This is a genomic window from Achromobacter sp. Marseille-Q0513, from assembly GCF_018195695.1.
Taxonomy (GTDB): Bacteria; Pseudomonadota; Gammaproteobacteria; order Burkholderiales; family Burkholderiaceae_B; genus Achromobacter.
The window spans coordinates 1-57,671 of the sequence record NZ_JAGTJY010000016.1 but is presented as its reverse complement, the minus strand read 5'-3'; the positions used below and the strand labels follow the sequence as shown (position 1 = coordinate 57,671).

General features: G+C 68.7%; 48 protein-coding genes (1 of these 48 running past the window's edge). 28 read left to right on the top strand and 20 right to left on the bottom strand.

Translation table 11 applies throughout. The features are described 5' to 3' along the window. The 6 genes from KDH83_RS06060 to KDH83_RS06035 form a co-directional block, all read right to left on the bottom strand. Positions 1-807 carry the 5' portion of an NAD-dependent protein deacetylase gene (locus tag KDH83_RS06060; RefSeq protein WP_212313526.1) on the bottom strand. Its footprint begins 12 nt before the window's first position, so 807 of the gene's 819 nt are visible here — the first part of the coding sequence; its start codon is at positions 805-807; its stop codon lies off the left edge, out of view. Positions 808-861: 54 nt separating this feature from the next. Continuing rightward, positions 862-1,809, bottom strand: coding sequence for a serine O-acetyltransferase EpsC (epsC, locus tag KDH83_RS06055; RefSeq protein ID WP_212313524.1), 948 nt, complete (start codon positions 1,807-1,809; stop codon positions 862-864). 228 nt (positions 1,810-2,037) lie between these two features. Beyond that, a complete protein-coding gene (pgi, locus tag KDH83_RS06050; RefSeq protein WP_212313523.1) occupies positions 2,038-3,702 on the bottom strand; it encodes a glucose-6-phosphate isomerase in 1,665 nt (554 codons plus the stop codon). 13 nt (positions 3,703-3,715) lie between these two features. Beyond that, the gene (locus KDH83_RS06045; protein ID WP_212313521.1) at positions 3,716-5,119 is read right to left on the bottom strand and encodes a phosphomannomutase/phosphoglucomutase; all 1,404 of its coding nucleotides are present in this window, start codon (positions 5,117-5,119) and stop codon (positions 3,716-3,718) included. 21 nt (positions 5,120-5,140) lie between these two features. Further along, a complete protein-coding gene (locus tag KDH83_RS06040; RefSeq protein WP_212313520.1) occupies positions 5,141-7,402 on the bottom strand; it encodes a GNVR domain-containing protein in 2,262 nt (753 codons plus the stop codon). Positions 7,403-7,467: 65 nt separating this feature from the next. After that, positions 7,468-8,604 carry a polysaccharide biosynthesis/export family protein gene (locus tag KDH83_RS06035; protein WP_212313519.1) on the bottom strand — a complete coding sequence of 379 codons (1,137 nt, stop codon included), beginning with the start codon at positions 8,602-8,604 and terminating at the stop codon, positions 7,468-7,470. Between the two features lie 248 nt (positions 8,605-8,852). Between KDH83_RS06035 and KDH83_RS06030 the strand changes: the two genes are divergently transcribed. The 13 genes from KDH83_RS06030 (at position 8,853) to KDH83_RS05970 (ending at position 22,431) form a co-directional block, all read left to right on the top strand. Beyond that, positions 8,853-10,262, top strand: a complete 1,410-nt coding sequence (locus KDH83_RS06030; protein ID WP_212313518.1) for an undecaprenyl-phosphate glucose phosphotransferase — start codon at positions 8,853-8,855, stop codon at positions 10,260-10,262. Between the two features lie 274 nt (positions 10,263-10,536). Next, positions 10,537-10,998: a GDP-mannose mannosyl hydrolase gene (locus tag KDH83_RS06025; RefSeq protein WP_212313532.1), complete on the top strand. Its 462-nt coding sequence runs from the start codon at positions 10,537-10,539 to the stop codon at positions 10,996-10,998. Beyond that, entirely contained in the window at positions 10,995-12,425 is a 1,431-nt protein-coding gene (locus KDH83_RS06020) for a mannose-1-phosphate guanylyltransferase/mannose-6-phosphate isomerase (protein WP_212313517.1), read from the top strand. Before KDH83_RS06025 ends, KDH83_RS06020 begins: the two co-directional genes overlap by 4 nt. Next, complete coding sequence (locus tag KDH83_RS06015) at positions 12,412-12,819, top strand: VanZ family protein (protein WP_212313516.1); 408 nt, start codon at positions 12,412-12,414, stop codon at positions 12,817-12,819. The genes KDH83_RS06020 and KDH83_RS06015 overlap by 14 nt, the downstream gene beginning before the upstream one ends. Positions 12,820-12,829: 10 nt before the next feature. Continuing rightward, positions 12,830-13,939 carry a GDP-mannose 4,6-dehydratase gene (gene gmd / locus KDH83_RS06010; protein ID WP_103275454.1) on the top strand — a complete coding sequence of 370 codons (1,110 nt, stop codon included), beginning with the start codon at positions 12,830-12,832 and terminating at the stop codon, positions 13,937-13,939. A gap of 6 nt (positions 13,940-13,945) precedes the next feature. Continuing rightward, on the top strand, positions 13,946-14,899 hold the full coding sequence (locus tag KDH83_RS06005) for a GDP-L-fucose synthase (protein ID WP_212313514.1): 954 nt from the start codon (positions 13,946-13,948) through the stop codon (positions 14,897-14,899). Between the two features lie 36 nt (positions 14,900-14,935). Then, on the top strand, positions 14,936-16,252 hold the full coding sequence (locus tag KDH83_RS06000) for an oligosaccharide flippase family protein (protein ID WP_212313512.1): 1,317 nt from the start codon (positions 14,936-14,938) through the stop codon (positions 16,250-16,252). Positions 16,253-16,275: 23 nt separating this feature from the next. Next, positions 16,276-17,178: a glycosyltransferase family 2 protein gene (locus KDH83_RS05995; RefSeq protein WP_212313510.1), complete on the top strand. Its 903-nt coding sequence runs from the start codon at positions 16,276-16,278 to the stop codon at positions 17,176-17,178. Positions 17,179-17,220: 42 nt separating this feature from the next. Then, positions 17,221-18,510, top strand: coding sequence for an O-antigen ligase family protein (locus KDH83_RS05990; protein ID WP_212313508.1), 1,290 nt, complete (start codon positions 17,221-17,223; stop codon positions 18,508-18,510). Beyond that, on the top strand, positions 18,503-19,639 hold the full coding sequence (locus KDH83_RS05985; RefSeq protein ID WP_212313506.1) for a glycosyltransferase: 1,137 nt from the start codon (positions 18,503-18,505) through the stop codon (positions 19,637-19,639). The genes KDH83_RS05990 and KDH83_RS05985 overlap by 8 nt, the downstream gene beginning before the upstream one ends. Before the next feature lie 13 nt (positions 19,640-19,652). Continuing rightward, on the top strand, positions 19,653-20,540 hold the full coding sequence (locus KDH83_RS05980; RefSeq protein ID WP_212313505.1) for a glycosyltransferase family 2 protein: 888 nt from the start codon (positions 19,653-19,655) through the stop codon (positions 20,538-20,540). After that, positions 20,537-21,178 carry a putative colanic acid biosynthesis acetyltransferase gene (locus KDH83_RS05975; protein ID WP_212313504.1) on the top strand — a complete coding sequence of 214 codons (642 nt, stop codon included), beginning with the start codon at positions 20,537-20,539 and terminating at the stop codon, positions 21,176-21,178. The genes KDH83_RS05980 and KDH83_RS05975 overlap by 4 nt, the downstream gene beginning before the upstream one ends. Further along, a complete protein-coding gene (locus KDH83_RS05970; RefSeq protein WP_212313503.1) occupies positions 21,175-22,431 on the top strand; it encodes a glycosyltransferase WbuB in 1,257 nt (418 codons plus the stop codon). Before KDH83_RS05975 ends, KDH83_RS05970 begins: the two co-directional genes overlap by 4 nt. Before the next feature lie 14 nt (positions 22,432-22,445). On the opposite strand, the gene KDH83_RS05965 is transcribed toward KDH83_RS05970, so the two are convergent. From KDH83_RS05965 to KDH83_RS05955, 3 genes are all read right to left on the bottom strand, one after another. Further along, positions 22,446-23,108, bottom strand: coding sequence for a response regulator transcription factor (locus tag KDH83_RS05965; protein ID WP_212313502.1), 663 nt, complete (start codon positions 23,106-23,108; stop codon positions 22,446-22,448). 345 nt (positions 23,109-23,453) lie between these two features. Next, a complete protein-coding gene (locus tag KDH83_RS05960) occupies positions 23,454-24,203 on the bottom strand; it encodes a response regulator transcription factor (protein ID WP_212313501.1) in 750 nt (249 codons plus the stop codon). Positions 24,204-24,756: 553 nt separating this feature from the next. Next, the gene (locus tag KDH83_RS05955; protein WP_212313500.1) at positions 24,757-26,346 is read right to left on the bottom strand and encodes a hypothetical protein; all 1,590 of its coding nucleotides are present in this window, start codon (positions 26,344-26,346) and stop codon (positions 24,757-24,759) included. A gap of 381 nt (positions 26,347-26,727) precedes the next feature. Here KDH83_RS05955 and KDH83_RS32470 point away from each other — a divergent pair, with 381 nt between their 5' ends. The 10 genes from KDH83_RS32470 to KDH83_RS05910 all read left to right on the top strand — a co-directional run bounded on the left by KDH83_RS32470 (position 26,728) and on the right by KDH83_RS05910 (position 41,277). Next, a complete protein-coding gene (locus tag KDH83_RS32470; RefSeq protein ID WP_103275465.1) occupies positions 26,728-27,399 on the top strand; it encodes a TetR family transcriptional regulator in 672 nt (223 codons plus the stop codon). Positions 27,400-27,441: 42 nt separating this feature from the next. Beyond that, positions 27,442-29,787, top strand: coding sequence for an acyl-CoA dehydrogenase (locus KDH83_RS05950; protein WP_249204881.1), 2,346 nt, complete (start codon positions 27,442-27,444; stop codon positions 29,785-29,787). A gap of 17 nt (positions 29,788-29,804) precedes the next feature. Further along, positions 29,805-31,097 (top strand): acetyl-CoA C-acetyltransferase, encoded by a 1,293-nt coding sequence (locus tag KDH83_RS05945; RefSeq protein WP_212313498.1) that lies wholly within the window; start codon positions 29,805-29,807, stop codon positions 31,095-31,097. A gap of 40 nt (positions 31,098-31,137) precedes the next feature. Continuing rightward, on the top strand, positions 31,138-33,072 hold the full coding sequence (locus tag KDH83_RS05940) for a 3-hydroxyacyl-CoA dehydrogenase NAD-binding domain-containing protein (protein WP_212313496.1): 1,935 nt from the start codon (positions 31,138-31,140) through the stop codon (positions 33,070-33,072). Positions 33,073-33,165: 93 nt separating this feature from the next. Then, positions 33,166-34,494 (top strand): outer membrane protein transport protein, encoded by a 1,329-nt coding sequence (locus KDH83_RS05935; protein ID WP_212313494.1) that lies wholly within the window; start codon positions 33,166-33,168, stop codon positions 34,492-34,494. 223 nt (positions 34,495-34,717) lie between these two features. Continuing rightward, positions 34,718-37,108 (top strand): 3-hydroxyacyl-CoA dehydrogenase/enoyl-CoA hydratase family protein, encoded by a 2,391-nt coding sequence (locus KDH83_RS05930; protein ID WP_212313492.1) that lies wholly within the window; start codon positions 34,718-34,720, stop codon positions 37,106-37,108. Positions 37,109-37,244: 136 nt separating this feature from the next. Beyond that, complete coding sequence (locus KDH83_RS05925) at positions 37,245-38,441, top strand: acetyl-CoA C-acyltransferase (RefSeq protein WP_212313490.1); 1,197 nt, start codon at positions 37,245-37,247, stop codon at positions 38,439-38,441. 15 nt (positions 38,442-38,456) lie between these two features. Then, on the top strand, positions 38,457-39,002 hold the full coding sequence (locus KDH83_RS05920) for a DUF4442 domain-containing protein (protein WP_212313487.1): 546 nt from the start codon (positions 38,457-38,459) through the stop codon (positions 39,000-39,002). After that, positions 38,966-39,556: a chalcone isomerase family protein gene (locus KDH83_RS05915; protein ID WP_212313485.1), complete on the top strand. Its 591-nt coding sequence runs from the start codon at positions 38,966-38,968 to the stop codon at positions 39,554-39,556. Before KDH83_RS05920 ends, KDH83_RS05915 begins: the two co-directional genes overlap by 37 nt. 17 nt (positions 39,557-39,573) lie before the next feature. Further along, positions 39,574-41,277: an AMP-binding protein gene (locus KDH83_RS05910; RefSeq protein WP_212313484.1), complete on the top strand. Its 1,704-nt coding sequence runs from the start codon at positions 39,574-39,576 to the stop codon at positions 41,275-41,277. 67 nt (positions 41,278-41,344) lie between these two features. Here KDH83_RS05910 and KDH83_RS05905 read toward each other — a convergent pair whose 3' ends face one another. Further along, complete coding sequence (locus KDH83_RS05905) at positions 41,345-42,913, bottom strand: sulfatase-like hydrolase/transferase (RefSeq protein WP_212313483.1); 1,569 nt, start codon at positions 42,911-42,913, stop codon at positions 41,345-41,347. 14 nt (positions 42,914-42,927) lie between these two features. Further along, positions 42,928-43,908 (bottom strand): tripartite tricarboxylate transporter substrate-binding protein, encoded by a 981-nt coding sequence (locus KDH83_RS05900; protein ID WP_212313482.1) that lies wholly within the window; start codon positions 43,906-43,908, stop codon positions 42,928-42,930. Between the two features lie 219 nt (positions 43,909-44,127). On the opposite strand from KDH83_RS05900, the gene KDH83_RS05895 reads away from it, so the two are divergent. Together KDH83_RS05895 and KDH83_RS05890 are read left to right on the top strand one after the other, a co-directional pair. After that, a complete protein-coding gene (locus KDH83_RS05895) occupies positions 44,128-44,646 on the top strand; it encodes a MarR family winged helix-turn-helix transcriptional regulator (protein WP_212313481.1) in 519 nt (172 codons plus the stop codon). Between the two features lie 128 nt (positions 44,647-44,774). Next, a complete protein-coding gene (locus tag KDH83_RS05890; RefSeq protein ID WP_212313480.1) occupies positions 44,775-46,628 on the top strand; it encodes an ABC transporter ATP-binding protein in 1,854 nt (617 codons plus the stop codon). Between the two features lie 62 nt (positions 46,629-46,690). Here KDH83_RS05890 and KDH83_RS05885 read toward each other — a convergent pair whose 3' ends face one another. From KDH83_RS05885 to KDH83_RS05855, 7 genes are all read right to left on the bottom strand, one after another. Beyond that, positions 46,691-47,071, bottom strand: coding sequence for a putative toxin-antitoxin system toxin component, PIN family (locus tag KDH83_RS05885; protein WP_349291603.1), 381 nt, complete (start codon positions 47,069-47,071; stop codon positions 46,691-46,693). 32 nt (positions 47,072-47,103) lie between these two features. Continuing rightward, positions 47,104-47,376 (bottom strand): type II toxin-antitoxin system prevent-host-death family antitoxin, encoded by a 273-nt coding sequence (locus KDH83_RS05880; RefSeq protein ID WP_212313478.1) that lies wholly within the window; start codon positions 47,374-47,376, stop codon positions 47,104-47,106. Positions 47,377-47,506: 130 nt separating this feature from the next. Continuing rightward, entirely contained in the window at positions 47,507-48,985 is a 1,479-nt protein-coding gene (locus KDH83_RS05875) for a class I adenylate-forming enzyme family protein (protein ID WP_212313476.1), read from the bottom strand. A 103-nt stretch (positions 48,986-49,088) separates the two neighbouring features. Continuing rightward, positions 49,089-49,823 carry a CoA-transferase gene (locus tag KDH83_RS05870; RefSeq protein ID WP_212313473.1) on the bottom strand — a complete coding sequence of 245 codons (735 nt, stop codon included), beginning with the start codon at positions 49,821-49,823 and terminating at the stop codon, positions 49,089-49,091. Next, on the bottom strand, positions 49,816-50,649 hold the full coding sequence (locus KDH83_RS05865; protein WP_212313471.1) for a CoA transferase: 834 nt from the start codon (positions 50,647-50,649) through the stop codon (positions 49,816-49,818). The genes KDH83_RS05870 and KDH83_RS05865 overlap by 8 nt, the downstream gene beginning before the upstream one ends. A 25-nt stretch (positions 50,650-50,674) precedes the next feature. After that, positions 50,675-51,412: an enoyl-CoA hydratase/isomerase family protein gene (locus KDH83_RS05860; protein WP_212313469.1), complete on the bottom strand. Its 738-nt coding sequence runs from the start codon at positions 51,410-51,412 to the stop codon at positions 50,675-50,677. Further along, a complete protein-coding gene (locus tag KDH83_RS05855; protein WP_212313468.1) occupies positions 51,409-52,575 on the bottom strand; it encodes a CoA transferase in 1,167 nt (388 codons plus the stop codon). Before KDH83_RS05855 ends, KDH83_RS05860 begins: the two co-directional genes overlap by 4 nt. Positions 52,576-52,852: 277 nt before the next feature. On the opposite strand from KDH83_RS05855, the gene KDH83_RS05850 reads away from it, so the two are divergent. Next, complete coding sequence (locus KDH83_RS05850; protein WP_212313467.1) at positions 52,853-53,821, top strand: tripartite tricarboxylate transporter substrate binding protein; 969 nt, start codon at positions 52,853-52,855, stop codon at positions 53,819-53,821. Then, entirely contained in the window at positions 53,818-55,476 is a 1,659-nt protein-coding gene (locus KDH83_RS05845; protein WP_212313466.1) for an FAD/NAD(P)-binding protein, read from the top strand. Before KDH83_RS05850 ends, KDH83_RS05845 begins: the two co-directional genes overlap by 4 nt. On the opposite strand, the gene KDH83_RS05840 is transcribed toward KDH83_RS05845, so the two are convergent. Together KDH83_RS05840 and KDH83_RS05835 are read right to left on the bottom strand one after the other, a co-directional pair. Further along, positions 55,376-56,140 carry an IclR family transcriptional regulator gene (locus KDH83_RS05840; RefSeq protein WP_212313465.1) on the bottom strand — a complete coding sequence of 255 codons (765 nt, stop codon included), beginning with the start codon at positions 56,138-56,140 and terminating at the stop codon, positions 55,376-55,378. The genes KDH83_RS05845 and KDH83_RS05840 overlap by 101 nt on opposite strands. Before the next feature lie 85 nt (positions 56,141-56,225). Next, positions 56,226-56,849, bottom strand: coding sequence for a cysteine dioxygenase (locus KDH83_RS05835; protein WP_212313464.1), 624 nt, complete (start codon positions 56,847-56,849; stop codon positions 56,226-56,228). A 262-nt stretch (positions 56,850-57,111) separates the two neighbouring features. Here KDH83_RS05835 and KDH83_RS05830 point away from each other — a divergent pair. After that, positions 57,112-57,671 (top strand): Sir2 family NAD-dependent protein deacetylase (locus tag KDH83_RS05830; protein ID WP_283093803.1); only part of this gene is annotated, 560 nt, incomplete at its 3' end.

Genomic DNA, 57,671 nt, shown 5'->3' with positions numbered 1-57,671 from the left:
CAGCGCCAGCGCGCAAGGCTGTTCCACCTTCAGGGTCAGCAAGGCGTCGGCCCGCGTGCGGCCCAGGTTGATCGCCGCGATCGGCATGCCGTTGCGCGCGGCGGCGGCCACGAAACGATAGCCCGAATACACCATCAACGAAGACCCCACGACCAGCACCGCGTCGGCGGCCATCAGGCCCGCGTTGACGCGGTCCACGCGTTCGCGCGGCACCGTCTCGCCGAAAAAGACCACATCGGGCTTGACCACGCCGCCGCAGCGCGGACAGGGCGGAACGCGGAATCCGGAGAAATCCACGCCGTCCAGATCGGCGTCGCCGTCGGGCGCGTCGCTGGCCTCCAGCGATTCCCAATTCGGATTGAGTCCCGCCAGCTCGTCCTGCCAGGCCTGCCGCGCGCCGCGCCAGTCGCATTGCATGCAGCGCACCTGGTCCAGCCGGCCGTGCAGGTCTACGACCTCGCGACTGCCGGCGGCCTCGTGCAGGCCGTCGACGTTCTGCGTCACCAACAGGCTGAGCCGGCCGCGCGATTCCAGCCGCGCAAGCGCCCGGTGCGAATCATTGGGCAGGACGCGGCCGAAGCGGCGCCAGCCGATCATGCTGCGCGCCCAGTAGCGCGCGCGGGCCAGGTCGCCGCCCATGAACATCTGCAGGGTCATGGGCGGCTTGCGCTTCCATTCGCCCTCGGTGTCGCGATAGTCCGGGATGCCGGAATCGGTGCTGACGCCCGCCCCCGTCAGCACGAACAGCCGCGGGTGGCGGTCGACGAAGCCGCGCAGCGCGGCCAGATCCGAAACGCGTGTGTCCATCCAGGCTCCCAGAATCGCTGATGCGCGGACCGGCGGCCGCGCCCGGCGCGACGATCAGCCGCCCAGCCCGCAGTCGGGCATGTCGCTGACCAGGCTCGCCTGGGTCACGTTGCTGCCCGGCGCCACGCTGCGCGTGAGCCAGACGTTGCCGCCGATGGTCGATCCCTTGCCGATGGTGATGCGGCCCAGGATCGTGGCGCCAGCGTATATCACCACATCGTCCTCGATCAACGGGTGGCGCGGCAGGCCCTTCTTGAGTTCGCCGTTCTCGCCGGGCGGGAAGCGCTTGGCGCCCAGCGTCACCATCTGGTAGAGCCGCACGCGGTCGCCGATGATGGCGGTCTCGCCGATCACCACGCCGGTGCCGTGGTCGATGAAGAAGCTGCGGCCGATGGTGGCGCCCGGATGGATGTCGATGCCGGTGTCAGCATGCGCGATCTCGGCCACCATGCGCGCCAGCATGGGCACGCCCAGCCGGTACAGCACGTTGGCCAGGCGATGGTGGATCATCGCGGTCACGCCGGGGTAGCACAGCAGCACCTCGTCGGCGCTGTGCGCGGCCGGGTCGCCCTGGTAGGCCGCGGTCACGTCCAGGTCCAGCGCCTCGCGCACCTTGGGCAGCTCGGCGCCGAACTGGCGCACGATGCCGATGGCGCGCTGCTGCGTGTCGGCCAGCAGCGCCGGATCGTGGCGACCGGCGTACTGCAGTTCCAGACAGACTTGGTGCAGCAGCGCGTCCAGCGCCGCGCCGATGGTGTGGCCGACGTAGAAGTCTTCCACTTCCTCGCGCAGGTCGATGGGCCCCAGGCGCATGGGGAACAGCGCGCCGCTCAGGTCCTTGACGATCTGGCGCAGGCTTTCCTGCGACGGAAACTCGCGCAGGCCGGCGTCTTCGCGCAGGCGGCCGCGCGGACCGCGCCAGGCCAGGCGCGCCTCGCGCAGGCCGGACACGATGCCGTCCAGGTTCCAGTGCGCGGGCGGGATGTGGCTGGGCCCGCTCATGGCTGCGCCCGCAAGGAAATGCCGGCGGCGCCGGCTTGGGAATGAAGATCGAACATGAAGTGCCTCGCTGACGGAGCAGCGGCCGCCGGCCAGGCCGGCGGGCCGATGCTGCTTTGCAATATTCCCGTCAACTGTAACCGCTGCGGCGCCCTTCGCGGAATCCCCCCGACACGACGCAGGGGTTATGCGGCAGGCGCCGGCCCCCTTGGGCGCTGGCCCTCCCGCCGCTCACAGATGCGCCGCGACGCCCGGCACCCAGGCATGGCGCGATTGCGGCGCCTGGGCATGGCCCCGATAGCAATCGATCCAGTAGGACGTGGACGCGTCGTGCCCCCGGTCGGCCACGGCCGCCGACACCGGCACCGCCAGCTCACGCTCGATGCCGGTGGCCAGCCGCTTGCCCAGCTCCACGCCCCATTGGTCGAAGGGATTGATGCCCCAGACCACGCTCTGCACGAAGACCTTGTGCTCGTACAAGGCCAGCAGCGCGCCCAGGCCGCGCGGATCGAGCTTGCGCAGCACGATCAGCGAGGACGGACGCCCGCCGGGATGCACCATGTGGCGCGCCAGGCGCAGCGCGCGCTCGCGGTCGTCGATATGGGCCACGTCCAGCAGCGCCTGCTCCAGGCTCTTGCCGCGCAACAGGGCCTGGCGCTGCGCCAGGCAGTTGGCCAGCAGCATGCGGTGCGCGTCGGGGTTGTCCGGGCAGCCTTGCAGGCTGGCGATGAAATCCACCGGCGCGCCATTCTCGCTCTGGTGCAGCCACTGGAAGAAGGTGTGCTGCCCATCGGTGCCGGGCATGCCCCAGATGATGGGCGCGGACGGCACGCCCACGGCTTCGCCATCGCCCGCCACCCGCTTGCCCAGCGATTCCATCTCCAGCTGCTGCAGGTAGGTCACCAGGTGCAGCAGCCGCGCGCTGTAGGCCGCGATGTTCAGCGAGTTGTGGCCCAGCACGCTGCAATTGACCAGGCCGGCAAGCGCCAGCTGCACCGGCGCATTGGACGCCAGCGGCGCCAGCCGGAAATGCTGGTCCATGGCCTCGGCGCCGGCCCGCATGCCGATCAGCACCTCGGCGCCCACCGTCAGCGCGATGGACAGGCCCGCCACCGACCACACCGAATAGCGGCCGCCCACCCAGTCGCACATCGAGAACACCCGCTCGGCCGGCACGCCCAGCGCGCGCGCCGCCGGCGCGTTGGCCGTGACCGCGGCCAGATGCGTCGCCACGTCGGCCACGCCGCCGCGCCGCAGCCAGGCGATGGCGGCTCGGGCATTGTGCAGGGTCTCGGCGGTGGTGAAGGATTTGGACGACACCACCACCAGGCAGCGCCGTGGATCCAGCCCGGCCACCGCGTCGTTGAACGCATGGCCGTCGATGTTCGAGACGAAACGGATCTGCCGGCGCTGCGTGGCGCCGCCAAAGGCCTGCACCGCCAGCCTTGGCCCCCAGTCGCTGCCGCCGATGCCGATGTGCAGCACGGTGCCGATGTCCGCCTCCTGGTCCAGCGCGCGCACGAAGTCCAGCATGCGCGCGTACTCGCAGACGGAGCCGGCGTCCTGGCCGTCGGGCTGCTCGCGCGTGCGTCCCGCGCGCAGCGCGGTGTGCCAGGCGGGCTTGTCCTCGGTCCAGTTGACCGCCTCGCCCGCGAACAGCGCCTGCACGGCCCTCGGCACGCCACGGGCGCGCAGCAGGGCCAGCCCCGCCGCCTCCAGCGCGGGCGACTGGCGCTGCATGGACAAGTCCAGGCTCAGGCCCGCCGCCTCGATCAGCTTGAGCGCGCCGGCGTCCAGTTCCGCGCAGCGCGCCGCATGGTCGAAGACCCGCCATTCGGCGCAGTCCAGCAAGCCCGCGGCTTGCGCCTCTTCCCTCGCAAATTCAGCCCTATCCATCGCGTAGTGCTCCTTAGAACGGTAAACGGACATGAGGCGCGACGCGACGCAAGGCGTTGCGGAAGTCCTCCTCGATGCGCGCCAGGGCGGCCATCGTGTCCCCTTCGAAACGCAGCACGACCGTCGGCGTGGTGTTGGACGGCCGCGCCAGGCCGAAGCCGTCGGCGTAATCCACCCGCACGCCGTCCAGGTCGTTGATCGTCAACGCGCCGGGAAATCCGCCTTGCGCGCGCAGCGCTTCAACCAGGGCGAACTGCTCGCCCTCGGCGGTCTCCAGCTTGATCTCGGGCGTGGCGCAGGACTGCGGCAATCCCTCCAGCATGGCCGAGGGATCCGGCGCCGCGGACAGAATTTCCAGCAGGCGCGCGGCGGCGTACAGCCCGTCGTCGAAGCCATACCAGCGCTCCTTGAAGAACAGGTGCCCGCTCATCTCGCCGGCCAGCAACGCGCCGGTCTCGCGCATCTTGGCCTTGATCAGCGAATGGCCCGTCTTCCACATGGTGGCCTTGCCGCCGGCCTCGGTGATCGCGCGGGCCACGTGGCGGCTGCACTTCACGTCGTAGATGATCTCGGCGCCCGGGTTGCGCGACAGCACATCGCGCGCGAACAGGATGAGCTGCCGGTCCGGCCAGATGATCTGGCCGGATTTGCTGACCACGCCCAGCCGGTCGCCGTCGCCGTCGAAGGCCAGGCCGATCTCGCAGTCCGAGTAGCGCAGGCAATAGATCAGGTCCTGCAGGTTCTGCGGATCGGCGGGGTCCGGATGATGTCCCGGAAAGGCGCCGTCCACCTCGCAGAACAGCTCGGTGACTTCGCAGCCCAGCGCGCGGAACAGGGCCGGGGCGATCGCGCCGGCCACGCCGTTGCCGCAATCGACGGCGATCTTCATCGGCCGGGTCAGGCGGATATCGCCCATCACGCGCGCGGCGTAGCAGGGCTGCATCTGCATCTGCGTGCGCCCGCCGGCATGGGCCGCGCCTTCTATCGGCCGACGCATGGCGTCGCGCAGCGCGGCGATGCCGTCGCCGTAGAGCGAAGCGCCATCCAGCACGAGCTTGAAGCCGTTGTGGTTGGGCGGATTGTGGCTGCCGGTGACCGCGATGCCGGCGCCGGTATCCATCAGCCGCGTGGCGAAATACAGCATCGGCGTGGTGGCCATGCCGATGTCGATCACATGCAGGCCGGCGGCGCGCAGGCCGGCCTGCAGCGCGGCCGACAGCTCCACGCTGCTCAGCCTGCCGTCGCGCGCCACCACCATCGCGCGGGCGCCCAGCTCCAGCGCCTTCACGCCCGCCGCCATGCCCAGGCTGTGGGCAAAGCGCGCGTCGATCTCTTCGGGCACCGTGCCACGGATGTCGTAGGCCTTGAAAACCGAATCAAGGATGTTCGGAGCGTCCCAGCCAAAAGTTCCGTGCATGTCCGTTTCCTCCGGCTGGCGTCACTTGGGACCGTTCTGCTTGAAATCGCCGTAGTACGCCGCCCTGGAATAGCGGTATCCGCCATACTTGGACCGCAGGCCGAAGCGCTCGGGCAGCAGCTTCAAGCCGTTGAACAGCACGCCATCCACCGGCGCGCCGGCCTGGATCAGCCGCTTGGCCGTCTCGCGGATCTCGCCCACCGTGTTCATGCCGGACCGCACCACCACCATCACCGCGGCCGCATGGCTGCCCACCACCGCGGCATCCGGCGAGGACAGCACCGGCGCGGTATCCAGCACCACCATGTCGTACTGGGTCGACAGCTCGCGCAGCGTCTGGCCGAATACCGGCGAGGCCAGCAGCTCGGACGGGTCGAAGGTGACAGCGCCGGTGGAAATGAAATCCACGCCCTCGGACACGCTGTGCCGGCGCACCTGCTCCAGCGGGATCGTGCCGGACAGCACCTCGAACAGGCCGTCTTCCTTGGGCACGCCGAAATAGCGGTTGAGCTGGCCCTTGCGGAAGTCGGCGTCGATCAACAGCACCCGCTTGCCCACGCCGCCCTGGATGAAGGCGAAGTTGGCCGACAGGAAAGACTTGCCCACCCCGGCCACCGGGCCCGTGAACATGACCATGTTGTTGGCCGACTGGCGCAGCGAGGCCTGCAGCACGTTGCGGAAGGACCGCAGGCTTTCGATGGGCGGCGCGTTGCTCTGGCTCTGCGCCAGCAGCGCGGGCACGGTCGCGTTCTTGCGACGGCTGCGGCGCCAGAGCTTGTCCTGGATGTCGCTGTAGGGAATGGCCGCGAGCACCGGCAGGCCGGTGTAGCGCTCCACCTCTTCCGGTTCGGACAGCCCGCCGAACAGCGCGTTGCGCACCAGGGCGGACAGCAGGCCGATGATCAGGCCGATGGCGGTGGCCACCAGGATGATGATGGCGGCCTTGGGCCGCACCGGCTTGTCCGGCTGCACCGCCGCGTCCAGGATGCGCACGTTGCCGACCTTGCCCGCGCGGATCAGCTTGAGCTGCTGGGTGTTGTTCAGCAGCGCGGTGTACAGCTCGGTGTTCACGCGCACGTCGCGCACCAGCCGCACCACGTCCTGCTCCAGGTCGGGCAACTGCTTGATGTTGTTGCCGATGCGGTTCACGTCGCCGGTCAGCGAGGCGATCTGCCGGTCGATGGCCAGGATGCTGGGGTGGGTGGGCGCGAAGCGCGTGATCAGGTCCTGGCGCTTGGCGCGCAGTTCCATCACCTTGGTCTGCGCGTCCACCGACTGGGCCAGGATCAGCTTGGCCTCCTCGCTCAGGTCGATGGTGCCGCGCTTGTTGCGCAAGGCGTTGTACTTGGTCTCGGAGGCGTCCAGATCCTTCTTCATCTGAGGCAGTTGCTGCTCCAGGAAACTCAGCGACTTCTCCGCCTGCGCCGCCTTGCGGTTCACGTTCTGCTGCACGTATTCCGCGCCGATCTCGTTCAGCACGGCGGTGGTCAGCGTGGGATCGTTGCCTTCCAGCGTGACGCCGATCACGCCCGAGGCGCGGCCGCGCTCGAAGATGCCCATGCGCGCCTGCACGTCCTCGATGGCTGCCAGCCGCGAGCTGCGCGACACGGTGAACTCGGTGCCCGGACGGCCGCTGAGCGCGTCGATGTGCACGTCCAGCGCGCCGCCGCCCGGCAGCACGAAATGCTGCGGCGCGCCCACGGTACCGGTGAAGGTCGAGCCTGTGATCTTGTCGAACAGCGTGTAGCGCCCGTCGCCCAGCGTCGTCACCCGCAGCGGCTTGCCCAGCCATTCATTGGGCACGTCCAGCTGCGACACGGAAATGGTCTCGCCGCCCCAGGCGTAGCCGCCCCTGGGCAGGGCGCCGGGATAGGGCAGGCTCTCGTGGCGCTGCGCCAGCCAGGCGCCCACCACCGGGAAGTAATTCGGCCTGGCCTGGATGTAGAGCAGGAACTTGTCGACCGCAGGACCGACCACCATGCGCGAGCGCAGCACTTCCATTTCGCCGGAGGTCTCGGTCTTGGTGTCGAAGATCGCGGACACATCGCCCAGCAGGCTGCGGGCCTGTCCGTTGGGCTGTTCCTCCTCCACCTGGACGATGATGTCGGCCTGGTAGACCGACGGCGTCATCATCACGTAGATCACCGCTCCCAGCAGCGCCAGCAGCGTGATGCCGATGATCATCCAGCGGTTGGAGAAGATCGCGTCCACGTGCGAAGACAGTGGGGTTTCCTGCTGACGGGCAGGCGCCGAGGGTTCAAAGGACTCGATGGGCAACGACATGCAGCTCTCCAGGAGAAGGCGCCGCCGCCGTCGCGGCGCCTCCAAAGGCGTTGTTTGTCAGGCGACTACTTGATGGAATTGACGGTCTGCACCGTTTGCGCGCTGGGGAACAGGTTGCTGATGAAACGGTTCCAACGCACCAGGCCGGCCGTATCCACGAATACGACGTCTTTGGGCTGCAACTCGAATTTCTCCGCCACCGCGAGCGCTTGCGGCGATGCCGCGTTCAGGTGAAAGACCAGCGGTTTTGCCTCCTCCGTGCTGCGCACGACAAACACCTGCGAAGGATCCGAGTTCAACTGGCTGGGGCCGCCGGCCAGTCCCAACGCCTCGTTCAGCGACATGCGACCGTCCCGCATCACCGCCACCGTGGGCGTGGTCACCTCGCCCATCACGAAGATCTTGCTGTCATCGCGCGGCGTCACCCGCACGATGTCTCCCGCCTTCAGCAGGACCTGGTTCAGGTCCTTGCCGCGTTCGATCAGGGCCGGCAGATTGATGCGCGTGGGACGTCCTTCGCGGATGACATACACGCCGCTGCGATCGCCCGTCGCCAGGATGCCCCCGGCCCGGTTGACCGCTTCCATCAGGGTCATGGGAATGTCGTTGATCGCCAGCGCGCCCGGCGTCTTCACTTCGCCTTCCACATAGACACGCTTGCTCCGGTAGCCCAGCACGCGCACGGTGATCTGCGGATCCTGGATGTACTTGCTCGAACTATTGACTATGAGATTGCGCGCCTGAAGCTCCGTCAACCCGGCCACTTTCAGCAATCCCGTGTACGGAAACTGGATGAATCCAGTGGCTGATACGGCATAGCCCGGAATGCCCGAGGCGGTGTCCCCAATGGCTAGTTCGGTCGCCCCCGCGCCAATGGCGTAGGTTTGCGTCGGAAGCACGAGTTCGGGGTGGTCCCAGACCACGATCGAAAGGATGTCCCCGGGGCCGATGCGATACGGCTCGCTCTTGCCGTACAGGCGGTCCACGCCGTCGTTGTCGATCAGCGCGTTGCGGGCGCGCACGTCGTCCATGACCAGCGCCGGCGTGAGCTCGCGGACCTCCGCGACGGAATTCGGATCATTGGGATCGACGAGGTGGCCGGCCTTGAAGGTCATGCCGGGGGACAAGGCGCAAGCGCCCAACGAGGACACGAGCGCGATGGCTGCCAGGGCCCGGCTCACGGTTCCGAAAATTGTCGTCATGGCGACTCCACGGTGAATGACTTCGTTGCCAGCAAGAGAGCCCGATGCGTAACGGGTTGCGACATTCCACTCTCTTTTTTCCGGCCCGCACATTCGACGGATGCCCTAAGCCTTCTCCTACATCGTTTGGAGGTTTCGAGTGCGCCCTCCAGTCAATAAGATTTTTCCCGTGGCCCCAGGCTTTGCGGCAATGCAGCGGCCTGTTCCCGGTTCCTTCTGGCGTCTAGCCAAGAACACAGGAGTGCGCGATGGACACGCCCCAATCGGACGCGTCGGCAAGATTCAATGGCGCCAGCTTGCTCTATCGCCTGCTGGACGCGGGGATCGTGATCGCCTGCGGGCTCGCGGCCACCGAGCTGAAGTTCGCCGAGGACATGACCGGCGATCCGCCGCCCATCCATCTGTTCCTCATCTACCTGTGCGGGCTGGGCGTGGTCGCCGTCTTCCCCGCGTTCCGCCTCTACCAGTCCTGGCGCGGCCGGCGCCTGGCGGATCTGGCGGCGCGCTGCGTGGCTGCCTGGGCGACGGTGTTCGCGCTGGGCATCCTGATCAGCTTCCTCATGCACCAGGCGGCCGCGCTATCGCGCATGTGGGCGGGCGCCTGGTTCGTGCTGGCCGCCGTCACGCTGGTCGGCGCGCGCGTCGGCGCCTATTCCATCCTGGGCGCGGCGCGCGATCGCGGCCTGAACAGAAAGCGCGTGCTGATCGTCGGCTTCGGCGCCCTGGGGCACGATCTGTGGCGCCGGGTCCGGCGCCACAGCGAGGCCGGTTACGAAGTCGCCGGCATCTATGCCGAGCCGCACGAGAACCTGCCGTCGCAGGTGCGACGCCTGCACAGCCTGGACCAGCTGCATGCCTTCGTCCTGGATCACGGCGTGCGCGAGATCTGGATCGTGCTGCCGATGGAGGCAGGGCAGGAGTTGCGCGAAGTGCTGCACCACCTGCGCAACGACCTGGTGGACGTGCGCTGGATTCCGGATGTGCTGTCGATCCAGCTGCTGGGCCATCGGATCGGCGACTTCCTGGGCCTGCCCGCCATCCAGCTCAACACCTTGCCCGCCGCCGGCGTGCGCGGCCTGGCCAAGGAAGCGTTCGACCGGGTGTTCGCGCTGTGCGCGCTGATCGGCCTGTCGCCGATCATGCTGACCGTGGCCGCGCTGGTGAAACTGTCCTCGCGCGGTCCGGTGCTGTTCACCCAGCCCCGCCTGGGCGTGGACGGCAAGGTATTCCGCGTCTACAAGTTCCGCACCATGACGGTGCACCAGGAGCACGGCGTGGTCACGCAGGCCACCCGGGGCGACGCGCGCGTGACCCGGGTCGGCGCCTTCCTGCGGCGCACCAGCCTGGATGAGCTGCCGCAATTCATCAACGTGCTGCTGGGCGACATGTCGGTGGTCGGCCCCCGGCCGCACGCGCTGGAGCACAACGAGATGTACAAGGACCTGGTGCAGCGCTACATGATGCGCCACCGCGTCAAGCCCGGCATCACCGGCTGGGCGCAGGTCAACGGATTCCGGGGCCAGACCGACACGCTGCGCAAGATGAGCGACCGCGTCGAGCACGATCTGTACTACATCCAGCATTGGACCTTCCGCATGGACCTGCGGATCATCGCCCGCACGGCGATCTCCGGATGGACGGGCCGCGATGTCTACTAGAGGGGTTAGGCCCCCCCCCGAAGCGCTGCGCGCTTCCCCCCCAGGGGGGCATGCCTGCGGACCGGCGGAGCCGGATCCGCGGCATCCCGATAGCGGGGCAGCGGTGGCGTGCGGGGGGGCTGTGCTGGAGGCAGCCGCTGGTGGTGGTGGTGCGCCCGGGCTGAAGGCCGCCGCCACTGGTGGTGGCGCTTCCGGGCTGGAGGCGGCGGCTGCATGCGGGGGGTCTGGCGTGCACGGGACGGCGGTTTCGGGCGCGGCGGAACCGGCCGGCGGCCTGCTGTCGCCGGCGGATTTCCGGCGGGCGGTGGAGATGCTGCCGCTGGTGTCCATCGATCTGCTGCTGCACGACGGCCAGGGGCGCTACCTGACGGGGCTGCGCAGCAATCCGCCGGCCCAGGGCGCCTGGTTCGTGCCCGGCGGGCGCATCCGCAAGAACGAGCCGCTGGCGCTGGCGCTGGACCGCATCGCCCGCGAGGAGCTGGGCCTGCACGCAATGGCCGGCGCCTGGACGCCTTGCGGCGTCCACGAGCATTTCTACTCCACCAACTTCGCCGGCGAAATCAACCGCTCCACCCATTACATCGTGCTGGCCTACGAGGCCGAGCGGGCGCTGGAACCGGCCAGCCTGCCGCACGCGCAGCATCGCGGCTACCGCTGGCTGTCGCCCGCCGCCATCGTCGCCGACCCTGACGTGCATCCCTACACCCGGGCCTACTTCAAGGAGTACGCGCCATGACCAATCCCCCTCCCCCCTACCGCGCCGTCATCCTCTGCGGCGGATCGGGCTCGCGGCTGTGGCCGCTGTCGCGCGAGCTGCTGCCCAAGCAGTTCATCCGTCTGACCGATGACCGCAGCCTGTTGCAGAACACCCTGCTGCGGCTGGACTCGGCCGGCGCCCAGGCGCACCCCACGCTGGTCTGCAACGAGGCGCACCGCTACATCGCGGCCGAACAGGCGCAGGAGCTGGGAATCAAGGATGCCGAGCTGATCCTGGAGCCCCACGCCCGCAATACCGCGCCGGCCATCGCCGCCGCCACGCTGCGCGCCATGCGCGGCGGCGAGGATCCGGTGATGCTCATCATGCCGTCGGACCACGTGCTGGAGGACGGCGAGGTGCTGGCCGCGGCCTATGCGCAGGCCTATCTGGCGGCGCGCCAGGGCGCGCTGGTGACGTTCGGCATCACCCCGACCGCGCCGCTCAGCGGCTACGGCTATATCCAGGCCGACGCGCCCGCCGCCATGGCGCCCGCCCGCCGCGTGCGCCGCTTCGTCGAAAAGCCCTCGCCGGAAGTCGCGCAGCGCTTCATCGAGGAAGGCAACTACTACTGGAACAGCGGCATGTTCGCGTTCCAGGCCTCGGTCTTCCTGGCCGAGATGGACCGGCTGGCGCCGCGCATGCTGCAACAGGTGCGCGCCGCGATCGCCTCCGGACATGGCGACGATGCGCTGTTCCAGCTGGACGGCCCGGCCTTCGAGGCCTGCCCCAGTGATTCGATGGACTACGCCATCATGGAGCGCACCGACAGCGCGGTGGTCATCCCGCTGGCCGCGCCCTGGAGCGACGTGGGCGCCTGGGACGCGGTCTGGGGCATCGCCCCCAAATCGGTGGAAGGCAATTCGACCACCGGCGACGTGATGGTGGAGGATTCGCGCAACTGCCTGATCCACTCCACCAGCCGGCTGGTCGCCTCGGTGGGGCTGGACGACATCGTGGTGATCGAAACCGCGGACGCCGTGCTGGTCGCCCACAAGTCGCGCTCGCAGGACGTCAAGCGCCTGGTGGAAGCCTTCAAGGTCCAGCACCGTTCCGAGCTGAACCATCACCGCGAGGTGCAGCGGCCCTGGGGCTCCTACGACTCGGTGGGCCAGGGCCCGCGCTACCAGGTCAAGCGGATCACGGTCAAGCCCGGCGCCCGGCTCTCGTCGCAGATGCATCATCACCGCGCCGAGCACTGGATCGTGGTGTCCGGCACGGCCCGCATCTACAACGGCGACAAGCAATACCTGCTGACGGAGAACCAGTCCACCTACATCCCGCTGGGCGAGATCCACAGCCTGGAGAACCCGGGCAAGATCCCGCTGGAAATCATCGAGGTGCAGTCCGGCGCCTATCTGGGCGAGGACGACATCGTCAGATTCCAGGACATGTATGGCCGCGCCTGACGCCACGCGCGCGCCGTTCTGGCGTCCGGGGCTGGCGCGCGTCTGCCTGCCGGCGGCGGCGCTGTTCTTCCTGGCGCTGGTGACGATCGGCAACCTGCCCGGCCTGGCCGCGCAGATGTCCGACGCCTATGGCGACAAGCGTCTGCACCTGGCCGCCTACGCCACGCTGACCTGCCTGGCCTACGCCTCGTTCAACCGGCGGCCCGCGCTGTGGGCATTCCTGTTCGCCACGGCGCTGGGCGCGCTGGACGAAGGCATCCAATCGTTCTTCCCGTACAGACAGGCGGATCTCGTAGACCTTTTGGCCGATATCTCGGCGGCGGGTGCAACAGTAATCTCATTGCACATTGGTTCCGCAGCCATCGGCTCCTTTCGTGCAGTCACTAAGTCTTAAGGATACAACCATGCCAAAACGGGCACTGATTACCGGCGTCACAGGCCAAGACGGCGCCTATCTGGCGGAGTTCCTGCTCGCCAAGGGCTACGAGGTGCACGGCATCAAGCGGCGGGCCTCGCTGTTCAACACCGCGCGCATCGATCATCTGTACCAGGATCCGCACGACCAGCCGCGCAACTTCGTGCTGCACCACGGCGACATGACGGATTCTTGCAGCCTGATCCGCATCGTGCAGTCGGTACAGCCCGACGAGATCTACAACCTCGCGGCGCAGAGCCACGTCGGCGTTTCGTTCGAGGAGCCGGAATACACCGCCAACGCCGACGGCCTGGGCACGCTGCGCCTGTTGGAAGCGATCCGCATCCTGAAGCTGGAAGACAAGTCGCGCTTCTACCAGGCCTCGACCTCCGAGCTGTACGGCCTGGTGCAGGAAACGCCGCAGCGCGAGACCACCCCGTTCTATCCGCGCAGCCCCTACGCCGCCGCCAAGCTCTACGCCTACTGGATCAGCGTGAACTACCGCGAGGCCTACGGCATGTACGCCTGCAACGGCATCCTCTTCAACCACGAGTCGCCCAAGCGCGGCGAGACCTTCGTCACGCGCAAGATCACGCGCGGCCTGGCGCGCATCGTGCTGGGCCTGCAGGAATGCCTGTACCTGGGCAACCTGTCCGCCCTGCGCGATTGGGGCCACGCGCGCGACTACGTGGAAATGCAGTGGCTGATGCTGCAGCAGGACAAGCCCGAGGACTATGTCATCGCCACCGGCCGGCAGTACAGCGTGCGTGAATTCATCAACACCGCCGCGCGCGAGCTGGGCCTGCTGCTGGCCTGGGAAGGCGAAGGCGTGGAAGAAACCGCCACCGTGCTGTTCAGCCCCATCCACGACATCAAGCCGGGCCAGGTGATCGTGCGGGTGGACCCGCGCTATTTCCGCCCGACCGAGGTCGAGACGCTGCTGGGCGACCCCACCAAGGCCCGCGAGAAGCTGGGCTGGTCGCCGCGCACCAGCTTCGCGCAGCTGGTCAAGGAAATGGTCGAGAGCGACCTGAAGGAAGCCCGGCGCGATGCGCTGGTCGAGCAGAACGGCTATGAAATCTACGCCTACAAGGAGTAAGCCGCCATGACGAACCTGGATCAGCGGGTATTTGTCGCCGGCCATCGCGGCATGGTGGGCGCGGCGCTGGCCCGCGAACTGGACCGGCGCGGCTATCGCAACGTGATCACGCGCGGCCGGCAGGAGCTGGACCTGGAGAACCAGAACCAGGTCCACCGCTTCTTTTCGACCACGCCGGTGGACGTGGTGTACCTGGCGGCCGCCAAGGTCGGCGGCATCCTGGCCAACCAGAACCACCCGGTGGACTTCCTCTACCGGAACCTGATGATCCAGTGCAACGTCATCCGCGCCGCCTACGCGGCCGGCGTGCGCAAGCTGCTGTTCCTGGGTTCCTCGTGCATCTATCCGCGCGAGGCGCCGCAGCCGCTGCGCGAGGACGCGCTGCTGACGGGCCCGCTGGAATCGACCAACGAGCCCTACGCCATCGCCAAGATCGCCGGCCTGAAGCTGTGCGAGGCCTACCAGCGGCAACACGGCGCGCGCTTCATCTGCGCCATGCCGACCAACCTGTATGGCCCGCGCGACAACTACGACCTGCACAGCAGCCACGTGTTGCCGGCGCTGATCCGCAAGTTCCACGAAGGCCGCGAGGCCGGACAGGCCAGCGTGACGATCTGGGGCACTGGCGCGCCGCTGCGCGAGTTCCTCTACGTCGACGATCTGGCGCGCGCCTGCGTCATGCTGATGGAGCACCCGGATGCCACGGGCGTCTACAACATCGGCGCCGGCCAGGACATCGCGATCGCGGAACTGGCCACGCTGGTGGCGCGCGTGGTCGGTTTTCGCGGCGAGATCGACTATGACCGTTCCAAGCCCGACGGCACGCCGCGCAAGCTGATGGATTCCGAACGCATCCGGGCATTGGGCTGGCGTCCGGAGATCTCGCTCGCGCACGGCATCGAGCTGGCCTATGGCCATTTCCTGCGGGAGCATCCGCAACAGGCGGTGCCCGTGGCCTGAGGGTCGCGCCCGCGAGGACGACAGACAGGCTTACCGATGCGCGCTTTCCTCAGCAGACACGTCGCCGGCAATGCCTCCTTCTGGGGGCTGGTGGAGTACGGCGCGGGACCGGCCGCCGCGCTGGTCGCCCTGCCCCTGCTGTTCCGGCAGCTGGGCACGGTGGGCTTCGGGCAGTATTCCATGATCATCGCGCTGGCCGGGTTCGGCAACGCCGCCAACCTGGGCGCGGCCGTCACGGCCACCAAGCTGGTGTCCGAACGCGCGCACGAACCGGGCGGCGCCTACCGCGCCGCGGGCGTGGGCATGGCGTTGATAGGCTGCGCGCTGGCCGTGGTCTCGGCCATCGCCATGCTGCTGTGGCTGGTGGTGGGCCTGGGCTGGCCCGGCGCCACCTTCGGCGGCGTGGCGGTCACGCTGCTGGCCATGCCGGCGCTGGCCGTCTACCTGACCCAGCAATACGACCAGCTGCTGTCCGGCTGCCTGAAAGGACGCGAGGACTTCCGCGCCACGGCGCTGTGCGAGGCCTTCAGCCGTGCCGGCACCATGGCGCTGGCCTGCGCCGCGGCGCTGCTCACGGCCTCGCCGACCTGGACCGCGCTGGCGCAGGCGCTCGGCCTGCTGCTGGCCGGCACCGTCAAGATGTTCGTGTTCTCGCGCGCCTACGGCCATGCGCTGCTGCGCCCGGTGATCGACCGTCCCGCCATGATGGCGGCCTTCCGTTTTTCGCGCTGGTCCTGGCTCAACAGCCTGAGCGCGCTGGCCTTCGGCTCGGTGGACCGGGTGCTGGTCGGCGGCCTGATGGGCCCGGCCGCGCTGGCGATCTACACCGTCGGCGTGCAGGTCGGCCAGATGATCCATACCGCCTCGGTGGCGGTGTTCCAGAAAGCCATGCCGCGCGTCAGCCGGCTGCTGGCGGCGCCGCCCTTTCCCGGCGCCGCCGAACGCGAAGTCCGCCGGCAGATGCTGTGGAACCTGGCGCTGTCGGCCGGCGCCACGCTGGCCGTGCTGGCCGCCAGCCGGCCGCTGCTGGACCTGATGCTGGGACCCGCCATCGCGGCCGGCCATCTGCACACATTCCGGCTGCTGATCGCCGCGTCCGGCCTGCTGTCGTTGAACGCGGCCGCGCACTTTTCGCTGCTGGGCATGGGCAATTCGCGCGCCGTCGCCATTCTGAATGGATTGGGAGGACTGGCCATGCTCGCCATCATGGCCGCGCTCGCCGCCAGCGCCGGCGAACAGGCCGCGGCCTGGGGCCGCATGGCCTATGCCGCCATCACGCTGGCCGGCGTCGCCTTGGCGATCCGCCAGTCCCGCCCGGAATTCCAGGGCGCCATGCCCGCCGCCACCCGCTGAGCCGAACCAGGAAGAGGCCCCACATGAGCAAGCGCCACAACGAATGTACCCGCGAGCTGGTCGACTTCGTCCGCGAGCTGCGTCCGCCCTCGCCCATCGCCGGCGGCCTGCTGCCCAAGCTGAGCATCGTGACGCCCTCGTACAACCAGGCCCGCTTCCTGGAACGGACCATCCTGTCCGTGCTGAACCAGGGCTATCCGCGGCTGGAATACATCATCATCGACGGCGGCTCCACCGATGGCAGCGTGGACATCATCCGCAAGTACGAACGCTACCTGACCCATTGGGAAAGCCAGCCCGACCGCGGCCAGTCGCATGCCATCAACAAGGGCTTCGAGCGCGCCACCGGCGAATACGTGGGCTGGCAGAACTCGGACGACCTGTACTTCCCGGGCGCGCTGCGCAAGCTGGGCGCGGCGGCCGCGCGCGGCCGGGCGCCGATCGTCAGCGGCAACCTGTTCGTGGCCGACGCCGACAACCGCATCTTCCGCAAGATCCACTACACCCCGGTCAGCCGGGGCACGCTGACCGTGGTCAAGGCGTCCATTCCGAACCAGTCCGCCATCTTCCGCCGCGACCTGCTGAAGAAACACGGCCTGCTGCAGGAGAGCATGCGCTACTGCATGGACCTGGAACTGTGGAGCCGCCTGCTGCGCGAAGGCAAGAACGTCATCGTTCCCGAGGCCATGGGCGTGTACACCGTGCACGACGAGACCAAGACCGCGCTGATGCAGGACGTGCTGCTGGAAGAGCGCAAGCAGATCGTGGAACGCATCCGCAACAGCGAGCCCGGCCTGGGCAGGCTGTTCCAGCTGTCCTGCCGCGCCTCGAAGGTGGCGGCACATGCCCGCCAGGGCGACCTGTCCTACCTGTTCGAAAAGCTTGCCACCCGGCTGCTGGGCCGCGACGACTGGACCGCGCACTAGGCGCGCCATCCGCCATCCGCCCTGAGCCACGGAGCCGCCGCCATGCCCAGCCGCCACCTTTCCACCCTGCATCTGCTGGGCCTGTTCGCCTTCACGGCGCTGGCCCTGAACGACGACAGCTTCATCCTCGGCGTGGGCAGCTTCAAGCTGTCGCCCTTCGACGTCATCTTCGTCGCCATCCTCGTCGTCAAGGCGATGCGGCTGGCGGATCCGGCGGCCTACGCGCTGCCGCGCGGCACGCTGGGCCTGCTGCTGGGCGCGCAGGTGCTGTCGGTGGCCTACCTGCTGCTGGTGTCCATCGACCATCCCGGCATCGAGACCGGCGACGTGGCGCGCGATCTGCGCATCGTCTTCTATTTCCTCTGCACGCCCTTTCTTTGCTACAAGGACATCGACACGCCGCATGCCTATGCCGTGCTGCAGAAGTACATCATCGCCGCCTGCCTGACGGTGGCCACGCTGATGCTGCTGCAACAGCTGCAGGGCTTCAATATCGCCAACCCGGTGCGCAATGTCCGGCTGGGCGTCTGGGCCATTCCGCTGGGCGTGGTGTCGCTGCTCTACTTCCGGCGCACGCTCAAGATCTCGGGCCCCAAGGCCTACGCCCTGACGCTCTATATGCTGCTGGCGCTGGTGTTCTCGCTGAACCGCAGCCAGTACCTGCAACTGGCCGTGTCCTTGCTGCTGGCCATGATGCTGGCGTCGGGCTCCGAGGTGCGCCGCCGCGTGGTGCTGATCTTCGCGCCCGCCGCCGTCGCCGGCGTGCTGGTGTTCGCCAGCATCGGCTACCTGGACGTGCTGACCAACCGCATCTTCAGCGTCGAACGGCTGGACGAGGACTCCAGCTACGGCGCGCGCGTGCAGGAGATGCAGGGCCAGATGGACTTCTTCGCGCAAAGCCCGGTGTTCGGCAAGGGCGCGGGATTCCGCAGCTGGGTCATGGGCGAGAACGGCTTCGAGCTGAGCACCTTCGCGCACAACTCCTGGGCCTTCTACCTGATGAAGTTCGGCCTGGTCGGCACCGTCATGATCATGCTGCCGCCCCTGCTGATCCTGCTGCTGTCGCTGTTCCGGCGCTACGCGCATCCCGGCCTGGAGCTGCACCGGCGCTACCTGCTGGCCACCGTGCCCATCTACATCTTCATCGATTCCATGTCGGGCGGCCTGGCCTATGCGCCCAAGACCGCCTTCACCGGGTTCCTGCTGTGCTACTGCCTGTCCCTGCTGCGCAACGCGCGGGCCATGCCGGTGCCTGTGCTGGATCCCGCCGGCCCCAGCAACCGTCCGGACGCGCCACGCCGGACCCTGACGCGAGTGCTGCCCCATGCCTGATGTCATGTTTGTCGCGCCGGACCTGCACGGCGGCGTGGGAAGATGCGTGGCCTTCATCGCCGACGGCCTGCCCGCCCACGGCGTCGATGCCTCGCTGTTCCTGCTGCGCGCCCGCAACCGCGAGTACCCCATCGACAATCCGAAGGTGGTCAAGGCGCTGCCGGTCATGGAATCGCCGATGGCGCTGCGGCTGGCGCTGCCGCTGGCCTTCGCCAGGCTGCTGGCGCAGATCCGCCGCGACAAGCCGACCATCGTCTGCTCGCACGGACTGCTGTGCAACATGCTGGCGGTGGCCGCCCGCAAGATCCTGCGCGGCCGCTTCGCCATCGTGGCTTTCGAGCACAGCAGCCCCGCGATCCACTACGGCGCCTCGCGCATGCGCCGCCTGAAGTACTGGCTGGTCAGCCAGACCTACCGCCGCCACGACGCCGTGGTCGGCGTCTCGGAAGGCGTGAAGGCAGACCTGGTCAGCATGTTCCCGCCGCTGCGCGGCAAGGTCCACACCATCTACAACGGCGTGCCGCTGGACGACGTGCGCGAACAAAGCGCCGCGCCGAAGCCGCCGGCGGCGCCCGCCACGGATGAGCCGTACCAGGTCGTCGCGGTCGGCAGGCTGGAGGCGGTCAAGGACTACGCCACGCTGATCGACGCGGCCGCGCTGCTGGACGATCCGCGCATCGCCTTCACCATCCTGGGAGAAGGCTCGGAGCACGCGGCCCTGCAGCGCCGCATCGACGCGCGGCCGTCGCGTTCGGCGGTGCGCCTGGCCGGACATATCGACAACCCCTTCCCCACGATCGCCCGGGCCGGCGCCTTCGCCCTGACCTCCGTGCGCGAGAGCTTCGGCAACGTGCTGGTGGAGGCCCTGTGCCTGGGCGTGCCGGTGATTTCCACCGACTGTCCGCACGGCCCGGCCGAGATCCTGGACGCCGGCCGCTACGGCCTGCTGGTCCCGGTCGGCGACGCGCCGGCGCTGGCGGCGGCGGTCCGGCGCCTGGCCTACGACACGGCGACGCGGGAACGGCTGGCCGCCGACGGGCCGGCCCGCGCCGACGCATTTTCCCTAGACCGGCACTGCCGCGACGTCATTGCGCTGTTCCAGCCCTTGATGCGCCGTGGCGCGCCCTGACCTGGATCGCATCATGCAGAAAATACCGGTATCCGTTGTGGTCATGACCAAGAACGAAGAGCGCAACATCGCCAAGTGCCTGAAGGCGCTGGCCGAGTTCGACGAAGTCTTCGTCATCGACTCGCGCAGCACCGACGCGACCTGCGCGCTGGCCGCCTCGCTGGGCGCGAAGGTGGTGGACTTCCAGTGGAACGGCAAGTATCCCAAGAAGAAGCAATGGTGCCTGGAGCAGCTGCCGTTCTCGCACCCGGTCGTCCTGTATGTGGACGCCGACGAGGAGATGACGCCGGCGCTGGCGCGCGAGATCCGCGCCAGCCTGCCACGCTTCGAGGCCGGCGCCGGCGGTGCCTTCGTGCCCTTCGACTATGTGTTCTGCGGCCGCAAGCTGCGGCACGGTCACCGCGTCTACAAGCTGGCGCTGCTGGCGCGCGACCGCTCGCGCTTCCTGGACTACGACGACCTGGACGTGGCCCATATGTGGGAAGTCGAGGGCCATTACCAGCCCCAGGTCCGGGGGCAGACCTTCGCGCTGCGCGAGCCCATGGTCCACAACGACCACGACTCGCTGTTCCACTACTTCGACAAGCACAACCGCTATTCGGACTGGGAGGCGAGCCTGCGCGTCAAGGGCCTGATGAACGATCCGCGCGAAGCCAACCTGGGCGGCCGCGCGCTGCTCAAGCGGCTGTTCCACGCGCTGCCGTTCAAGGCCCCGATCTCCTTCCTGCATTCGTATGTGTTCCGCCTGGGCTTCCTGGACGGCAAGGCCGGCTTCGACTACGCGGTCGCGCGCGCCATGTACTACTGGCAGATCCGCATCAAGACCGAGGAAATCCGCAAGGCGCGGCAGGCCTGCGCCGAGGATGGCGACGACAAGGTGGTGGCGGGAGCGGCAAAATGATCCCCGCCCGGCGATTCCACGCCGGCCCGGCGCGCGAGGCGGATGCGGCGGATGCCCCGCACCGCGCCGGCGACCCGCCCTGCGCGCTGCAGCGGCTGGACCAGTTCAAGCTGGCGCCCGGCCAGCGCGGCCGCTCGGCGCTGACGGTGCAGCTCTGGTGGCTGGTCCAGGGTTCCCTGTTCCGCTGGTCGCCACAGTTCGCCTATGGGTTCCGGCGCTGGCTGCTGCGGCTGTTCGGCGCGCGCGTCGGCGCCAAGGTGCTGATCCGGCCCAGCGCCACCGTGACCTATCCGTGGAAGGTCGACATCGGCGAACACGCCTGGATCGGCGACGACGCCGTGATCTACAGCCTGGGGCCGGTGCACATCGGCGCGCATGCCGTGGTGTCGCAGCGCAGCTACCTGTGCGCCGCCGACCACGACCCTGACCAGCCCGACTTCCCGCTGCGCGAGCGCGCGGTGCGCATCGAGGACGGCGCCTGGGTCGCCACCGACGTGTTCGTCGCCCCCGGCGTGACCGTGGGCCGCGAAACCGTGGTGGGCGCGCGCAGCGCCGTCTTCCGCAGCCTGCCGCCCGCCATGATCTGCCACGGCACGCCCTGCCGGCCAGTGCGGCCGCGCGGTTCGGAGCGCGCATGAAGATCCTGATCTACGGCATCAACTACGCTCCCGAGCTGACGGGCATCGGCAAGTACAGCGCGGAAATGGCCGAATGGCTGGCCGCGCGCGGACACAGCGTCAGCGTGGTCACGGCGCCGCCCTACTATCCGCAATGGCGGGTGCATGACGGCTATCGCGCAGGACGCTACGCGCGCGAGGAACGCGCCGGCGTGTCCGTGCGCCGCGCCCCGCTGTGGGTGCCGGCGCGGCCAGGCGGCGCCAAGCGCCTGCTGCACCTGGCCAGCTTCGCCCTGTCCAGCCTGCCCAGCCTGCTGCGCGCCGCCGTCGCACGGCCCGACGTCATCCTGGTGGTCGAGCCGGCGCTGTTCTGCGCGCCCGCGGCCTGGCTGGCCGCCAGGATGTGCGGCGCCCGCGCCTGGCTGCACGTACAGGATTACGAAGTGGACGCCGCGTTCGAACTGGGCCTGCTCAAGGGCGCGTGGCTGCGCCGCGCCGTCGCCCGGGCCGAGCGCTGGCTGATGCGCCGCTTCGACCGCGTTTCCACCATTTCTGAGCGCATGCTGGCGCTGGCCGTGGACAAGGGCGTGGAGCCTGCCCGCGCCGTGCTGCTGCCGAACTGGATCGACGCGCACGCGATCACCCCGGACCTGGACGGCGGCGCCTGCCGCGCGCAACTCGGCATCCCCGCCGACGCGATCGTGGCGCTGTATTCGGGCAACATGGGCGGCAAGCAAGGGCTGCAGATCCTGGCCGACGTCGCCCGCCTTCTGGATGGCGAAGCAAGGCTATGGTTCGTGTTCTGCGGCCAGGGACCGGAGCGGGCCGCGCTGCAGGCGCGCTGCGCCGGACTGGCGCGCGTGCGCTTCCTGGACCTGCAACCCGCCGAGCGCCTGGGCGCGCTGCTGTGCATGGCGGACATTCATCTGCTGCCGCAGCGCGCGGGCGCGGCCGACCTCGTCATGCCGTCCAAGCTGACCGGCATGCTGGCCAGCGGCCGTCCGGTGGTCTGCGGCGCGGCGCCGGGCACGGAACTGGCGGGCGTGATCACGCGCTGCGGCCTGCTCACGCCCCCCGAAGACGCGGCCGCCATGGCCGAGGCCGTGCTCCGCCTGGCGCAAGACGGCGCGGCCAGGGCCGCGCTGGGCCAGGCCGCGCGGCGCCATGCCCTGGCTCATCTGCACGTGGATGCGGTGCTGGGCGCGGCCGAGCGCGAGCTGACGGCGCTTGCCGTCCAAGGCAGGACGCAAGCCTCGCGTGCCCGCGACGCCTGACGGCGTCCGTCCGATCACTCCGAAGGTTCGCGCGGCGTCGGCGGCAGGCCCACGCCGCTGACCAGTCCCAGCTGCACGGCGACATAGGCGGCCTCGGCCTGGTTGCGCGCATTGAGCTTCCAGTACAGCGTGCGCGCATGGCTCTTCACGGTGGCCACCGATATGCCCACCTGCTCGCCGATCTCGCGCATGGTCTTGCCCTGCACCAGCAGCTGCAGGATCTCCGCCTGCCGCTGCGTCAGCTCGCGCAGCTCCAGCGCCGGCGCGGCGGTGCGCGGCAGCGGCCGGCCGGCAGGCTGCGGATAGCATTCGCCTCCCGCCTGGACCAGGCTGACCGCGGCCGCCAGGGCGTCGGGACTGGAGGCCTTGGGCAGATAGCCGGCCACGCCCGCGCGGGCGCAAGCCGCCATCACGCCCTGATCCAGCACGGAATACAGCACCATCGCCAGCCTGGGTCCGAAGAAGGCGATGGCCTGCGTCAACAGCGCGATATCGTTCTCGGCGATGCCGCCGCAACCGACCACCAGCATTTCCACCGGGCGGTTGAGTGAATTGGGCAGGTTGAGCATCTGGGCCGGCGAGATCGCCAGGATGTCGTCCGTTTTGCGCACGCGTTCCAGCACATGCTGGATGGCGACGCGAAGCAGCGCATAGTCTTCGATTAGAACGGTTGTCATCCCGGATGGAACCTTGCGACACAGGGCCCAAATGCGGTTCCCATGTCGTACGCGCGACGGATCGCGATGCGCGCGCGGCCGCGCAACGGCGCGGTTCACGGGAATCCCGTCCGCTGCTGCGGCCCGGGCGGCGTGCTGTGGGTCGCCGTCCCGGCCCGCACTTGCGGACACGAACCATGCTATCAGCGGCTATCGCCGTTGAATCTCGTTCAGGAGGATGATTGGGGGAGGACTGAGGCGCTGCGCAATGCAGGCGGAACTGCGATGAATGCACTAGGAGGGAAGGCGGGGCGGCATCGCGTCGGGCCAGGCTGCCTGCCGGGTCGGCAGCTGGCGCGCGCGGTATCAGCCTGCCTTGCGGCCGTACAGTTGTCCTGCGTCGACTTCCCTGCCGTTGGGCTCGTGCCATTCCAGCGTGGCGCCGCGCTGCAACGCTGCGTACACGGCCTCGCCCTTGTTCTTCACATGCAGGCGCTGATAGAGCGTGCAGGCATGCGTCTTGGCGGTGGCGACCGAGATGTTGAGCATTCGGCTGACCGTCTTGATCGGATAGCCCCTGGCCAGCAACACCAGCACCTCGTACTGGCGCGGCGTGATCTGCAGCAATTGCGCGCCCGCGCTGATCGGCATGGCGCCCTTGGCCGCTGCGTCGTCGGCGTCATGCGCCGGCAACGCGCAGATCGCCTGGGCGGGCGTCTGCAAGGCCTGTTCGCTGGGGAAGCACTGTCCGCCCGCCATCACCAGCCGGATCGCGGCCTCCAGGATCTCGACCGACGCGGTCTTCATCAGACAGCCGTAGACGCTGGCGCCGGGCAGGCCCTGGACGGGCATCGGCAAGGGCATCACATCGGTCAACAGCAGGATGCGCTTGGGGGTGAGCACGCGCTGGATCTCATGCAACGCGCTCCAGGCCTCATCCGTATCCACCGGAAGTCCGTAGATCAGGAGGTCTGCGCCAGCATGGACGCCATCGGCCTTGGATACGTCCGCCAGGCCCATCCCCTCGATCTCCCACACGTCATCCAACTTGCTCAGAATCTGCCACAAACCCAGCCGCAGCAGCGGATGAGCTTCAATCAGGACCATCTTGGCCATGATGTCCTCCCGGTTTACTAGACAGGCCTAGAAGGGATCTTCGCTGTACTGAAGACTTATTTTCCAGCCCCGCGAAGCGGGTCCGCGGCGCCCCGGAATATGTGAATACATCGCATCCGGGTATTTTGGCTGGGAGACTTTGGTAGCCACCAATACGGCGGATGGCATGAGTCCATCTTATGGTTCGGGATTTGCAAAATCAAGACGTTTCAGGGCGATATAATCCGATAAAAACAGAAATCAATCGTTAGCCTTAATCGCCCTCATAAATAAGGATGAAAACACGTTCTCATCCATTTCGACGCTAGGGTTTACGCGGAGTTTCATAGAGGGGAAAAGGCCTTCCCATAGGCGGAGAAAGCCTAATGACAGCCTGGAATTCGGCTGCTGGCAAGCTTTGAGGGATGAAGACGGCACCATCTTGGTGCCTGCCGCGGCGCCAGGCTGGCGTGGCAAGAATTATCGATATGTTGCGCCGGATACAACGCCCCGGGAGATGGGCCGATTAATCGCAATATAGGTAACATTTTTATTTTTTCAGGCGCCCGGTCATTTACTCCATATAGGCGAAGTCGAATACCGTGTGACCGCCCTGATGGTGCCAATGGTGCATCGAAGCATGACGCCGTCTCAGAAAACTGGCGTAGTGTATTTCGCCATCATCCTCGACGTAGGAGTATGGCGACAGCTGCTCGATCCGGTTGAGCGACACGCCCTTGCCGTAGTGGCAGAAGCCTTGGTACTGCGCGCAGCGGATGACGTCTCCGCCAGGAGAGACAACGATTCCGGCGTTGCGCGCCCGCATCGGGTTGCGCACGATGGGGTTGCAGGCATGCGGCTGCCAGTTGGTGGAGAGCGGCGAATCCGCGAAGAACGCGAACAGCTCGTCGCAATGGCTCTGCCCGTCCGTCCTGTCGATATTGGTCAGCAGCCACCAGTATTCCCCATGCTTGAATATTATCGTATCGACAGCGGAAACATTACTCATCAGATTATATTGAAGCTCCCACTTCAATGGAAAATCCGTGCATTTCCATAATTCTATGCTGCGATTTCCGCAAGTTTCCGGCACCATGTAGGTGACGCCATCATATTCAAATATATACGGAAACGACAAATGGTACGGCAGGTTCAGCGCCGTCCCCAGAAGGCGGAAAGCCCCGTCGGAGTAGGTCGCGACAGAGATCGTCCCTTTGCGCGAGGAGAAATCATAGTCCTCGAAAAATATATAGGGCTTCTTATCGTGGGTATATACGAAGGGATCGGCGAAAAACCTGCCCTTGGGTGGCTGCAACACAATCGCTTCGGATATCACCGCCTGCTGGCGGCCCGACGGAAACAGGCCTATGCGCCAGCGCACGTTGCGTTTCATGATGCGCCGCACAATAAAATCAGCCATTAACCAGGCCTGGCGCGCGACATACGCCGCGCCGTCCCACGCCGCCGGATCCCGGCGCCGCTCCCCGCTCATGATCTGCATGCCTGCCGGCGGCGTGCGGCGCGCGCGCGCCAGCGCCTGCAGCGCGTCGCGGACCATGAAGTTGCCCAGGCAGAATGCGCGCGCCCGGTTCTTCAGCCAAAAGATCTCGGTGTTGAAACTGCGCTGGTCCAGCAGTTCGTCCTCATCCTCGCTCGCGCCCAGGCGCCACAGCTTGACCGTGGTGTGATCCGCCCGTTGATAAACCTCCCAGAATCCCGCATAACTGCCGCTGGCAACGGCAACGTCGGAATAGCTCAACTGCCAAGCGCCCTGCCGCGCCCAACCCGCGATCCGCTCGCGCGGCACCGGCGGCGCGCCCAGCACGATCACCAGGTCCAGCCCCGGCGGCGCCAGCCGCTCCGCGCCGCTGCCCGCCGTCATCTCGACGATCTCCGTATCGGGACCGGGCAGATGTTCGCGCAGGTCGCGGCAGGCCAGCTGCGCGCGCGGCTTGGCTCCCAGCAGCCGGGACTCGAAACGGGACAGCGCGCCGAAGAAAGCCCTGGCGCCGAAACGCGCCTTCGTTTCCACGCCCGCGCGGCCGACCACCAGCAGGGCAGCAATCTGGAAGTCCTGGCTGTGCGCCAGCCATTCGACCAATTCATGCATCCAGCCGGGCTGCTCGTATCGGTCGACCAGCAGTCCCACTCTGTAGGTCTTCATTGTTCCAGCTCCTGTGTCGGGGCAAGGGCCAGCCGCCGCCAGCCGGCGGGCTGGCGGCGCAACCATGGGGCATGGCTACACAGCCTTCCTGCGGATACTGAAACGTTTCGCAGGCATCTTCCAGCGAGCTTTCAGCCTAGGACCGCCGCACGAAGCCAAATGGCGCATGGCGCGCCTTTCAGCCGCGCCCGCCTCGGCCAAGTTCGCTAGCGGCGCTCATCCATCCGGACGTGGCAGCGCGCCGCGCACGGTACGCGCCGGACGGCATCCACCCGCTTCATCCCATTCCCCTGGGGTAAACCCTATTCGGGATTGCAGGGACTCGCTCTGGCCGAAAATCTGTCGCATACTAAATTTAAACGAACGTTTGAATTCAACCTCATGCAAGAACTCAGATCCTCCTCAACCCGGGAATCCATCCTGGACACTGCCGAGGCGTTGTTCGCCCAGCAGGGTCATGACGGCACGTCGATGCGCCAGATCACTGGCGCGGCCGGCGTGAATCTCGCGTCCGTGAATTACCACTTCGGCTCCAAGGAGTCGCTGGTGCAGGCGGTGCTCAAGCGCCGCCTGGCCGTGCTCAACAGCGAGCGCATGCGCCTGCTGGACGAGCTCGAAGCGCAAGCCGAGGGCAAGCCGCTCAAGCCCTCGCAAATCGTTGACGCCTTCTTCGGCACGCTGCTGCGCCTGGCCGCGGACCCGGAGCAGGCAGGCAGCACTTTCCTGCCGCTGCTCGAACGCACCATGACCGACCCCACGGACTTCATCCGCGCGCTGTTCGCGGAGGAATACGCGGACGTGCTGGACCGCTACCGCAACGCGCTGTTCGCGGCGCTGCCGGACGTGCCGCGCGCCGAAATCATGTGGCGCTTTCAATTCATGCTGGGCGCGACGTCCTACGCCATCATCGGCACGGACCTGCTGCGCTCGGTCACCGGCTGGGTCATCGACGAAGCCGAACAACCCAACAATCCCGAACTGCTGCTGCCGCGCCTGATGAGCTTCCTGCTCGGGGGCTTGCGCGCGCCGCTGCCGCAGCGGCCATCCTGTTAGGCCCCCGGCAACGGGCCGAACATTGCGATAGGAGACAAGAAAATGCACCCGATCCTTCTTGCGCTGCTCGTCTTGGCGCTTCTGGCCGTGGTCCTGCTGGGGCTGCGTCCCTTGCGGCGAGCCGTGCTGTCGGCCCCGATCTTCAACATGTACCGCAAGGTGCTGCCGCAGATGTCTGACACCGAGCGCGACGCGCTCGAGGCCGGCACCGTATGGTGGGAGGGCGAGCTGTTCCGCGGCCGTCCCGACTGGAGCCGCCTGCACGCCTATCCGCGTCCGCGTCTGTCCGACGATGAGCAACGCTTCCTGGACAACCAGGCCGAAGAAGCCTGCCGCATGGTCAATGACTGGGAGGTCACGCAGGAACGCTTCGACCTGCCCGCCGATGTCTGGAACTACCTGAAGAGCCAGGGCTTCCTGGGCATGATCATTCCCAAGTCCTACGGCGGCCTGGGCTTTTCCGCCTACGCGCATTCGGAGATCGTGACCAAGCTGTCGACCCGCTCGTCGGCGCTGGCCGTGTCGGTCATGGTGCCGAACTCGCTGGGCCCGGCCGAGCTGCTGCTGCACTACGGCACCGATGCGCAGAAGAACCACTACCTGCCGCGCCTGGCGCGCGGCGAGGAAGTGCCGGCCTTCGCGCTGACCAGCCCCTGGGCCGGCTCGGACGCCGCCGCCATTCCCGACAGCGGCATCGTCTGCAAGGGCGAATGGCAGGGCCGCGAAGTCGTCGGCATGCGCGTCACCTGGGACAAGCGCTACATCACGCTGGCGCCGGTCTGCACCCTGCTCGGCCTGGCGTTCCGCCTCTATGATCCGGACGGCCTGCTGGGCGACGAGAAGGACCTGGGCATCACCTGCGCGCTGGTGCCGCACGACCACCCCGGCGTGGACACGGGCCGCCGCCACTTCCCGCTGAACGCCATGTTCATGAACGGCCCGACGCGCGGCCAGGATGTGTTCATGCCGCTGGACTTCATCATCGGCGGTCCCGCCATGGCCGGCCAGGGCTGGCGCATGCTGATGGAATGCCTGGCGGCCGGCCGCTCGATCTCGCTGCCGTCCTCCAACACCGGCATGTCCAAGCTGACCGCCCGCGCCGTGGGCGCCTATGCCCGCGTGCGCAGTCAGTTCCGCACCCCGGTGGGCAAGTTCGAAGGCGTCGAGGAAGCGCTGGCGCGCATCGGCGGCCACACCTACATGATGGACGCCGCGCGCAGCATGACCGCCGGCGCGGTGGACCTGGGCGAAAAGCCCTCGGTCGTCTCCGCCATCGTCAAATACCACGTCACCGAGCGCGCGCGCCAGGTCGTCAACGACGGCATGGACGTGATCGGCGGCAAGGGCATCTGCCTGGGACCGTCCAACTTCCTGGGCCGCGCCTACCAGCAGATCCCCATCGGCATCACCGTGGAAGGCGCCAACATCCTGACCCGCAGCCTGATCATCTTCGGCCAGGGCGCGATCCGCTGCCATCCCTACGTGCTGGCCGAGATGCAGGCCGCGCAATCGTCCGACCGCCAGCAAGGGCTGCATGACTTCGACCGCGCCTTCTGGGGCCACGTGGGCTTCGTCGTGAAGAACAAGCTGCGCGCGCTGGGCACCGCGCTGACCGGCGCCCGCCTGGTCGGCGTGAACGCCGACGTCGCACCCGAGATGAAGCGCTACTACCAGCAGCTCAGCCGCTACAGCGCCGCTTTCGCGCTGCTGGCCGACACCTCCATGCTGGTGCTGGGCGGCAGCCTGAAGCGCCGCGAGCGCCTGTCCGCGCGCCTGGGCGACATCCTGTCGCAGATGTACCTGATCAGCGCCACGCTCAAGCGCTACCAGGACGAAGGCCGCCAGGCCGCCGACGCACCGCTGGCGCACTGGTCGATCCAGGACACGCTGTTCCGCCTGCAGGAAGCCTTCGACGGCGTGCTGGAAAACTACCCGAACCGCTTCGTCGCCTGGGGCCTGCGCCGCATCGTCTTCCCCTGGGGCCATCCGCAATCGCTGCCCTCGGACGAACTGGGCCAGCAGGTCGCCAAGCTGCTGATCAACCCGGGCGCCGCCCGCGACCGCCTGACCGCCGGCTGCCACCTGCCCGCCACCGCCGACGAGCCGGTGGGCGCCATCGAGCTGGCGCTGGCCGCCACGCTGGAAGCCGAACCCATCGAGGCCAAGATCCGCGAGCTGGAAAAGCGCGGCGCGCTGGACGGCAATCCGCAGGCCAACGTGCGCGACATCGCCGACGCCGCCTATGCGGCCGGCGGCCTGACCGACGAGGAATACGCCGTGGTCAAGCGCAGAAACACCTTGCGCGATACCGTGGTCAAGGTGGACGATTTCCCCTTCGATCTTGGCGCGGGCGCGATCCGTCCCGCCGCCGAGCGCCGGGCCGCATGAGCACCGAGGACGCACGGATGGCATTCAAACCGGTATATGTCGTGGACGGGTCCCGCACGCCTTTCCTGAAGGCGCGCACGGGTCCCGGCCCGTTTTCGGCGGGCGACCTGGCCGTGCAGGCCGGGCGCGCGCTGCTGCTGCGCCAGCCCTTCTCGCCCACCGAGGTGGACGAGGTCATCATCGGCTGCGCCGCGCCCTCGCCCGACGAAGTCAACATCGGCCGCGTGATCGCGCTGCGCCTGGGCTGCGGCAACCGCGTGCCGGGCTGGACCGTGATGCGCAATTGCGCCTCGGGCATGCAGGCGCTGGACTCGGCCATCGCCAACATCCAGTCGGGCCGTTCACAGCTGGTGGTTGCCGGCGGCGTGGACGCGCTGTCGCGCGCGCCGCTGCTGTTCTCGGACGACATGGTGCGCTGGCTGTCCGGCTGGTACGCCGCGCGCGGCCTGGGCGCCAAGCTGTCCGCGCTGCGCCGCTTCAAGCTGCGCAACCTGGCGCCCGTCATCGGCCTGCTGAAAGGCCTGACCGATCCCGTGGTCGGCCTGTCGATGGGCCAGACGGCCGAAAACATCGCCACCCGCTTCGGCATCGACCGCGCCGCCATGGACGCCTACTCGGCCGGCAGCCACCAGCGCGCGCTGGCGGCGCGCGCCGCCGGCGCCCTGGCCGAGATCGTGCCGATCATCGACGCCAAGGGCACGCTCTATCCCGAGGACGACGGCGTGCGCGCCGACTCCACTCCGGAAAAGCTGGCCAAGCTCAAGCCCGTGTTCGACAAGCCCTGGGGCAACATCACCGCCGGCAACAGCTCGCAGGTCACCGACGGCGCGGCCATGCTGGTGCTGGCCTCGGAAGAGGCCCTGCAGCGCTGGAACCTGCGTCCGCTGGGCCGCATCGTCGACAGCCAGTGGGCCGGCCTGGATCCGGCACAGATGGGCCTGGGTCCGGTGCATGCCGCCACGCCCATCCTGCAGCGCCACGGCCTGGGCCTGAATGACCTGGACTTGTGGGAGATCAACGAGGCCTTCGCCGCCCAGGTGCTAGGCTGCCTGGCCGCATGGCGCGACGAGGCCTATTGCCAGGAGCACTTCGGCACGCCGGCCTGGGGCCAGCTCGACACCGATCGCCTGAACATCGACGGCGGCGCCATCGCCATCGGCCATCCCGTCGGCGCGTCCGGCGCCCGCATCGTGCTGCACCTGCTGGACGCGCTCAAGCGGCGCGGCGCGCGGCGCGGCATGGCCGCCATCTGCATTGGCGGCGGCCAAGGCGGCGCCATGCTGGTCGAAACCCTGGAGGAGCGCGCATGAGCCGCAACACCGCCTCGACGCGTACCACGGAGACCGCCCGATGAGCGCACTGGACACCCTCTCGCACTGGCGCCTGGCGCGCGACCCCGACGGCCTGGCCTGGCTGACCTTCGACCGCGCCGCCAGCGCGGTCAATGCCCTGTCGGCCGACACCATGGCGGAACTCGCCCTGGTGCTGGACGCGCTGGACAAGGACCCGCCCAAGGGCCTGGTGATCCGCTCGGGCAAGCCGACCGGCTTCATCGTGGGCGCCGACGTCAATGAATTCGCCAGCCTGGACACGCCCGAGCAGGGCCGCGCGCTGGTGGCGCGCGGCTGGAACCTGTTCAACCGGCTGGCCGCCGTGCGCTATCCCACGCTGGCCTTGATCCAGGGTCACTGCCTGGGCGGCGGCCTGGAACTGGCGCTGGCCTGCCGCTATCGCCTCGTGGCGGACCAGCCCGGCGTGTCGCTGGCGCTGCCCGAGGTCATGCTGGGCATCTTTCCCGGCTGGGGCGGCATGCTGCGGCTGCCGCGCCTGATCGGCGCGCCGGCCGCGCTGGACATGATGCTCACCGGCCGAGGCGCCGACGCGCGCCGCGCCGCCACGCTGGGCCTGGCCGACGCGCGCGTGCCGCCGCGCCTGCTGGAAGCCGCCGCGCGCGCCACGGTGCTGTCCGGCAAGCCGGCGCGGCAGGCGCGCGGCCTGGCCGCCTGGACCAACCGCTGGCCGCTCAAGGCCATCGTCGCCAACCGCGCGCGCAAGCAGATCGCGGCCAAGGATCCCCTGGGCCACTATCCCGCCGCGCCGGCCATCGTGACGCTGTGGGAACGGCATGACGGCGACGCCCAGCGCGCGCCCTCGCTGATCGACGGCATCATCGCGTCCGACACCGCCCGCAACCTGCTGCGCGTGTTCCGCCTGCAGGAGCGGCTCAAGGCCAACGGCCGGCAGCCCGGCGCCGCCCCGGCGCAACGGATCCACGTGGTCGGCGCCGGCGTCATGGGCGGCGACATCGCCGCCTGGTGCGCCTACAAGGGCCTGACGGTCACGCTGCAGGACCAGGACATGGCCCGCATCGCGCCCGCCATCAAGCGCGCCGCGACGCTGTACGCGCGCCGCCTGAAGGATCCGCGCGCGGCCCGCGCCGCCATGGACCGCCTGATCCCCGATCCCGCCGGCACCGGCGCGGCGCTGGCCGACATCGTGATCGAGGCCATCAGCGAACAGCCCGAGGCCAAGCTCGCGCTGTACCGCGCGCTGGAACCGCGCATGAAGCCCGATGCGGTGCTGGCCACCAATACGTCCAGCCTGTCTCTGGAAACGTTGCGCGCGGGACTGGCGCGGCCCGAGCGTCTGGTCGGCATCCACTTCTTCAATCCCGTGGCCAAGATGCCGCTGGTGGAAGTGGTGCACGCCGACGGCACGGCGGCCGATGCGCTGGCGCGCGCCAGCGCCTTCGTCGGCCAGATCGACAAGCTCGCCCTGCCGGTCAAGAGCGCGCCCGGCTTCCTGGTCAACGCGGTGCTGGCGCCCTACATGCTGCAGGCCATGCGCAGCGTGGACGCGGGCGTCGCACCGGCCGCGATCGACGCGGCCCTGGTGGCCTTCGGCATGCCGATGGGACCGCTGGAACTGGCCGACACCGTGGGCCTGGACATCGCCCGCGCCGCCGGCGAGGAACTGGCCGGCGGCCAGGAGCCGCCGCGCTGCCTGGCGGAACGGCTGTCGCGCGGCCAGCTGGGCCGCAAGACCGGCCAGGGCTTCTATGCCTGGCGCGACGGCAAGCCCGTCAAGGACAAACCCGGGGCGTCCGCCGCCCCCGCCGGCCTCGCGGCCGGCCTGATCCAGCCACTGATCGACGCGACCCGGCAGCGCGTCGACCAGGGCATCGTCGCCGACGCCGACCTGGCCGACGCCGGCGTGATTTTCGGAACGGGATTCGCCCCCTTCACGGGCGGTCCCTTGCATTACCAAGGCAGGACCAATACGTAGCGCGGTAGAAGAAATACGGCTCACGCCGATAGACCGGGCCGCCGAGCCCGGCAGTGCCATAACGACACCTATCCAACACGAGGAGGCAGTACCATGAGCAGACGTTCATTGTCCCTGAGCACCCTGTCGGTCATCGTGGCCGGCCTGGGCGCGTCCACCGTCGCCCACTCCGCCGGCTTCCAGCTCCTGGAGCAGAACGCCAGCGGCCTGGGCAACGCGTACGCGGGCTCGGCGGCAAATCCGGAAAACGCCAGCATCATCTACTACAACCCGGCCGGCATGACGTACCTGCCGGGCTTCAACTTCTCGGGCGGGGTCAACCTGATCAAGCCCTCGTTCAAGTTCTCTGACAACGGCAACAGCCGCAATCCCGGCGTGCCCGGCATACCCGGCTCCGGCCTGGGCGGCGCGGCTCCCACCGGCGGCAACGGCGGCGACGCCGGCAAGCTCGGCGTGGTGCCGAACATGTACGCCTCGCTGCAGCTCAATGAAAAGTGGTTCATCGGCCTGGGCATCGGCGCGCCGTTCGGCCTGATGACCAAGTACGACGAGGGCTGGGCCGGCCAATACCACTCCAACAAGTTCGACATCAAGACCATCAACGTGAACCCCTCGGTGGCCTACAAGGTCAACGACAAGTTCTCGATGGGCTTTGGCCTGAACTGGCAGCGCATCGACGCGAACTACAAGAAGAAGACCGTGGTTCAGCTGCCGGTGCCCGGCCGTCCGGTCTTCACCAACGGCGATGCCGACCTCGACATGAATGGCGACGCCTGGGGCTGGAACGTGGGCTTCATGCTGCAACCCACCGAGGACACCCGCATCGGCCTGTCGTACCGCTCCAAGATCCGCCAGACGGCCAAGGGCAGTACCGACATCGACAACATCGGGCCGACCCGGCAATCCGTGTCGTTCGACGCCAAGGCCAACGTGGACCTGCCGGACACGCTGATCCTGAGCGCCACGCACCAGCTGAACGAGCGCTGGGAACTGCTGGGCGACATCTCCTGGACCGGCTGGAGCAGCATCCCCGCGCTGAAGATCCGCAACTCGGGCACGGGCGCCAAGGATGACGAGCTGCCGCTGAACTTCCGCGACACGTGGCGCCTTGCCGTCGGCGCGAACTACAAGTTCGCGCCCGACTGGAAGTGGAAGTTCGGCCTGGCCTATGACCAGTCGCCGGTCCACAAGGAACAGGACCGCCCCACCTCGCTGCCGGACAACGACCGCTACTGGTTCTCGACCGGCGTGCAGTGGCAGGCCACCAAGAACACGACGCTGGACGTGGGCTACACCTACCTGTACCTGCGCAAGACGTACATCGACACGAACTCGGGCAACGCCCTGGCCAAGGGCCGCGTGGCGGGCAGCTACGACAGCAGCGGCCACATCTTCGGCCTGCAGGTCTCGTCGCGCTTCTAAGGGCTGCCCACCCTGGAGCGCCATGCGCTCCGCATCAAGGGCGCCGCCGCGGACCGGACCGGCAAAGCCGGCTCCGCGCGGTTTGGACAGGAATAGGGGCCACCCGTTGTATGCGCGGCGGGTGGCGCCCGTTTCGTGAAGGACCGGAGCAACATGTCCCTTCTTGCACGGGGACGGCAAGCGCAACAAGGCGCACAGCCTTGGGCATTTTTTGGAGACTTCCTTGAGCAAGTTCGTCGTTAAACACGTCGCCGTGCTGGGTGCCGGCGTCATGGGCGCGCAGATCGCCGCCCACCTGGCCAACGCCGGCGTGCCCGTCACGCTGTTCGATCTCGCCGCCAAAGAAGGCGACCGCAACGGCATCGTCAAGAAGGCGCTGGCCGGCCTGAAGAAGCTCGAACCCGCGCCGCTGGCCGGCGCCGCGCGCATGGCCCTGATCCAGCCCGCCAACTATGACGACCATATCGAACGGCTGCAGGGCTGCGACCTGATCATCGAGGCCATCGCCGAGCGCATGGACTGGAAGACCGCGCTATACGAGCGCATCGCACCGCACGTGGCGCCCGGCGCCATCATCGCCTCGAACACGTCCGGCCTGTCGATCGACGCGCTGGGCCACGCCCTGCCCGAGCAGCTGCGCCACCGCTTCTGCGGCATCCACTTCTTCAACCCGCCGCGCTACATGCGGCTGGTCGAGATCATCGCCACCTCGCACACCGAACCGCGCGTGCTGGACCAGCTCGAAACCTGGCTCACGTCGACGCTGGGCAAGGGCGTGATCCGCGCGCTGGACACCCCCAATTTCGTCGCCAACCGGATCGGCGTGTTCTCGATCCTGGCGGCCATGCACCACACCGCCCGCCTGGGCCTGGGCTTCGACGAAGTCGACGCGCTGACCGGCCCGAAGATCGGCCGTCCCAAGAGCGCCACCTATCGCACCGCCGACGTGGTCGGCCTGGATACGCTGGCGCACGTGATCGGCACCATGGACAAGAACCTGGCCGACGATCCCTGGCACCGCTATTTCAAGCAGCCCGAGTGGCTGGCCGCGCTGATTTCCAAGGGCGCGCTGGGCCAGAAGAGCGGCGCCGGCGTCTATCGCAAGGCCGGCCGCGAGATCCAGGTGCTGGACCTGAAAACCCAAGACTACCGCCCCGGCGCCGGCAAGCTGGCCGACGAAGTGGCCGCGATCCTCAAGGAACGCGATCCGGCCAAGCGCTTCGCCGCGCTGCGCGCCAGCAGCCATCCGCAGGCCCAGTTCCTGTGGAGCCTGTTCCGCGACATCTTCCACTACAGCGCCGCGCAGCTGGCCAACGTGGCCGACAATGCCCGCGACCTGGACCTGGCCATGCGCTGGGGCTTCGGCTGGGCCCAGGGCCCGTTCGAGACCTGGCAGGCCGCCGGCTGGCAACAGATCGCCCAGGCCGTGGCCGAGGACATCGCCGCCGGCCGCGCCATGAGCGACAGTCCCCTGCCCGCCTGGGCGCTGGAGCCCGCCCGCCAGGGCGTGCACGCGCCCGAGGGTTCGTACTCGGCGCGCAGCGGCAAGCTGCATGCGCGCTCGGCCCTGCCGGTGTACCGCCGCCAGATCTATCCCGAGCGCGTGTTCGGCGAAGCGCCCGACAACCGCGGCGTCACCGTCTGGGAGAACGAAGGCGTGCGCCTGTGGAACCTGCCCGAGGTGGATCCGGGCGTGGCCATCCTGTCGGTCATCTCCAAGAACCACACACTGGGCGCCGAGGTGCTGGAAGGCATCCTGCAGGCCGTGGCCCGCGCCGAGCGCGAGTTCGACGGCCTGGTCATCTGGCATCCGGCTCCCTTCGCCGTGGGCGCCAACCTGCAGCAAGTGGTCGAAGCCTGCGCCGCCGGCCAGTGGGACATGCTGGAAGCCACCGTCGAGAAGTTCCAGCGCGCCTCGCAGGCCTTCAAGTACGCGCAGATCCCCACCGTCGCCGCCGTGCAGGGCATGGCGCTGGGCGGCGGCTGCGAATTCCTGATGCATGCCTCGCACCGCGTGCTGGCGCTGGAAAGCTACGTCGGCCTGGTCGAGGCCGGCGTGGGCCTGATCCCGGCCGGCGGCGGCAGCAAGGAATTCGCCGGCCGCGCGGCCGCGCTGGCGGCCAAGACCGCCACGCCCGGCGAAGTCTTCCCGTTCCTGCAGCCGATCTTCCAGACCATCGCCACCGCGCAGGTCGCCAAGAGCGCGCGCGAGGCCATCGAAACCGGCTTCGCCCGCGAGCAGGACATCGTGCTGTTCCATCCGGACGAGCTGCTGTTCGTGGCCATCGGCCAGGCCCGCGCCGCCGCCCAGGCCGGCTACGTGCCGCCGGCCAGGCTGCAGAACGTGCCGGTCGCCGGCCGCAACGGCATCGCCAACTTCGAGATGATGCTGGTCAACATGCGCGAGGGCGGCATGATCAGCGCGCACGACTACCGCGTAGCGCGCAGCGCCGCCGTGGCGCTGTGCGGCGGCGAGATCGAGACCGGCACGCGCGTGGACGAGGAATGGCTGCTGACCGTGGAGCGCAAGGAGTTCGTGGCGCTGCTGCGCACGCAGGAGACCCAGGCCCGCATCCGCCACACATTGGAAACCGGCAAGCCTCTGCGGAATTGAGCCCCCCCGAGCGCCTTCGGCGCCTCCCCCAGGGGCGCCGGCTGCGGACCGGCGGAGCCGGATCCGCGCGGCCCCGATCGTGGGGCGCCGTTGTGGGTTGGGAGAGTTTGGGTCCATGAATATTTGAGGATATGAGATGAGCAAGCAAATTCAAGACGCGTATATCGTTGCCGCGACGCGGCTGCCGGTGGGCAAGCGCAATGGCGCGTATGCGACCACCCGGCCGGACGATATGCTGGCGGCGGCGCTGAATGGGGCGCTGGCGCAGGCGCCGGGGCTGGATCCGGCCCGGATCGAGGACGTGATCGCGGGCTGCGCCATGCCCGAGGCCGAACAGGGCATGAACGTCGCGCGCATCGGGCTGCTGCTGGCCGGGCTGCCGCAGAGCGTGGCGGGCGTCACCGTCAACCGTTTCTGCGCCTCCGGCCTGCAGGCGGTGGCCGACGCCGCCGCCCGCATCCGCACCGGCGAGGCCGACATCATGATCGGCGCGGGCACCGAGTCCATGAGCGCCATGCCGCAGATCATGGGCAACAAGGTGTCGATGAACCCGGCCATCTTCGCGCACGAGGAAAACCTGGGCATGGCCTTCGGCATGGGCCTGACCGGCGAGAAAGTCGCCGAGCGCTGGAAGGTGTCGCGCGAGGATCAGGACGCCTTCGCGCTAGCCTCGCACCAGAAGGCCTGCGCCGCCATCGCGGCCGGCCATTTCAAGGCCGAGACCACGCCCTTCGAGGTGGTGTCGCACCTGCCCGACGCCAACGGCGCGGTGCGCGTGGCGCGCCGGCTGGTGGAAACAGACGAAGGTCCGCGCCCCGACAGCAGCGCCGAATCGCTGGCCAAGCTGCGCCCTGTGTTCGCCGCGCGCGGCAGTGTCACGGCCGGCAACAGCTCGCAGATGTCCGACGGCGCGGCCGCCGTGATCCTGGTGTCCGACCGCATCCTGCGCGAATTCAACCTGCAACCGCTGGCGCGCTTCGTCAGCTTCGCCGTGGCCGGCGTGCCGCCCGAGGTCATGGGCATCGGGCCGGTGGCCGCGATCCCGAAGGTGCTGGAGCGCGGCGGCATCGCGCAGGATGCGCTGGACTGGATCGAACTGAACGAAGCCTTCGCCGCGCAGTCGCTGGCGGTGATGCGCGAACTCAAGCTGGACCCGACCAAGGTCAACCCGCTGGGCGGCGCCATCGCCCTGGGCCACCCGCTGGGCGCCACCGGCGCGATCCGCACGGCCACGCTGGTCCACGGCCTGCGCCGCACCGGCGGCAAGCATGGGCTGGTGACGATGTGCATCGGCACCGGCATGGGCGCGGCCGGCCTGTTCGAGGCGCTGTAGGACGGCGGGTATCCAGTGAAGCCTTATTGGTTCAAGCGCCTGTCCCCCGAATGGCGCGCGCGGCTGATGCGGGTGGGGTTCAACCTGCATCCGGCGTTCCGCGCCACCGGCGGGCGGGTGCTGCACGTATCTCCGGATTTTCATCACATCCGGATCAAGCTGCCGCTGTTGCGGCGCACCCGCAATATCGTTGGCTCGATGTACGGCGGCTCGCTGTTCGCGGTGACCGACGGCGCCCACCCCACGATGCTGATGTCCGCGCTCGGCTCGGATCACATCGTGTGGGACAAGGCGGCGTCCATCCGCTACCGCAAGCCCGCCTACACCACCCTGTACGTGGATTTCCGCCTGCCTGCCGGGGAAATCGCGGAAATCCGCGAAATCCTGGCGCGCGAGCATGAAACCACCCGGACGTACACGGTGGAACTGCAGGACAAGGACGGTGTCGTCTACGCCGTCGTGGAACGAACGATCTATATCGCAAACAAGAAGTTCTACAAGCAGAAGACCCAAGGAGGTGACACATGCATCGCATCCCCGGAGGGCGAATCGCCGCCCTGAGCCTGATCCTGGCCGCCGCCCTGGCGGGCGCCCCGGCCCTGGCGGCCGACGTCGAAGTCGGCGGCCTGCGCGTCCCGGACCAGCTGTCCGAGGGCGGCCGCGCGCTGGTGCTCAACGGCGCCGGCGTGCGCACCAAGTTCGTCGTGAAGGTCTACGTGGCCGCGCTGTACGCGACCGCCAAGACCAGCGACGCCGCCGCGCTGGTCAATAGCGCGGAACCCCGCCGCATGCGGCTGCACATGCTGCGCGACGTCGACAGCAAGAGCCTGGACGGGGCGCTGCAGGACGGATTGCGCGACAATACGCCCAAGCAGGAGCTGGAAGCGCTGAAGGAACCGGCCCAACGCCTCTCGGCCCTGATGGCCAGCGTGGGCTCGGCCAAGGAAGGCGACGTGATCGACCTGGACTTCGACGCCAAGGGCGTGTCGGTCAGCGACAACGGCAAGGCGCGCGGACGCATCGACGATCCCGCCTTCGCCCGTGCCCTGCTGCGCGTATGGCTGGGCGAAAACCCGTCGCAGTCCTCTCTGAAGAAGGCCCTGCTGGGCAACTAGGCGGAATCCCCAACGATATGGAACGAATCTGGCAAAAGAGCTACCCCCCCGGCGTGCCCACCGACATCCAGCTCGACGGCGTGTCGACGATGGTGACGGTGGTGCGGGACAGCTGCCGGCAATATGCCGGCAAGACCTCGTACATCAGCATGGGCAAGTCGATCAGCTACGCCGAGCTGGACGCGCTGACGCGCGACTTCGCCGCCTGGCTGCACGCCAACGGGCTGGGCAAGGGCGACCGCATCGCGCTGATGATGCCCAACCTGCTGCAATATCCGGTCTGCCTGTTCGGCGCCTGGCGCGCCGGCTGCGTCGTGGTCAACTGCAATCCGCTCTACACCGCGCACGAGCTTGAGCACCAGCTGGCCGACTCGGGCGCGCGCGCCATCGTGGTGGCGGACAACTTCGCCGCCACGTTGCAGCAGGCCCTGCCCAAGACCGCCATCGAGCGCGTGCTGGTCACCTCCATCGGCGAACTGCTGGGCCCGCTCAAGGGCCGGCTGGTCGACCTGGTGGTCAAGCGCGTCAAGCGCATGGTGCCGGCCTGGTCGATTCCCGGCGCGCAGCGGCTGGGCCAGGCGCTGCGCGCCGGCCGCGCCCTGCCCTTCACCGAGGTCGAGCTGAACCAGAACGACCTGGCCTGCCTGCAATACACGGGCGGCACCACCGGCGTGGCCAAGGCGGCCATGCTATCGCATGGCAACCTGATGGCCAACGTCAGCCAGGCGCACGCCTGGGTCAGGCCGCTGGTCCGGGACGGCGAAGAACTCATCGTGACGGCGCTGCCGCTGTATCACATCTTCGCGCTGACGGCGAACTGCCTGACGTTCATGAAGATCGGCGCCAGCAACCTACTCATCGTCAATCCGCGCGACATCCCAGGGCTGATCAAGGAAATGTCCAAGGCGCCGGTCAGCGCCTTCACCGGGGTCAACACGCTGTTCAACGCGCTGCTGAACCATCCCGATTTCGCCAAGCTGGATTTCTCGCGCCTGCGCCTGACGCTGGGCGGCGGCATGGCGGTGCAGCGCTCGGTGGCCGACCGCTGGCGCGCCGTCACCGGCCGCTCGCTGGCCCAGGCCTATGGCCTGACCGAGACCTCGCCCGCCGTGACCATCAACCCGCTGGACGTGAAGGAATTCACCGGCTCCATCGGCCTGCCGGTGCCGTCCACCGACATTTCCATCCGCGACGACGAGGGCCGCGAACTGCCCATCGGCGAACGCGGCGAGATCTGCGTGCGCGGCCCCCAGGTCACGCGCGGCTACTGGAAGCGCCCGGACGAGACCGCGCTGGTGCTGCACGCGGACGGCTTCCTGCGCACCGGCGATATCGGCTACGTGGACGAAGCCGGCTATGTGTTCCTGGTGGACCGCAAGAAGGACATGATCCTGGTGTCCGGCTTCAACGTCTATCCGAACGAAGTCGAGGACGCGGCCGCGCTGCATCCCGGCGTGCGCGAGGTGGCGGCGGTCGGCGTGCCGGACGAACGCTCCGGCGAGGCGGTCAAGCTCTACGTCATCCGCAAGGATCCGAACCTGGACGCCGAGACGCTGATCGCCCATTGCCGCACCCAGCTCACCGGCTACAAGGTGCCGCGCTACGTGGAGTTCCGCGAGGACCTGCCGCGCACCAACGTGGGCAAGATCCTGCGGCGCGAACTCAAGCCGGAAGCCCAGGCGCAGGCCAAGGCCAAGGCCAAGGCATCCGCCCAGGCCTGATTCCGCGTCACGGCGGGCCGGCGACGCCGGCCCGCTTCGATTTGGCGCGGCCGCGACGGCGCGCCGCCTACCACTGCCCGAAATAGACGCCCGCGCGCTTGTGCGCGTTGGTGGCCCGCTCCACCGCCTCGTCGCTCATCGTGGTGCGGGTGCGGCCGCGCAGCATCCACTCCAGCAGGCGCTGGCGCAAGGCCGCGCGCACCTCGGCGTGCGCGGCGCTGGTCCCCAGGTCCTGGAACTCGTCGGGATCGGCCTGCAGGTCGTACAGCTGCTCGGGCTCGTCCAGCCAGTACACATAGCGCCACCGGTCGGTGCGCACCGACCAGGCGCGGGCATTGCGTGGCGTCTTGCCGCGCAGCAATCGAGCCTGGCGGAAGCTGTAGTCCAGCTCCGAATACACGCAGTCGCGCCAGGGCTGGCCGGCAGGCAGGCCATGCAACACGTCCTGCAGTTCGCGTCCTTCCAGCCGGTGCGCCGGCCGGGGCGCGTCCAGCGCGCGCAGCACGCTGGGCACCAGGTCCACGCTTTCGACCATGTGGTCCAGCGCCTGGCCGCGCGTGGCGTCGGCCTCGCCGGACGGATCCATGACGATGAAGGGCACGCGCTGCACGGTGTCGTAGAACAGTTCCTTCTCGCCCAGCCAATGGTCGCCCAGGAAATCGCCGTGGTCGGCGGTGAACACGATCAGCGTGTTCTTCATCAGGCCCGCGCCTTCCATGTAGTCGAACAGGCGTCCCAGATGGTCGTCCAGCTGCCGGATCAGGCCCTGGTAGGCCGGACGCACCACGCGCACGCAATCGTCGCTGGAAAAACTGACGCTTTCCTCGTGCTGCCGGTAGGCGGCCACCACCGGATGCGCATTCTCCAGCTCGGCAAGGCTGCGGCGCACGGGCAGGCATTGGTCCGCGCGGTAGCGCCGATGGTAGGGATCCGGCGCCATGTAGGGCCAGTGCGGCTTCACATAGCTCAGATGCAGCACCCAGGGCTGGCCGCCGCGCCGCTTCATGAAGTCCAGCGCCTGGTCCGTCATGTAGGCGGTCTCGGAATGCGCCTCGGCCACGCGCGAAGGCAGATGCACATTGCGCATGTTCCAGCCGCTGACCACCTGCCCGGACGCGTCCACGCCGGCGATGACGTAGTCGCTCCAGGGATCGGCGCTGTCGTAGCCGTGACGCCGCAGGAAGGCCGGATAGCCGCTCTCGGCCCCGGGTTCATGGTGGCCGTCGTAGCGGTCCAGCTCGACGAAGCCGCCCCGGTTCAAGAGGATGCCCAGTTCGGACGCGCCGTCGATGGAAAGCCGCTCCATGCCCGCCTTGTCCGGTATCACGTGGGTCTTGCCGGCCAGTGCCAGGTCACGGCCCCGGCCGGCCAGGTATTCGCCCAGCGTGATCTCGTTGACCGAGAGCGGCACGCGGTTCCAGGTCGCGCCGTGGCGCGATGGATAGCGGCCGGTGTAATAGCTCATGCGCGACGGGCCGCACACCCCGGAGTTGACGAAGGCACGCGTGAAGCGCGCGCCGCGCGCCGCCAGCCCGTCCAGGCTGGGCGTCTCCAGGTAGGGATGGCCGTAGCAGCCCAGGTGGTCAGCCCGCAGCTGGTCGGCCATGATGAACAGCACGTTCTGGACGGCGCCCATGTCTGCCTCCGTCCTTATTGCGTGGCCGTGAAGCCGGACGCGCGCACCACCGGCTCCCACTGCTTGCGGTAGGCGTCCAGCGCCTCGGCGCTGCGGGCGGCGTCGGCCGACACCGGTTCCAGGTAGGCGGCGCGCACGGCCTCGCGCAGGGCCGGCTCGTCCAGCACGGCGGCGATGTCGCGGCCCAGCCGCTCGGCCTTGTCCGCCGGCATGGCGGCCGGCGCGAAGAAGGCGTTCCAGCCGTCGGCGGCCAGGTCCACGCCGGTCTCGCGGAAGGTCGGCACGTCGGGCAGGTCGGGATCGCGCGTCTGGCCCGACGTCGCCAGGATGCGGATCTTGCCGGCGCGGTGCTGCGGCAGCAGCGTGTCCAGCGTGTCGATGGCCTGCGGCAGGACGCCGCCGATCAGCTCGGAGATCAGCGGCGCCGATCCCCGGTAGCCGACAATCTCGGGCTCCTTGCTGATGGCGCGGCCCAGCATCAGCGCGAAGAAATGCGGCAGGCTGCCGGTGGCGGGCACGCCCACCGAGAACAGCCGGGGATCGTCGCGCAGGACCTGGCGCAGGCCGGCCACGTCGCGCACCTTGGAATCCGCCGCCACCGCCAGCGCGAACTTGTAGCGGCTCACCAGCGACACCGGCTTGAAATCGCGTTGCGCGTCGTAGCCAGGCTTGTCGTAGACCAGCGGCGCCACCACCATGACGGCCGGATTGGCCAGCATCAGCACGTTCTGCGCCGCCCCGGCCGCATGCAGGCCCTGGGCGGCGATGCGGCCGCCGGCCCCGGTCTTGTTCTCTACCACCACCGGCGCGCCGATGCGCTCCTTGAGCCGGTCCGCCACCAGCCGCGCGACGCGGTCGGAACTGCCGCCGGGCGGATAACCCACCACGATGGTCAGTGCGCCGTCCAGCGGCGGCTGGGCCTGTACGGCGGGACAGGCCGCCACGCTTGCCGCCAAGGCCAGGCCCGTCGCCCAGCCGCTCAATCTGTTGCGCATCGCTATCTCCTGGTTCGCTGCGGCCCTTGGCGCTCCCGGCCGGTTGGCCGGATGCCGGGGCCATTCCCCGTGGTTGCTCCGGGGGCTATTCCCTATGCCCGGCGCATGCCCAAATGGGCAAAATGAATTTAGCAACGCGACGCTTTGTTGATCTAATCCAGTACTTTCCATAACGATATGCATGCGCGACCGGCAACAGCTCGGCCCGCGGGAGACGCCATGGCAACGCCCCCAGCCCACGGCCAGGCCAGCCTGTCCGATATGCTGATGTACCGTCTCTACCAGGCTTGGTCGCAATCCAACCCGGTGTTCGTGCGCCTGTGCGAAGGCCGCTACGGCATCACCCGGCGCGAGTGGCGGTTGCTGGCCTGCGCGGTGGAAGGCGGCATCATGACCTCGGCCGAACTGGCGGCGGCGGCCAAGCTGGATCTGGCGCGCACGTCGCGCACGCTGGGCACGCTGTGCGAGAAGGGCTGGCTGCGCCGGCTGCACGACAGCGCCGACCGGCGCGTGGTCCGGGTCGAGGCCACCGAGCGCGGGCAGGAACGCTACCTGGCGCTGCTGCCCGAGGTCGCGCGCCTGAACGACATGCTGGTGCAGGACCTGAGCGCGACCGAGGTCGAGCAGCTGCGCGGCTTCCTGGCGCACATCGAGCAACGCGGCCGGCGCATGGCCGAGGACAACATCGTTTCCGATAAAGCCAGCCGGCGCGCCGGCGGCACCCGCCGGGCGAGGTAGAGGCCCCCATTCAACGGCGTCTCCACAAACATTTGCTACGCTAGGCGTCTGCCGTCCGCGCAGCCGCGCCACGGCCGTCCGCGCCCGCCGCGCCCACAAGGCCGGCCAGGCGCCCCTACGGATCATCCATGCCCGGCGTCCAGAGCAAATCCATCTTCCGTCGTTTCGAAAGCCTGATAGACCCGTTCAAGGATGCCCCGGACATCACCCCGCCCGGCCGCGTGCTGCGCTTCTACGCCTACTACCTGCTGCAGGTCTGGCCGATCTTCGCCGTGCTGCTGGTGGTGGGGCTGGCGGGCGCGCTGGTCGAGGTGGCGCTGTTCAGCTTCCTGGCCGACATCGTCGACCTGGCGCGCGACACGCCGCCCGCCGAGTTCTTCCAGCGCCACGCCGGCCTGCTGCTGTGGATGGCGGTGGTGGTGATGGTGCTGCGCCCGCTGGCGATCGCCGCGCACGACCTGCTGACCCACCAGACCATCGCGCCCAGCCTGACCACGCTGGTGCGCTGGCAGAACCACCGCTACGTGCTGGGCCAGGGGCTGGCGTTCTTCCACAACGACTTCGCCGGCCGCGTCGCCAACCGCGTCATGCAGGCCGGCAGCGCGCTGCGCGATTCCGCCGTGCAGTCGGTGGACGCGCTGTGGCACGTCATCCTGTACGTGGTCAGCGCGCTGTACCTGTTCGCCGAGGCCGACTGGCGGCTGGTGATCCCGCTGGTGCTGTGGATCGTCGGCTACTGCTGCATGCTGGGCTATTTCGTGCCGCGCATGCAGGCGCGCGCCGTGACCGCGTCGGAAGCGCGCTCCAAGCTCATGGGCCGCATCGTCGACGGCTATACCAACATCGGCACGCTCAAGCTCTTCGCCCATGCCCGGCAGGAAGAGAACTACGCACGCCAGGCGCTGGCCGAACAGACGGAAAAGCAGCAGCTATCGACCCGCGTCATCACCGCGATGGACGTGTCCATCAACACGCTGAACGGCGTGCTGATCGTCGGCACCGCCGGCCTGGCGCTGTGGCTGTGGAGCCAGGACAGCATCACGCTGGGCGCGATCACGCTGGCGCTGGGCCTGGTGATCCGCATCAACAACATGTCGGCCTGGATCATGTGGGAAGTCAGCGGCATCTTCGAGAACGTCGGCATCGTGCAGGATGCGCTGAGCACCATCTCGCAGCCCAAGCAGGTGCTCGACGCGCCGGCTGCCCGCCCGCTGGCGATCGCGCGCGGCGAGGTGCGTTTCGACGACGTGTCCTTCCACTATGGCGGCGCCCGCGAGGTCATTCCGCACCTGGACCTGACGGTGCGCGCCGGCGAGAAGATCGGCCTGATCGGCCCGTCCGGCGCCGGCAAGTCCACGCTGGTCAACGTGCTGCTGCGCCTGTACGACCTGCAGGGCGGACGCATCCTGATCGACGGCCAGGACATCGCCGGCGTCACCCAGGAAAGCCTGCGCTCGCAGATCGGCGTGGTCACGCAGGACACCTCGCTGCTGCACCGCTCCATCCGCGACAACCTGCTCTATGGCCGCCCCGACGCGTCCGAGCAACAGCTGCAGGACGCGGTGCGGCGCGCGCGGGCCGGCGACTTCATCGCCGGGCTGGTCGACGGCGAAGGCCGCCGCGGCCTGGACGCGCACGTCGGTGAACGCGGCGTCAAGCTGTCCGGCGGCCAGCGCCAGCGCATCGCCATCGCCCGCGTGCTGCTCAAGGACGCTCCCATCCTGATCCTGGACGAAGCCACCTCGGCGCTGGACTCGGAAGTCGAATCCGCCATCCAGGAAAGCCTGGAGACGCTGATGCAGGGCAAGACCGTGATCGCCATCGCGCACCGGCTGTCCACCATCGCCCGCATGGACCGGCTGGTGGTGCTGGACCAGGGCCGCATCGTCGAGGTCGGCACGCATGCCGAGCTGGTGGCCCGGGGCGGGCTGTATGCACGGCTGTGGAGCCACCAGACGGGTGGGTTCGTGGGGCTGGATTAGCCGCTTCCGTTTCCGGCGCACACCGCAGCCGGGACGAGGCACATGGCAGGCGCGACTACGGCCTATGCGCCGTGCCGGGCGCAGAAATCCGCCGGAGAGATAATCGGATAGCGCCCGGCCAGCGCCAGCAGGTCCTTGTCGCCCGTGATCAGGTACTGCGCCTGCGCGGCCAGCAGCGTCTGCAACACAGGCTGGTCGGCCTCATCGCGCAGTCCCTCATCCCTTGCTTTCGCTGGCTCGACGATATCGGCAAGAAACATCAGGCTATCGGCCAGATCCCGAATTTCCGCGGGCGTCATCTGCAGTCGCGGCAAGCGCGGCAGCACGCGCACCAATTCATCAAGAATGTAGTGAGACAGCGCGACGTCAAGTCCCCCATGCCGCCACGCGGCAACTATGCGCCCGGGCATGCTTGTCGGGTAAGCCAGGCCCGATACCAACACGTTAGTGTCCAGGACTACGCGCAGTCCTGGCATCAACGCGCCTTTCGTTCCGCTGCCACCGCAGCCTCGATCTCAACCAGGCCCTCGTCCTCCGGAACGCGGGCATAGGCATCCCCGATCCGATTACTGAGCGCGTCAAAGCGCTCTTGCATGCGACGGATACGAGCAAACAATTCGGCGTCAACAAGCGCGGCAACCGCCTTGCCATCCTTGTTGATGACAATGCTGTCGTTGCGGTATTGCACCTGATTGAGCATTTCTCCCAGGTTCTGCCGAAAGTTCACGGCACTGACTTCGGTAATCATTGCGCACCTCAAACCATAATGATCAATATGGTCATTATGGTTCAAACACCATTCAAGGGTCAACCGTATCGCCTATCTCGTCTTTCGAGCAATCCGGGCTTACCGCAGCGCACTGGGCTGGAAATACGTGTCATCCCGCCACCCTTGCCGCCAGCGCCTTGCGATCCACCTTGCCCACCGCGTTCTCGGGCAGCGCGTCCACCCAGAGCACGTCGCGCGGCACATAGATGCGGCCCAGGCCCGCCAGCACGGCGGCGCGGATCCCCGCCTCGTCCGCCGGCGGCGCGCCGGCCGCGCGGGTCGCGAAGACCACCGGGACTTCGCCCAGGTCGGCATCGGGCGCGCCCACCACGCAGCAGGCCGCCACGCCGGGCAACGCCGCCACCACGCCCTCCACCAGCGCCGGCGAGATGTTCTCGCCGCCACGGATGATCACGTCCTTGATGCGCCCGGTGATGGTCAGATAGCCGTCGGCGTCGAAGCGGCCCACGTCGCCGGTGCTCAGCCGCCCGTCCGCCACGCCGGCCTGGCCCTGCGCGCCCAGGTAGCCCAGCATCAGGCTGTCGCCCTCGATGCAGATCTCGCCCTCGCCGCCAGCCGGCGCCGCGTTGCCGTCCGGCTGGCGCAGGACCACGCGCTGGCCGGCCAGCACCGTGCCCACCGTGCCCACGCGCCGCGCGCCGGGCGGATTCATGGTGGAGGTGCAGGTCGCCTCCGACAGGCCGTAGGACACCAGCAGCGGGCAGCCCAGGAAAGCCTCGATGCGCCGGTGCAGCGCCTCGGTGATCGGTGCCGAGCCGCAACGCGCGTAGCGCAGGCCCGCCAGGCTGGCGGGTTCGAATGCCAGGTCCAGCATGCGCGCGTACATGGTCGGCACGCCGGTCATGATGGTGGGCCGCCAGCGCGCCAGCAGCCCCGGCATGTCCTCGGCGCGGAAGCGTCCGGCCAGCGCCACGCGGGCCCCGGCCAGCAGCGGCGTGAAGACCTGGTTGTTCAGCGCGTTGGTGTGATGCAGCGGCATCACATGCAGCAGCCGGTCGTCCGGCGTCAGGCCGCTATGCGCCAGCACGCCGCGCGCATTGTTCATCAGCCCGCGATGGCTCAGCAGCACGCCCTTGGGATGGCCGGTGCTGCCGGAGGTGAACAGCAGCAGCGCCGGCGCGTCCGGCGCCAGCGCCTGCACCCAGGCGGGGTCGCCCAGCGCCAGGCGCTCGGCGGGCAGCAGGCGGGCCGCCGGCAGCCCGGACGCGGCGGCCATGCCCGCGTGCGCGGGGTCGTGCAGCATCCAGGTCAGTCCCACCGCGGCGACGCGGCGCGCGGTTTCCTCATCGGCCAGGCGCGGTTCCAGCGGACACGGGCAGGCGCCCGCCGCCATCGTGCCCAGGATCGCGATCAGTTGCTCCAGCGAGCGCTCCATCGCCACGGCGACAAAGTCCCCCTCGCCCACGCCCGCCGCCCGCAGCGCGCCCGCGGCGCGAGCCACGCGCTCATGCAGTGCCGCGTAGCTCAACGCGACGCCTTCAGCGACCAGGGCGGGCAGTCCCGCCCGATCCGGACGAGTCCAGGCACGTGCATAGGCGGCCACCAGCGTGGCATCGGCGTCGTTCATACCAGTGTCTCCAGGCGATCGGGGCCGCATGGATCCGGCTCTGCCGGGCCATCGCGGCGCCCCCTTGAGGGGGGAGCGCGCCAGCGCTCGGGGGTGGTCCTACTCAGCGCAGCGTCACCGCCGCATCGCGTTCGAATTGGCCGTCGGGATCCAGCTCGCGCAAGGCGCGCGCCTCGGCCGGCGTGGGCGGCTCGGTGGGCGCGGCGCCGCTGGCGTCGAACGCGAAGCCGGTGCGCTCGCGCACCTCGGCGAGACTCGCCCCCGGATGCCAGGACTGCAGGGCCAGCCGCCCGTCGCGCTTGATGAACACGGCGATCGGCGTGACGACGCCGTGAAAACCGCCCCAGGACGTGACGAAATCCAGCCTGGGCACCAGCGTGCGCGTCGAGTGCTCGGTGCGCCAGGTGCAGGCGCGCCGCGCCGTGGGCAGCATGACCGCGCCGCCTCCGCCGCCCGGCAGGCGGACCTTGGGCGCGTGCCAGTCGCCGATGCAGGAGTTGTTGGCGCAGCCCTCGCCGTCGATCTGGGCCGCGCCCAGGAAGGTCAAGTCCATGCGGCCGCGCGTGCACAGGTCGTAGAAATCCTCGTTGGCGAAGATCGACGCCGTGTGTTCGGCCAGCACCGGATCGGAGCTGGACAGCGGCACGTGCGAGGGCCTGGGATCCACGCCGCCCGCCACGTTGATGTAGACGTAGTCCCAGTCATAGGCGCGCTTGGCCAGCAGGCAGGCCAGCATCGGCATGGTGGAATTGACGCCGCTGAAGGTGATCTCGTCCGGGCGGATGAAGCGCGCCAGGTTGGTCACGATGTAGGAAAAGCCCGACCATTGCTCAGCCATGGCTGGCCTCCTGCGCTTCCGGCGCCGCCGCCAGGTGGGCGGCCAGTTCGCTGTTCTTGTCCATGTAGGCCTCGACGGCCGGGTAGTCGATCGCGTAGGCCGGCCAGCACGAGCCAGGCCAGGCGCTGCCCGGCGCCAATGCGTAGGCCTGCACCATGAAATACGGCACCAGCGTGGACTCGGGCTGGGCCTCGAACACCGCGCTGTCGACCCGTTTCTCGGCCACCACCAACACGCTGCCGGCGGCGCGCGACATGATGCGGTCCCAGTGCGCGGTGCCGCTCACGCGTACATTGCCCTGCGCGTCGATCTCGGACGCCTGGATCACGGCAAAGTCCGGCCGCACCGCCGGCACCACCCAGGTTCGCTGGCCGCTGCCGTAGGGATCGTCGATGCATTTCCAGCCGTTCAGTTCGGGCAGGCCGCTGCCATGCAGGCCGCCGCAGGGCTGGAACGGCACGCCGAACGCCGCCGCCCGCAGGCCCGCCGTGAGGCTGGCGCAGGCATGCTCTTCCAGTTCGACCTCGCCGCGCTCGATCGCCTTGCGGTACCAGGGCGCCAGGCCGAAATTGCCTTCCATGGCAACGATGCCCGCGCGCACGCGGCGCAGCGCGCCGGCGCGGCACAGGATGTCCACGTCGTAGCCGGGCGACTGCTTGATCAGTTCCAGGTCACGCTTGCCCTGCCGGATCAGTTCGCGCACGAAACCGAACGGCCCGCGATGCAGGAAGCTGCCGCCCAGCGCGATGCTGGCGCCGTCCGGCACCATGGCGGCCAGTTCCGCCAGCGTGCGCTGCTTGTTCTTCTGGTTGTATCCCGAACCCATCTTGTCTCCTTGTCCCGCCGCGCGGCTAGCGGGCCTGCAAATAGGCGGCCACGCGGGCCTTGAGCCCCGGCTCGGCGGCCGAGCGCGTCAGCCGCGCCAGGTCGGCATCCGGCGCCTCGAGCGACAGCGCGGCGTACAGTTGCGCGCGGCTCGCATCGGTCAGCGCGGACGCGACGGCCAGCGCCTCGTCCGCCGCCGCCGGCCATTCGTCTTGCGCCGCCAGCCGGCTGACGAAGCCGTCGCGCAAAGCCGCTTCGGCGTCGAAAGTCGCGGCCTGTTCCAGGATGGTGCGCGCACGCTCGGCGCCCACCAGCGCGGCGAAGCGCCGCGTGCCCAGCACCAGCCCGAACTTCAGCCCCGGCATGCGGAAGCTGGCCTCGGGCGCGGCCAGCCGCCACTTGCAGGCGCCGAACAGATCCACGCCGGCGCCGAAGTTGCGGCCATGCGCCAGCGCCACCGTCAGGCAGGGCGAAGCCGCCACGCGCTGCAGCAACATCTCGATGCGCACGAAGCGCAGCAGCAGGTCGCCCTCGCTCTGCGATTCCCAATCGCCGAAGTCGAAGCCAGCGCTGAAATTGCGGCCCTCGCCCTGGAACACGATGGCGCGCGCCTGCTCGGCCTGCGCCCGGTCCACCGCCGCGATCAGCGCCTCGACCAGCCCGGCCGACAACGCGTTCATCTTGTCCGGGCGCGTCAGCGTCAGCAGATGCAGCGCGCCTCGCCGCTCGACCCGCAGGCCGTCCGTTTCCGTGATGCCGCTCATGCCGTCTCCTTGCGCCGCGCGCGCAACGCGCCCAGCACTTCCTCGTTGTGCTCGCCCAGCGCGGGCGGGCGGCGACGCAGCGCCGTGGTCTGGCCGTCGAAGCGCACCGGCAGGCCGAAGGTGCGCGTGCGCACGCCGTTGGGCAGGTCCAGCGCTTGCACCCAGCCCATGTGCTCGACCTGCGGATCGGCCAGCACTTCCGAATAGGTATTGATCGGCGCGCAGGGCACGCCCGCCTCGCGAAAGCGCGCCAGCCAGGACGCGGCCTCGTCGCCGGCGAAGATGGCTTCCAGGATCTCGCGCAGCGCGTCCTGGTTGCGGGCGCGCAGGCTGGTATCGGCGAAACGGGCATCGGCCAGCAGGTCGTCGCGGCCGACCACCGCGCACACGCTCTTCCACAGTGCCTGGTTGCCGGCGGCCATGCCGAAGTAGCCGCCCTTGCAACGGAACGCCTGGTAGGGCGCGTTGCGCGGATGGGCGGAGCCAAGCTTGACCGGATCGCGCCCGCTGCCGAAGAACTCGGAGGTCTGCAGCGCGGCGATGCCCAGCGTGGCGCCCAGCATGGGCACATCGATGTGCGCGCCCTGCCCGCTGGCCTGCGCCGCGCGCAGCGCCGAGGCGATGGCGAAGGCGCCATACAGCCCGGCCGAGAAGTCCGCCAGCGGCACGCCGCACTTGACGGGCTCGCCACCGGCCTCGCCGGTGACGCTCATGATGCCGCTCATGGCCTGGATGGTGAGGTCGAAGCCGCCTTCCTGCGCACGCGGGCCGGACTGGCCGTAGGCCGAGATCGAGCAATACACCAGCCGGGGATTGCGCGCCTTCAATGCCTCGTAGCCCAGGCCCAGCCGGTCCATCACGCCGGGCCGGTTGTTCTCGATCAGCACGTCGACGGTCAGCGCCAGCTCGCGCGCCAGTTCCAGGTCCTCGGGGCTCTTGAGATTCAAGGTCACGGAGCGCTTGTTGCGATTGAGCGAGGCGAAGTTCTCGCTGTAGCCGTCGGAGATCGGCGGCCAGCTGCGCAGCGTGTCGCCGCCATCGGGGTTCTCGACCTTGATCCCGTCGGCGCCCATGTCCGCCAGCAGCATGCCGCAGAACGGCCCCGCCGCCACATTGCAAATCTCCAGCACCGTGATGCCGGCCAGTGCCGAGCTGGGTGTCATGTCTGACCTCTCGTTATGAAAATTCAATATTTGGGATACGAAAAATAATCTATAGCGACGAATCCGGCAATGGCACCATGGCCGTCGCGCTTGGCTGGCTTTGCCTGGAATTCCTGTGAAACCTAGAGCATTCCCTAGGTCCACTGCTTAATCGTTGACCAGCATATCACCGTGTGGAATTCTAGGTAAACCATTTATTGGAATTCAAGTCCTATTATTTGGGATTCATAAGGACTGACCCCGAGCAGGAAGGTCCACCCCCCCCAAGGAGACAGTCATGAGAACACTCGCCGTATTCGCCGCTGCCGCCCTGGCGCTGGGACTGGCGGCCGGCCCCGCGCAGGCGGCCGACGCCTGGCCCAGCAAGCCCGTGCGCATGGTCGTGCCCTTCCCGCCCGGCGGCGCCACCGACGCCGCCGCGCGCATCTACGCCCAGCACCTGGGCGACTATCTGGGCCAGAGCGTGGTGGTCGAGAACAAGGCCGGCGCCGGCGGCGAGATCGGCGCGGAATACGTGGCCAAGTCGGCCCCCGACGGCTACACGCTGCTGATGGGCGCGGTGGGCAGCCATGCGATCCACGCCGCCATGCCCGACAAGCCCGGCTACGACTTCGGCACGGCCTTCGTCGGCGTGTCGATGGCGACCAGCATGCCCATGGCGGTGGCGGTCAACAGCAAGGTGCCGGCGCGCAATGTGCAGGAGCTGATCGCGCTGGCCAAGGCCAAGCCTGGGTCCATCACCTACGGCTCGGCCGGACCGGGCACCTCGCAGCACATGGCCGGCGAGCTGTTCCAGGTGGTCACCGGCACGCGGCTGATGCACGTGCCGTATCGCGGCAGCGGGCCGGCCATCACCGACCTGCTCGGCGGCCAGATCGACATGGTCATCGAGACCCTGCCCGCGCTGCTGCCGCAGGCCGCCAGCGGCAAGATCCGGCTGCTGGCCGTGACCACGCCCACGCGCGCCTCGGCCTTGCCCGAGCTGCCCACGCTGATCGAACAGGGCGTGAAGGACTATTCGGTGGCCACCACCTACGCCCTGCTGGCGCCGGCAGGCACGCCGGCCGCCATCGTGGACAAGCTCTCGGCCGGCATGCAGAAGGCCGCCGCGATGGAATCGGTGAAGCAGGCGGCGCAGAAGCTCGGCGCCGACGCCGTCGCCACCTCGCCGGCCGACACCCGGCGCATGTTGCAGCAGGAGACCGCCCGCTGGGCCGAGGTCGTGCGCCTGTCGGCGGCCAAATGACGGCCGCCCCCGACACGCGCGACGCGCAGGCCGTCGACCTGGCCATCATCGGCGGCGGATCGGTCGGCGTCAGCCTGCTGCTCCAGTTCCTGCTGTCGCTGCCCGCCGGCGGCGGCCGGCCGCTCAGCCTGCGGTTGTACGAACCGCAGGAGCATCCCGGGCCGGGCGGCGCCTACCAGGACGACCTGCGCAGCAACCTGCTCAACATCCCGGCTGGCAATATGTCGGCGCTGGCCGACGAGCGCCTGGATTTCGTGGACTGGCTGCGCCGGCAGGATCCCGCCTGGCTGGCGGGCCACGGGGTGGAAGGCGCGATCGATCCGGGCGACTTCCTGCCCCGGCCCTTGTTCGGCGCCTACATGGCCCACGCCTACGAGCGGGCGCGCGCGCTGGCGCCAGGCCGAGGCGTGACGCTGGAACACGTGCGCGCGCGCGTCGGCGGCATCACGCCGCTGGCGGACGGACGCGTGCGGGTGTTGGCGGAATCGGGACAGCCCTGTGTGGCGCGGCGCGTGGCGCTGTGCAACGGCAACCTGCCCTCGCGCGCCTTCCCGGCGCTGGAAGCCGCGCCCGGCTACTTCAACAGCCCCTATCCGGTCAGCGAGCTGGCGGCCGGCATCGCCTCCGACGCCACGGTCTGCGTGATCGGCACCAGCCTGAGCGCGGTCGATGCTGTGGCCGCGCTGCAGCAGGCCGAGCATCGCGGTCCGCTCGTCTGCGTATCGCGCAATGGCCGGCTGCCCTCGGTGCGCAGTCCGCATAACCGGCCCCCGCCGCAGGGCCTGGCCGAACTGAGCCGCGATGGCGCGCTGAAACTGGCGAACGCGCACGGCGGCGCGCTGACGCTGGAACGGATCGCCGCGGCGCTGGACCGCGAGGTGCGGGCGCTGGGCGGCACGATCGACACCGAGGACATCCTGGGCGGTGACGGCGACGCGCGGACCGCGCTGGACGACGAGATCCGCCGTTCCGAACACGGCGCGCGCCCATGGCAGGCGGTGGCCGCGGCGACCAACGCGGCCGTGGACCTGATCTGGCATCTGCTGCCAGACGCCGAGCGCGCGCGCTTCCAATCGCAATGGCGCGCGCTGTGGATGGCGCGCCGCGCCAACTTTCCGATGCGCAACGCGCGCAAGCTGCAGGCGCTCTTCCGCGCCGGCCAGCTGGAAGTGCTGAGCGGCTACGTCGACAGCCGCCATGACGCCGCCGGCGGCTTCGTGACCCGCCTGCGCACGCCGGCAGGCGAGCGCGAGCTGCGCAGCCGCTATCTGATCAACGCCACCAGTTTCTCCGTCGACGCGGCCGGCGCCGCCGATCCCCTGGTGTCGGCGCTGCTGCGCGACGGCCACGGGCAAGCGCATCCGCATGGCGGGCTGGCGCTGGACTACGCCACCGGCAGCCTGCTGGACGCTTGCGGCGCCGCGCAAGCCGCGATCACCGTACTGGGTAGCCTGGCCGGCGGCACCTACTTCTGGACCACGTCCATGGACGTGAACGCCCGCCTGGCGCGGGACCAAGCGCGGCGCATCGCCGCCGCGCTCGCGGACGCGGGCGCTACTGACCCAGGAAGCCGCCGCGATACCCCATGCCCTGGGATATCGCCTGCGCACAGGCCGCCACGTCCGGCGCCAGCTGCTTCATCCGGGCCGCGCTGAGGCGGTCCAGCGGACCGGAGATGCCCACGGCCGCCACGGGCTGGTCCAGGCTGTTGAACAGCGCCACGGCCAGCCCGCCCACGCCTTCGCGCCATTCGCCGCGATTGATGGCGTAGCCGGCGCGCACCACCTTGCGCAGCTCGTCCTTGAGCAGTTGCATGGAGACGATGGTGGCCGGCGTGTGCCGCTGCAGCTTGTCAGCGTAGCGCTCGACATAGCCGTCGGACTGATAGGCCAGCAGCGCCTTGCCGGTGGCCACGGCGTAGGCCGGCGCGCGTCCGCCGATCATGGAATAGGCGCGGATGGGCTGCGGGCTGTCGATCTTGTCCACGTACACCACGTCAAAGCCGTCCAGCACCGACAGGTGCACGGTTTCGCCGGTCTGGTCGGCCAGCGTGCGCATGTAGGGCGCGGCCAGCTTGCGCACGTCCAGCTGCGCCAGTTGCCGCGCGGCCAGTTCGAACAGCCGCACCGCGCCGCGATAGCCGCCGCCCTCGTCGTCCTTGATCACATAGCCGGCATGGATCAGCGTCTGCAGCGTGCGGTGGGTATTGCTGCGGGTCAGTCCCACGCGGGCGGCCAGCGCGTCGATGGTGCGCGGCGGATTGTCCACGTCGGTGACCGCCTCCAGCACCATCAGCCCCTTGAGCAGCGTCTTGTCCATATCGTCTATTTCCTAATATTTAGGACGAGAACATAGCATGAGACGCGGACCGCGGACAGGTCCGCGGCCCTTGGGGTAGCGCGTGTCAGGCCGAGGCGGCCAGCCCGGCGCGCACCGCTTGCGAACGGTCCCAGAGATTGGGCAGGCTGGTCGAGGAATAGCCCGACACGAAGGGCTTGGCCACGCCGGTGGCCGGATCATAGACATGGCGCGACACCGCGCCGATGTTGCCGCCATACAGGTGCACGCTGATCGACACGCGATCGGCATGCGCGTTGGACACCTGATGGATATCGCCTTCCTCGGGCGCCAGCCGCTCCACGTCGCCCGGCACCAGGGTCGATGCCGCGCCCGCCAGCCGCAGGCCGCCATCGGCCTCGCGCACGTAGCGCTGGTTGATCTCCGAACCGCGCAGCATGCCCACGTAGCCCCAGACCTCGTGATCGTGCACCGGCGTGCTCTGGCCCGGCCCCCAGACGAAACTGACCATGGAGAAGCGCTCCAGCGGGTCGCAATGCAGCAGGTATTGCTGGTAATACTGTGGATGCGGCACGGTACAGGCCTCGGGCAGCCAGTCATCATGCCGCAGCAGCTCCGCGAACGCGGACTCCAGCGCCGGGCTTTGCGCCAGGCCCGCCGGGCCGGCCAGCCGCGTGGCGGTGGCGATGAAGGAACGAAGCCGGTCCAGGCCCGCGATCGGTTCAGGCATTGCTAGTCTCCCAGGTAGGGCGCGGCGGGCGAATCCGCCCTGGCCCAGTTGATGTTCCCAAAATCCTGGTGGCAGTATCCACGATTCGGGAACCCACAAGCGCAATGCCCATGCGCCGGTCGCGGCGATTGCGACCAGCACGGCATTTGCCGCGCGGCTTGACAGCCATGCCCGCGGACAGGCAGCGTAGCGAACCATCGATCAGGTTGAACATGCACCACGCCACCGACTTCCCCACGCGCCCCGCTTGCGCCCGTCCGCGATGACCGGCCCGCAGCACGACATTCCCGCCGCGCTGGCGCAGGCCCTGCGGCAAAGCAGGCGGCCCGTGGTCTTCACGGGCGCGGGCGTATCCGCCGAGAGCGGCATCGCGACGTTCCGCGACGCGCTCACCGGACTGTGGTCGCGCTTCGACGCGCAGGCCCTGGCTACGCCCGAGGCCTTCCGCGCCCATCCCGACCTGGTCTGGGGCTGGTATGAATGGCGACGCGAGCAGGCCCTGCGCGCCCGACCGAATGCCGCGCACCTGGCCATCGCCAGGCTGGCCGCGCATGCGCCGGGGCTCACCGTGATCACGCAGAACGTGGACGATCTGCACGAGCGCGCGGGCAGTCCGGCAGTGCTGCATCTGCATGGCAGCCTGCATGCGCCGCGCTGCGCCGATTGCCGCGCGCCCTGGAGCCGCACCGAGCCCGCGAGGTCTGACGCCTCGGCAGCCGGCACTGCGGCAATCGATACCGAGACAGCCGACGCTGCCGCAGTCGACCGCGCGACAACCGGCACTGCCTCGTCCGGCGCGCCGAACGGGGAACAGGACGAAGG

What these genes read in the sequence shown, in the direction of transcription:
- epsC (WP_212313524.1), bottom strand. Translation starts at nt 1,809, where the DNA reads ATGAGCGGGCCCAGCCACATCCCGCCCGCGCACTGGAACCTGGACGGC.
- pgi (WP_212313523.1), bottom strand. Translation starts at nt 3,702, where the DNA reads ATGGATAGGGCTGAATTTGCGAGGGAAGAGGCGCAAGCCGCGGGCTTG.
- KDH83_RS06045 (WP_212313521.1), bottom strand. Translation starts at nt 5,119, where the DNA reads ATGCACGGAACTTTTGGCTGGGACGCTCCGAACATCCTTGATTCGGTT.
- KDH83_RS06040 (WP_212313520.1), bottom strand. Translation starts at nt 7,402, where the DNA reads ATGTCGTTGCCCATCGAGTCCTTTGAACCCTCGGCGCCTGCCCGTCAG.
- KDH83_RS06035 (WP_212313519.1), bottom strand. Translation starts at nt 8,604, where the DNA reads ATGACGACAATTTTCGGAACCGTGAGCCGGGCCCTGGCAGCCATCGCG.
- KDH83_RS06030 (WP_212313518.1), top strand. Translation starts at nt 8,853, where the DNA reads ATGGACACGCCCCAATCGGACGCGTCGGCAAGATTCAATGGCGCCAGC.
- KDH83_RS06020 (WP_212313517.1), top strand. Translation starts at nt 10,995, where the DNA reads ATGACCAATCCCCCTCCCCCCTACCGCGCCGTCATCCTCTGCGGCGGA.
- KDH83_RS06015 (WP_212313516.1), top strand. Translation starts at nt 12,412, where the DNA reads ATGGCCGCGCCTGACGCCACGCGCGCGCCGTTCTGGCGTCCGGGGCTG.
- gmd (WP_103275454.1), top strand. Translation starts at nt 12,830, where the DNA reads ATGCCAAAACGGGCACTGATTACCGGCGTCACAGGCCAAGACGGCGCC.
- KDH83_RS06005 (WP_212313514.1), top strand. Translation starts at nt 13,946, where the DNA reads ATGACGAACCTGGATCAGCGGGTATTTGTCGCCGGCCATCGCGGCATG.
- KDH83_RS06000 (WP_212313512.1), top strand. Translation starts at nt 14,936, where the DNA reads ATGCGCGCTTTCCTCAGCAGACACGTCGCCGGCAATGCCTCCTTCTGG.
- KDH83_RS05995 (WP_212313510.1), top strand. Translation starts at nt 16,276, where the DNA reads ATGAGCAAGCGCCACAACGAATGTACCCGCGAGCTGGTCGACTTCGTC.
- KDH83_RS05990 (WP_212313508.1), top strand. Translation starts at nt 17,221, where the DNA reads ATGCCCAGCCGCCACCTTTCCACCCTGCATCTGCTGGGCCTGTTCGCC.
- KDH83_RS05985 (WP_212313506.1), top strand. Translation starts at nt 18,503, where the DNA reads ATGCCTGATGTCATGTTTGTCGCGCCGGACCTGCACGGCGGCGTGGGA.
- KDH83_RS05980 (WP_212313505.1), top strand. Translation starts at nt 19,653, where the DNA reads ATGCAGAAAATACCGGTATCCGTTGTGGTCATGACCAAGAACGAAGAG.
- KDH83_RS05975 (WP_212313504.1), top strand. Translation starts at nt 20,537, where the DNA reads ATGATCCCCGCCCGGCGATTCCACGCCGGCCCGGCGCGCGAGGCGGAT.
- KDH83_RS05970 (WP_212313503.1), top strand. Translation starts at nt 21,175, where the DNA reads ATGAAGATCCTGATCTACGGCATCAACTACGCTCCCGAGCTGACGGGC.
- KDH83_RS05965 (WP_212313502.1), bottom strand. Translation starts at nt 23,108, where the DNA reads ATGACAACCGTTCTAATCGAAGACTATGCGCTGCTTCGCGTCGCCATC.
- KDH83_RS05960 (WP_212313501.1), bottom strand. Translation starts at nt 24,203, where the DNA reads ATGGCCAAGATGGTCCTGATTGAAGCTCATCCGCTGCTGCGGCTGGGT.
- KDH83_RS05955 (WP_212313500.1), bottom strand. Translation starts at nt 26,346, where the DNA reads ATGAAGACCTACAGAGTGGGACTGCTGGTCGACCGATACGAGCAGCCC.
- KDH83_RS32470 (WP_103275465.1), top strand. Translation starts at nt 26,728, where the DNA reads ATGCAAGAACTCAGATCCTCCTCAACCCGGGAATCCATCCTGGACACT.
- KDH83_RS05950 (WP_249204881.1), top strand. Translation starts at nt 27,442, where the DNA reads ATGCACCCGATCCTTCTTGCGCTGCTCGTCTTGGCGCTTCTGGCCGTG.
- KDH83_RS05945 (WP_212313498.1), top strand. Translation starts at nt 29,805, where the DNA reads ATGGCATTCAAACCGGTATATGTCGTGGACGGGTCCCGCACGCCTTTC.
- KDH83_RS05940 (WP_212313496.1), top strand. Translation starts at nt 31,138, where the DNA reads ATGAGCGCACTGGACACCCTCTCGCACTGGCGCCTGGCGCGCGACCCC.
- KDH83_RS05935 (WP_212313494.1), top strand. Translation starts at nt 33,166, where the DNA reads ATGAGCAGACGTTCATTGTCCCTGAGCACCCTGTCGGTCATCGTGGCC.
- KDH83_RS05925 (WP_212313490.1), top strand. Translation starts at nt 37,245, where the DNA reads ATGAGCAAGCAAATTCAAGACGCGTATATCGTTGCCGCGACGCGGCTG.
- KDH83_RS05915 (WP_212313485.1), top strand. Translation starts at nt 38,966, where the DNA reads ATGCATCGCATCCCCGGAGGGCGAATCGCCGCCCTGAGCCTGATCCTG.
- KDH83_RS05910 (WP_212313484.1), top strand. Translation starts at nt 39,574, where the DNA reads ATGGAACGAATCTGGCAAAAGAGCTACCCCCCCGGCGTGCCCACCGAC.
- KDH83_RS05905 (WP_212313483.1), bottom strand. Translation starts at nt 42,913, where the DNA reads ATGGGCGCCGTCCAGAACGTGCTGTTCATCATGGCCGACCAGCTGCGG.
- KDH83_RS05900 (WP_212313482.1), bottom strand. Translation starts at nt 43,908, where the DNA reads ATGCGCAACAGATTGAGCGGCTGGGCGACGGGCCTGGCCTTGGCGGCA.
- KDH83_RS05895 (WP_212313481.1), top strand. Translation starts at nt 44,128, where the DNA reads ATGGCAACGCCCCCAGCCCACGGCCAGGCCAGCCTGTCCGATATGCTG.
- KDH83_RS05890 (WP_212313480.1), top strand. Translation starts at nt 44,775, where the DNA reads ATGCCCGGCGTCCAGAGCAAATCCATCTTCCGTCGTTTCGAAAGCCTG.
- KDH83_RS05880 (WP_212313478.1), bottom strand. Translation starts at nt 47,376, where the DNA reads ATGATTACCGAAGTCAGTGCCGTGAACTTTCGGCAGAACCTGGGAGAA.
- KDH83_RS05875 (WP_212313476.1), bottom strand. Translation starts at nt 48,985, where the DNA reads ATGAACGACGCCGATGCCACGCTGGTGGCCGCCTATGCACGTGCCTGG.
- KDH83_RS05870 (WP_212313473.1), bottom strand. Translation starts at nt 49,823, where the DNA reads ATGGCTGAGCAATGGTCGGGCTTTTCCTACATCGTGACCAACCTGGCG.
- KDH83_RS05865 (WP_212313471.1), bottom strand. Translation starts at nt 50,649, where the DNA reads ATGGGTTCGGGATACAACCAGAAGAACAAGCAGCGCACGCTGGCGGAA.
- KDH83_RS05860 (WP_212313469.1), bottom strand. Translation starts at nt 51,412, where the DNA reads ATGAGCGGCATCACGGAAACGGACGGCCTGCGGGTCGAGCGGCGAGGC.
- KDH83_RS05855 (WP_212313468.1), bottom strand. Translation starts at nt 52,575, where the DNA reads ATGACACCCAGCTCGGCACTGGCCGGCATCACGGTGCTGGAGATTTGC.
- KDH83_RS05850 (WP_212313467.1), top strand. Translation starts at nt 52,853, where the DNA reads ATGAGAACACTCGCCGTATTCGCCGCTGCCGCCCTGGCGCTGGGACTG.
- KDH83_RS05845 (WP_212313466.1), top strand. Translation starts at nt 53,818, where the DNA reads ATGACGGCCGCCCCCGACACGCGCGACGCGCAGGCCGTCGACCTGGCC.
- KDH83_RS05840 (WP_212313465.1), bottom strand. Translation starts at nt 56,140, where the DNA reads ATGGACAAGACGCTGCTCAAGGGGCTGATGGTGCTGGAGGCGGTCACC.
- KDH83_RS05835 (WP_212313464.1), bottom strand. Translation starts at nt 56,849, where the DNA reads ATGCCTGAACCGATCGCGGGCCTGGACCGGCTTCGTTCCTTCATCGCC.